Raw genomic sequence first — 57671 nt, 5'->3', positions numbered from 1 at the left:
GAGAAGGCGGTGCGCAGGATGTCCGGGTCGGCGCGGGTGCCGTTGCCCCAGGCGAGGTCGTAGTCGCCGCTCTTCTGGGCCTGCTGGTAGTCGGCGATCGTCAGCACCCTGAGGGTGACGCCGATGCCGACCTTCTTCAGCTGCTGCTGGACGAGTTCGAGGACGGACTGGTTGGGGCCGAAGTTGGGCGCGAGGATGATCTTGAGGTCGAGCTTGGCGCCGTTCTTCGCGCGGATGCCGTCGGGGCCGGGCTTCCAGCCGGCGGCGTCGAGGATCCGTTCGGCGGCCGCGGGGTCGTGGGCGAGCAGCGCGGCGTTGTCCCGGTAGTCGTCGGTGGTGCTTGACAGGGAGCTGGTGGCCGGGCGGTAACTGCCGCTCAGGATGGTGTCGACGACCTCCTTGCGGTCGACGGCGACCTCCAGTGCGCGGCGCACGGCGATGTCGCCGGCCTGGGGGCGTGACGTGTTGGCGCTCAGGGCGACGGGAACGCCGGGGTTCGGCCGGGACAGCAGCTTCTCGCCCTGGCTCCGCAGTCCCGCCTCGTCCTGCGGCGCGACGCCGGCGATGGCGTCGACCTGCCCCGATTCGAGGCTGCCGGTGCGCACTCCGGACTCGGGGACCACCTTGAAGCTGATCCTCTCCAGGTAGGCGGGCCCGGTGTGTCCGGCCTGGCCCGATCCGCCCTTGTAGTTCGCGCGCCGGCTCAGCTCCACCGACTTTCCCGGTGTGTAGCCGTCCAGCACGAACGGCCCCGAGCCGATCAGCGGCCCCGTGCACAGGCTGTCGGCGGGCCTCCTCAGACTGGCGTCGGCCAGCAGGCCGAGCGTGGTTGTTGAAGTGGCCTGCAGGAACTGGGCGTTGGGGTGGTCGAAGGTGACCTTCGCGGTGTGGGCGTCGACGACCTCGGTGCCCTTGTAGCCGCTGAGGTAGCCGGACCCGAAGATCGACTTGGCGCCGAGCTGCACGACGGCGTCGAGGTTCTCCTTGACGGACCGGGCGTCGACGGGCGTGCCGTCGCTGAAGGTCGCGTCGTCGCGCAGGTGGAAGGTGAACGCGGTGGCGTTCGGGCTGACCTCCCAGGAGGAGGCGAGCCAGGGGACGATCTTGCCCGTCGCCGGGTTCTGGTCGGTGAGCGAGTCGACCAGCCCGCGGGCCGCGTAGACCGCGTCGTTGGTGGCGGCCTGGTGGGGGTCGACGCACAGCGGGTCGGAGCCGAGCGCGAAGGTCAGGTGGCCGCCCGCGTGCGGCTTGGTGTCGGCGCCCGAGGGGGACGAGGAGGAGGACGTCGAGGAGCAGGCCGCCAGCGTCACCGACAGGACGACGGCGGAGGCGAGTACGGCGGCGGGCGGACGTGAGCCGGGCATGGAAGGGCCTTCCGGGCGAGAGGTCGTGGTGGGTCGGGCGGCCGCCGCGCTCGGTGCGCGGCGGAGAAGGGGTCGAACGGGGTGGGGTTGGGGTGGGACGGGTGTGCGGCCCGGGTGAGGGCGGCCCGGGGTGGGGTCGTCGTCCGGCGGCCATCGGCCGTCGTGTCCGCTCAGCCGTGTCCCATCCGGAACCCGATGCCGCGGAGCGTGACGATCCAGCTCGGGTCGCCCAGCTTCTTGCGCACCGCGCTGACATGGGTGTCGATGGTGCGGCTGGCCTTGGCGCTCAGCGGCCGGCCGTCGTGCTGGTAGCCCCAGACGTCGGCCATCAACTGGGCGCGCGAGAACACGGTCTGCGGGTGCGAGGCGAGGCGGTGCAGCAGGCAGTACTCGATGCGCGTCAGGTTGATCAGCCGGCCGTTGATCCGCACCTCCCGCGTGTCCGGGTCGATGCACAGCGAGCCGACCACGACGGGCTGCGACCGCGGCCGGCCGGCCGGCCGCGAGCCGGACCGCCGCAGGACGGCCTCGATGCGGGCGAGCAGTTCGCGGAAGCCGAACGGCTTGGCCATACAGTCGTCGCAGCCGGCCTGCAGGCACAGGACCCGGTCAAGATCGGTCCCGGGATCGGTGAAGGCGATGATGGGTATGTCGCTCGCCGCCCGCAGTAATCGGCAGACCTCGAGACCGTCGATGTCAGGCAGTGCCAGGTCGATCAGAAGGAAATCGAACTTCGGGTACTTCTCCAGCGCCTCCGCCCCCGTGGCGCAGAGTTCGGTGTGGAATCCGTGGCGAAGCAACTCGGCGCTCAGTCCGTCGACCCCGACGGCGCCGGAATCCGCTACCAGTACCTGCATGACTCCCTTGCCCCCGTGGCGTCCGCTCGAAATTTCTCATGCAGGTTAACCGGCGCCCGGCGGACTTCAAGGCTCCGCCGACACATTTCATACCACTGCAAAGTTTCGGCAACCGTCCCGCTGCGGCACAGGCCCGAGAAGGCCGCCGACCGGGCAAAGCGTCAAGAAATCTACAGCTCCCTTGACGCTTTCTTGAGAGTTGTCCGGCCGGCCTCCCTACCTCTGAGGTCGGGGTCTCTGCGGCAGCGTCAGGCGCGGCTTGCACCGACTTGACATTCTCCTCACATTCATTTTCAGAGAACCTTGATTTTTTTGCTTGAATGCGGCAGGCCGGGTGCCGCAAGATATCGGTGTCCGGCGAAAACCCGGGCCGGCGTGTTCCGAACGTCGCGAACCGTCCATTCACTGATCCTCGGAAAGAGTCCACACGCGATTACCCCTTCAGATGGGAGAGGCGTATGAGCGGCTCGGTCATCATTACCGGAGCCGGTCCGGCCGGGCTTGCGCTCGCCGGTGAACTGCGATTGGCGGGCATCGAGGTCACCGTGCTGGAACGCCTTTCCGGCCGGACCGCGGAATCACGCGGAATCGGTCTGACCCTGCGCACCGTCGAGACGTTCGCCCAGCGCGGGCTGCTGCGCCGCTTCGGCGACGCGCCGACCAGCGAGCAGGGGCACTTCGGCGGCGTCCCGCTCGACCTCGGCGTCCTGGACGGCGCGTACCGGTCGGCCAGGTCCGTGCCGCAGTCCGTCACCGAGGCGGTCCTGGAGCAGTGGGCGCGGGAGCTGGGCGCCGACATCCGGCGCGGCCACGAGTTCCGCTCCTACCGGGAGGAGGACGGGTCCGTCGCCGTACGCGTCGGCACCCCGCAGGGCGAGCGGACCCTGCGCGCGGACTACCTGGTCGGCGCGGACGGCGGCCGCAGCAGCGTCCGCAAGGCCGGCGGCTTCGACTTCCCGGGCACCGCGGCGACCACGGAACTGCTGCTCGCGGACGTCCGCGGCGTCGAGGTGGCGCCGCGGATGACCGGTGAGCTGCTGGCGGCCGGGATGGTGATGTCGGCGCCACTTCCCGGCGGCGTCCACCGGGTGATCGTCGGCGAGCGGGGCGCGCCGCCGCGCAGGCGCGGCGGTCCGCCGGCCTTCCAGGAGGTCGCCGACGTCTGGAAGCGGCTGACCGGGGACGACATCTCGCACGCCGAGCCGGTGTGGGTCAGCGCCTTCACCGACGCGGCGCGCCAAGCCGCCGAGTACCGCCGCGGCCGCGTCCTGCTCACCGGCGACGCGGCGCACATCCACCTGCCGGCCGGCGGCCAGGGCATGAACACCGGCATCCAGGACTCGGTGAACCTCGGCTGGAAGCTCGCCGCGGTCCTGCACGGCACGGCGCCGCGGTCGCTGCTGGACACCTACCACTCCGAACGGCACCCGGTGGGAGTGGAGTTGCTCGCCAACACCGCGGCCCAGAGCCAGCTGATCCTCGGCGGCGCGCAGGCGCAGCCGCTGCGCGACGTGCTCACCGAGCTGGTGCGCTACGAGGACGTCGCCCGCCATCTCGCCGCCAAGGTCAGCGGGCTGTCGATCAGGTACGACGTGGGTCCCGGCCGGAACCCGCTGCTCGGGGCACGCATGCCGCACCTGGGGCTGACCGTGCGGGGGCGCCGTACCAGCAGCACCGCGCTGCTCACCGGCGGCCGCGGCGTCCTGCTGGACCTGGCGGACAACCCGCACCTGCGCCGCCGCGCCGCTCCCTGGAGCGAACGGATCGACATCGTCACCGCCGCCCCCGACAGCGAGGAGAAGCTCCCGGACGCGTTCGACACCACCACCGCGGTACTGGTCCGCCCCGACGGCTACGTCGCCTGGGCAGGACCCGGCAGCCAGCACGACCTGCCCACGGCGCTCAGCCGCTGGTTCGGTCCCGCCCGACGCGCATCCCCCTCCCCCCGGCCGCCGGCGCCACGACCGTGACACCACCTGCCGCGGTGCGGCCGCCGGCGCCCGTCCGACCGGCACCTCCGGCACCGCCGGGAGATCCAGGACATCCACGAAAGGCAGACATGTACAGCACCCTGATCGTCGCCCGCATCGAACCGGGCTCCGCCGAGCACGTCGCCGACATCTTCGGCGCCTTCGACGCCACCGAGATGCCGCACCTCATGGGCACCCGGCGCCGCGAGCTGTTCGCCTACCGGGGCCTGTACTTCCACCTCCAGGACTTCGCCGGCGAGGACGGCGGCGAGCACATCCAGGCGGCCAGGACCGACCCCCGGTTCATCCGGATCAGCGAGGACCTCAAGCCGCACATCGAGGCCTACGACCCGGCCACCTGGCGCTCGCCCGCCGACGCGATGGCGCAGCGCTTCTACCACTGGAGCGCCGAGTGAGCGCGACGGGCGGCCGCCGCGTCGTCATCACCGGGGTGGGCGTCACGGCTCCCGGCGGCATCGGCGTCAAGGACTTCTGGCAGCTGCTGACCGACGGGCGCACCGCGACGCGGCGGATCTCGTTCTTCGACCCCTCGCCGTTCCGCTCGCAGATCGCCGCCGAGGCGGACTTCGACGCCGAGCTGTCCGGGCTCACCCCGCAGGAGGTCCGCCGGATGGACCGCGCCGCGCAGTTCGCGGTGGTCACCGCCCGCGAGGCGGTCGCCGACAGCGGCCTGGACTTCGCCGCCCTGGACCCGCACCGCATCGGTGTGACCATCGGCAGCGCGGTCGGCGCGACCACCGGACTCGACCAGGAGTACCGGGCGGTCAGCGACGGCGGCCGGCTCGACCTGGTCGACCACGAGTACGCCGTGCCGCACCTCTACAACTTCCTGGTGCCCAGCTCGTTCGCGAGCGAGGTCGCCTGGGCGGTCGGCGCGGAGGGACCCGGCACCGTCGTGTCCACCGGGTGCACCTCCGGGCTCGACGCGGTCGGCTACGCCACCGACCTGATCAGGGACGGGGTCGCCGACGTCGTCGTCGCCGGGGCGAGCGACGCGCCGATCTCCCCCATCACCGTCGCCTGCTTCGACGCCATCAAGGCCACCACGGCTCGCAACGACGACCCCGAGCACGCCTCGCGGCCGTTCGACGCCAGCCGGACCGGATTCGTCCTCGGCGAGGGCGCGGCCGTCTTCGTCCTGGAGGAGTTGGAGAGCGCGCGCCGCCGCGGCGCGCACGTCTACGCCGAGGTGGCCGGCTACGCGACCCGGTCCAACGCCTTCCACATGACCGGACTGCGCCCGGACGGCGCGGAGATGGCCGAGGCGATCCGGGTGGCGCTCGACGAGGCCCGGCTGGTGCCGGAGGACGTCGACTACATCAACGCGCACGGCTCCGGCACCAAGCAGAACGACCGGCACGAGACCGCCGCGTTCAAGCGGAGCCTCGGCGACCACGCGTACCGGACGCCGGTCAGCTCCATCAAGTCCATGGTGGGCCACTCGCTGGGCGCCATCGGGTCCATCGAGATCGCCGCGTCCGTGCTGGCGATGGAGCACGCGGTGGTGCCGCCGACGGCCAACCTGCACACCCCCGATCCGGAGTGCGACCTCGACTACGTGCCGGTGACCGCGCGTGACTGGCGGACGGACGCGGTGCTGTCGGTCGGCAGCGGCTTCGGCGGCTTCCAGAGCGCCGTGGTGCTCGCCCGCCCCGACCGGAGCGCCCGGTGAGCGCGCCGGCGGTGCACGCGCCGGCAGTCGTCACCGGCCTCGGTGTGGCCGCGCCCAACGGGCTCGGCGTGGAGGAGTACTGGGCGGCGACGCTCGACGGCCGCAGCGGCATCGGACGGATCAGCCGCTTCGACCCGTCGGACTACCCGTCGCGGCTCGCCGGCGAGATCGACGGCTTCAGCGCCGGGGAGCACCTGCCCAACAGGCTGCTGCCGCAGACCGACCGGATGACCCAACTCGCCCTGGTCAGCGCCGACTGGTCACTGCAGGACGCCGGGGTCGACCCGGCCCAGCTGCCCCACTACTCGGCCGGCGTGATCACCGCCAGCCACTCAGGTGGCTTCGAGTTCGGCCAGAATGAGCTGAAGGCGCTGTGGAGCAAGGGCGGCAAGTACGTGTCGGCGTACCAGTCCTTCGCCTGGTTCTACGCCGTCAACAGCGGGCAGATCTCCATCCGCCACGGCCTGCGCGGCCCCAGCAGCGTGGTCATCAGCGACCAGGCCGGCGGCCTCGACGCGCTCGCCCAGGCCCGCCGCCAGGTGCGCAAGGGCACGTCGCTGGTGGTGGCCGGCGCGGTCGACGCGTCGATCTGCTCCTGGGGATGGGTGGCGCAGCTGGCGAGCGGCAGGCTGGCCACCGGAGACGACGCCGCGCGCGCCTACCTGCCCTTCGACGCGGCCGCGCGCGGACATGTGCCGGGCGAGGGCGGCGCGCTGCTGGTCGTCGAGGACGCGGAGCGGGCCAGGGCGCGCGGCGCCGCGAAGATCTACGGCGAGCTCGCCGGGCACGCGGCCACCATGGACCCCCGGCCCGGCAGCGGCCGGGCCCCGGGCATCGAGCGGGCGATCGACGGCGCGCTGCGGGACGCCGGGATCGGGCCGGGCGACGTGGACGTGGTCTTCGCCGACGCTGCGGCGATCCCCGAACTCGACCGCATCGAGGCCGCGGCGCTCACCAGGACGTTCGGGCCGCGCGGAGTCCCGGTCACCGCGCCCAAGACGATGACCGGGCGGCTCTACTCGGGGGCGGCCCCGCTGGACGTCGCGGCCGCACTGCTGAGCATCCGCGACGGTGTCATCCCGCCCACCATCGGCAGCTCGCTCGCCGACCCGTACGACATCGACCTGGTCGTCGGCGCCCCCCGGCCGGCGCCGGTGCGGACCGCACTGGTGCTCGCCCGCGGGCAGGGCGGCTTCAACTCGGCCCTGGTGGTGCGCGCGGCCCGCTGAGACCGCGGGGCCGCCCGCCGGCTCCCGCGCCCGCGATCTGCCCGGCGACCGCGCACGACGCCGGCTCCGCCACCCACGTCCCCCTCCCGGACACCACCCCTCCATGAAAGGCCCGGACATGTCCACCAGCCCGTTCACCCTCGACGACCTGCGGCGCATCCTGCTGGAGGCCGCCGGCGCCGACGAGAACGTCGACCTCACCGGTGACATCGTCGACACCGAGTTCCAAGCGCTCGGCTACGAGTCCCTCGCGCTGCTGGAGACCGGCAGCCGGATCGAGCGCGAGTTCGGCATCTCGCTGGACGACTCCGCGCTGACCGACGCGGTCACCCCCCGCGGCCTCATCGACATCGTCAACGAGCAGCTCTCCGCTGCCTCCACCGCCTGAGGAGGAAGACCATGACACAGACCACCGGACGCGTCGCCCTGGTGACGGGCGCGACCAGCGGCATCGGACTGGCGGTCGCCCGGCTGCTGGCCGGCCAGGGCCACCGGGTGTTCATCGGCGCCCGCAACGCCGACAACGTCGCGGCCACCGTCAAGGAACTGCGCGCCGAGGGCCTGGAGGTCGAGGGCCAGGCCGTCGACGTCCGCAGCGACGACGACGTCAGGGCCTTCGTCCGGGGCGCCGTCGACCGCTTCGGCCCGATCCACGTACTGGTCAACAACGCCGGCCGCAGCGGCGGCGGAGTGACCGCCGACATCGCCGACGAGCTCTGGTACGACGTGATCGAGACGAACCTGAACAGCGTCTTCCGGGTCACCCGTGAGGTGCTCAACGCCGGTGGCCTGCGGGTCAGGAGCAGCGGCCGGATCATCAACATCGCGTCCACCGCCGGGAAGCAGGGCGTGGTGCTCGGCGCCCCGTACTCGGCCTCCAAGCACGGCGTCGTCGGCTTCACCAAGGCGCTCGGCAACGAGCTGGCCCCCACCGGGATCACCGTCAACGCGGTCTGCCCCGGCTACGTCGAGACGCCGATGGCCCAGCGCGTGCGGCTGGGTTACGCGGCCGCGTACGACACCAGCGAGGACGCGATCAAGGAGAAGTTCGAGGCGAAGATCCCGCTCGGCCGCTACTCCTCGCCGGAGGAGGTGGCCGGACTGGTCGGCTATCTCGCCTCCGACACCGCCGCGTCCATCACCTCGCAGGCGCTCAACGTCTGCGGCGGCCTCGGCAACTTCTGACCACCCGGCTCCGCCGGCCGCTGCCCGTCTCTTCCCGTCACTCCCCCCTTCCGCACCGATCGGAGCTGCGACCATGACGACCCGCGAGGTCGAACACGAGATCACCGTCCAGGCGCGCGCCGCCGACGTCTACCGGCTTCTCGCCGAGGTCGAGAACTGGCCGCGGCTCTTTCCGCCGTCGGTCTACGTCGACTACCTCGAACGCGACGGCAACGAGGAACGCATCCGCATCTGGGCCACCGCCAACGGCGAGGCAAAGAACTGGAGTTCACGGCGCACGCTGGACCCCGAGGCGCTGCGCATCCGGTTCTGGCAGGAGGTCTCGGCGCCTCCGGTGGCCGAGATGACGGGCACCTGGATCATCGAGCGGATCGGCGACCAGGAGTCCCGGATACGCCTGCTGCACAGCTACCGCGCGATCGACGACGACCCGGAGGGCCTGAGCTGGATCGACGCGGCGGTCGACCGCAACAGCAAGGCGGAACTGCCGGGCTTGAAAGCTCAGTTGGAGCTCTCCGCGCAGAACGCGGAGCTGAGCCTGTCCTTCGAGGACAGCGTCCGGGTGGAGGGCGCCGCCAAGGACGTCTACGACTTCGTCAACGAGGCGCACCTGTGGACGGAGCGGCTGCCGCACGTCGCCGGCGTCGAGCTGACCGAGGACACCCCGGGCCTGCAGACCCTGCGGCTCGAAACCCTCACCAAGGACGGCTCGACGCACATCACGGAGTCGGTCCGGGTCTGCTTCCCGCACCACAAGATCGCCTACAAGCAGACCACGCTGCCCGCGCTGCTCGATCTGCACACCGGCTACTGGACGTTCGAGGAGGGCGCGGACGGCGTCACCACCGCCACCTCCCAGCACACTGTGGTGCTCAACGCCGAGAGCATCGCCGCGGTGCTCGGCCCGGAGGCGGGCGTCCCGGAGGCCCGCCGGTTCATCCGCGAGGCCCTGGGCGGCAACAGCCGGGCCACGCTGCGGCACGCCAAGGAGTACGCGGAAGCGCGGCGCTGAGCATGGCGCACCCACTGGACACCGACGTGGTCGTGGTCGGGGCGGGACCGGCCGGGCTGCTGCTCGCCGGCGAGCTGCGCCGGGGCGGCGCCCGGGTCACCGTCCTGGAGCAGCTCACCGAGCCGACCACCGAGTCCCGCGCGTCCACGCTGCACGCCCGCACCATGGAGATCCTCGCCGAGCGCGGGCTGCTGGAGCGGCTGGGTGAGCTGCCGAGCGGCGGTCCCGGCCACTTCGGCGGCCTGCCGCTCGACCTGACCGCGGCCGACCCCGGCCACCCCTACGCAGGACAGTGGAAGTGCGCGCAGGCGCGCCTGGAGGCGGCGCTGCAGGAGTGGGCGACCGGGCTGGGCGCGCGAGTGCTGCGCGGGCACGTGCTGACGGGCCTGCGCGTGCGGGCCGACCGCGTCGAGGCCGGCTTCATCGCGCTGGGCGGGCAGCCGGCCGTCCTGAGCGCCTCGTACCTGGTCGGCTGCGACGGTGAGCGGAGCACCGTGCGCCAGCTGGCCGGGTTCGAGGTGACCGGGCAGGACGCCACCCTGGAGATGCTCCGGGCGGACCTGGCGGGCATCGACGTGCCGAACCGGCGCTTCGAGCGCCATCCGCACGGGCTGGCCACCGCCTTCCGCTGGCCCGACGGCACCACCCGGGTCATGGTGCACGTCCACGGCAGCACGCCCGGCCGCCGCACCGGCGCGCCGGGACTGGCCGAAGTGGTCGACGCCTGGGCCCTGGTGACCGGCGAGGACATCAGCGCCGGCACCCCGGTCTGGCTCAACGCCTTCGACGACACCCGGCTCCAGGCCGACCGCTACGTCAAGGGCCGGGTGCTGCTCGCCGGGGACGCGGCCCACGTGCAGATGCCGGTCGGCGGCCAGGCGCTCAACCTCGCCCTGCAGGACGCCGCGGACCTCGGCGGCAAGCTCGCCCGGCAGGTCGCCGAGGCGGACGACGTCGCCGGGCCCGAGGCGCCGGGCGGCTCCGCGCTGCTCGACAGTTACCACGACGCCCGCCACCGGATCGGCGCGGCGACGCTCACCAACATCCAGGCCCAGGCCCGGCTGCTGCTCGGCGGACCGGAAGTGGACGGGCTGCGCTCCGTCTTCGGCGAGCTGCTGGAGATCGGCTCGGCCCGCCGCCATCTGGCCCGCGCGATCAGCGGGCTCGGGGCGCCGGAGCCCGCACCCGCCGGCCTCGACCCCGCCTGAGCCCCACCGACATCACCCCCGCGACCGTAGGAGACAGACCATGAGCAGGCTCGTCGGCAGGACGGCACTCGTCACCGGATCCAGCCGCGGCATCGGCCGCGCCATCGCCGTGCGGCTGGCCAGGGAGGGCGCGCTGGTCGCCGTGCACTACAGCGCAAACGAGGCGGCCGCGCAGGAGACCGTCGCCCGGATCGAGAAGGACGGCGGCCACGGCTTCACCGTCCGCGCCGAGCTGGGCGTCCCCGGCGACGTGCACGAACTCTTCCTCGGGCTGGAGCAGGGCCTGAAGGAGCGGACCGGCAGCACCACCCTCGACATCCTGGTGAACAACGCGGGCGCCGCGTCCTCGGCGGGCACCGCCCCGGAGGACGTCACCCCGGAGGAGTTCGACCGCTTCTTCGCGGTGAACGCGAAGGCGCCGTTCTTCATCCTGCAGCGCGCGCTGCCGCAGATCCCCGAGGGCGGCCGGGTCATCAACATCTCGTCCGGGCTGACCCGGGTCTCCAACCCCGAGCAGGCCGCGTACGCGATGACCAAGGGCGCGATCGAGCAGCTCACCCTGCACCTCGCCCGACAGCTCGCCCCGCGCGACATCACCATCAACAGCGTCGCACCCGGCATCACCGACAACGGCAGCGCGGTCTTCGACATCCCCGAGGCGGTCGAGCAGATGGCCCAGCTGTCGGCGTTCAAGCGGGTGGGCCAGGCCGGCGACGTGGCCGACGTGGTCACCTTCCTGGCCACCGACGAGGCCCGGTGGATCACCGGCGCGTTCATCGACGCCACCGGCGGCACCCTGCTGGGCTGACCCGCCGCCCGCGACAGACCCCGCCCGATCCCCCCGGGCCGGCCCGGAGACCGCGAACACCCGAGGAAAAGGAACGTGCCATGGACGTCGGACTCCTCTTCGACCTGCGCAACCCCGAGCAGTGGCACCGGCCGTGGGCCGACCACTACGCGCGGACCCTGGAACTGTGCGAGGAGGCCGACCGCGGCGGAGCCGGCGGCCTGTGGTTCACCGAGCACCACCTCTTCGAGGACGGCTACCTGCCGCAGCCGCTGACCGTCGCCGCGGCCGTCGCCGCGCGCACCCGCCGGGCCCGGATCGGCACCTCGGTGGTGCTGCCCGCGCTGCACCACCCCGCCGACATCGCGGAACAGGCCGCGCTCGTCGACCTTCTTAGCGGCGGCCGGCTGGAACTCGGCCTCGGCGCGGGCTACCGGCTCCCCGAGTACCAGCTGTTCGGCGCCGACTTCGGCCGCAGGTTCGCGCACACCGAGCGGAACATCCGGCAGATCCTGCGGCTGTGGGAGGAGCGGAGCGTGACCCCCCTGCCGATCCAGGACCCGCCGCCGGTGTGGGGCGGCTTCTACGGGCCTCGCGGCGCGCGCATCGCCGGCCGGCTCGGCATCGGCCTGCTGCACATCTCTCGCCCGCTGTTCAAGCACTACCGGCAGGGCCTGGTGGAGGGCGGCCACGATCCGCGAACGGCGCGGGTCGCCGACCTGCTTCCGATCATCCTCGCCGAGGACCCGGAGAAGGCCTGGCACCGTGTGGCGCCGCACCTGGCGCACCAGGTGAACTCCTACCGGCAGGGGTCGGTGGAGGGCACCGGCCGGAGCATCCCGCTGCTCACCGAGGAGGACCTCCGCGACCCGGACGCGGCGGACACCCGGGGCCTGCTGGAGATCCTCACGCCGCAGGAGGCGGCCGTGCGCGTCAAGGAGCTGACCGCGGACCTGCCGGTCCGGCACCTCATCTTCTGGGCGAGCATCGCGGGGATGCCGGACGACCTCGTCGAGGAGAACATCCGGCTCGTCACCGAGAAGCTGCCGCCGCTGCTGCGGGCGTGACCGCGATGACCGCCTCCTCCCGCCCCGCCTCCCCGTCCTCGACGCCCTCCGCCGCCTCCCCGGCGGTCGAGTCGGCCGCGTCGGCCGCGTCGGCCGAGGCACCACACTGGGACGCCCGGCTGTGGTCCGTCCTCCTCATCCTCTCGGCCAACATGATCCTCGACGCGATCGAGGTCTCCGTGGTGCTCGTCGCCCTGCCCTCCATCGGCGCCTCGCTCGGCCTCGGCCTGTCGACGGTGCAGTGGCTGATGAGCGGCTTCGCGCTCGGCTTCGCCGCCCTGCTCGTCGTCGGGCCGGGGCTCAACGCCGCACTGGGCCGCAGGAGGGTCTACCTCGCCGCGATGGTGGTCTTCGCCGCCGCGTCCGTCGCCGGCGGGCTCGCCGACGGCGCCGCGCTGCTGATCGCCACCCGGGTGGTCAAAGGTGCCGCGGCGGCGCTCACCGCCCCCACCGGCCTCGCCATCATCGCCGCCACCTTCCCCGAGGGGCCGCAGCGGCGCCGGGCGGTCTCCGTCTACTCCCTGTTCGGCGCGGCAGGCTTCACCGCGGGCCTGCTGCTGTCGGGGGCGCTGCTGACCGCGAGCTGGCGCTGGACGCTGCTCTTCCCCGCCCCGGTCGCGCTGGTGCTGCTGGTCTGCGCGCTGCGGGTCGTCCCGGCCGACCAGGGCCGCACCCCGGTCCCGCGCATCACCCCAGGACTGCTGCGCCACGGCCCGCTGCTGCGTTCGGCGGTGGGCGCGGCCACCCTCAACGGCGGCTACCAGAGCCTGCTGCTGTTGTTCACCTTCCACACTCAGCGCCAACTCCGCTGGCCCGCCTGGCAGTCGGCGCTCGCCCTGCTGCCGGCCTGCCTGCCGCTCGCGCTGACCGTGCCGTTCGCGGGGGCGATGACGGCTCGCTGGGGCACCAACCGGCCGATCGCCCTGGGCGCGGCCGCGCCCGTGCTCGGCTACGCCCTGTGCGTGTGGCGGCCGGACGCCGGCGGGTACACCGCGGGGATGCTGCCGGCGCTGCTCCTGGTCGGCGCCGGCTTCGTGCTCTCCTTCGCCGCCCTCAACATGCAGGCCACCTCGGCCCTGCCGGCCGCCGACCGGGCGGCCGCCGTGCCGCTCTACCAGGCCGCCGTGCAGCTCGGCGCGGTGCTGACGCTGCCGTCGACCGCATGGCTGCTGGGCTCGCACCACGGCCACCGCGCCGCGCTGTCGTTCATCACCGCGGTCGGCTGCATCGGCCTGCTGACCGCGCTCACCGGACTCCGAACCCCTCACAGACAGGCCGCACCATGACAGACGACCAGCTCTCGCTCGCCCTCATCACCGCCAGCGTCAGGGACGGCAGGCTCGGCCCCGCGGTGGCCGACTGGTTCCTCGAACAGGTCAAGGAACGACCGGAGTTCGCCGTGCAGAGCGTCGACCTCTCCGACTTCCCGCTGCCCCTGGCGCTGCCGCGCCCCGGCGCCGAGCCGGCGGTCGGGACCGCGCGGACACGGGAGGCGCTGCGCGCCGTGCTCGCCTCGGCCGACGCCTACGTGGTGGTCACGCCCGAGTACAACCACAGCTTCCCCGCCGCGCTGAAGAACACCATCGACTGGTTCTACGCGGAGTGGGCGACCAAGCCGGTCGGCTTCGTGTCGTACGGCGGCCTCAGCGGCGGCATCCGCGCCGTGGAGCAGCTGCGGCAGGTCTTCGCCGAGGTGCACGCGACGACCGCGCGCGAGAGTGTCGCGCTGCCCGACGCCGCGAGCCGCTTCGACGCGCAGGGCCGACTGACCGAACCCGGGCCCAGCGTCGCCTCGGCCGCCCTGCTCCTCGACCAACTCGACTGGTGGGGACGCGCGCTGCGCACCGCGCGCGGCGAACACCCGTACCCCCGCTGACGTGCGTCCGCGTCCGACGGCTCCCGCGGGCCCCCGCAACCCCACCCCCGGAAAGGGAAAGACCGTGCCCCAGCAGCTCACCTCCGCTCCCCCGGACATCCAGCGCGCCGACGCCACGTCCGTCCACGTCGCCCAGTGGTACGTGCCCGGCCGCGAGGCCGGCCTCGACGCCCTGGACGAGGCGGCGCGGCAGTGGCGCGCCACGCCCTGGCCCCCCGGCATCCTCTCCTTCAGCGGCTACCTCAGCACCGATCACGACACCGTGCTGACGTACGTCCAGACCTCCGACCCGCGGGCGCTCCGCGTCTTCACGACGGGCCTCCAGGGGCTGGCCGGCGCCGAGACGGTCGCGTACACCCTGCACCGCGCGATCGTGGTGGACGACGGGCCGCTGCTGCCCGAGAGCTTCGTGGTCGCCACCTTCGACACCGACGGGCCGGGTCCGCAGGAGGGCATCGTCGCCTCGATCGCCGGCGCCCTCGCGGCCATCCCGGCCGACCGGCACCCCGGCATGATCTCGGCGAACTTCCATCTCAGCAGCGACGGCACCCGGGTGCTCAACTACGCCGAGTGGACCAGCGACGAGGCGCACATCGCGTTCCTCGAAGGAGCCACCCGGACGGCGACGCTGCGCGCCACCCACGACACCCCGGGCGTGCGGCCGATCGGCTTCAAGCGGTACCGCCTGGTGCACGGCCTGCGCGCCTGAGGCCCCCCTTCACCGAGAGCCGTCACCGAGGGCACTCACCGAGAGCCCCCGTCGCGCGCCCCACCCACCGACAGTCCCCACCCCGTGGAAGGAACCGAGAATGCCGACTCCCGCACCGAGCCGCGAAGAGCTGGTCGAGGCCGCGGCCAAACTGGTCCCGCTGTTGCGCTCCCGCGCGCTGTGGATCGACGAGCACCGACGGCTGCCCCCGGACGTTATCGAGGCGATCGAGGAGTCCGGGCTGCTCAGGATGCAGGTGCCCACCGAGTACGGCGGGTACGAGTCGGACGCGCGCGCCTTCGTCGACGTGCTCGCCGAGGTCGCGAAGGGCAACAGCTCGGTCGCCTTCTGCCTGTCCATCTACGCCTCGCTCACCTGGATGGTCGGTCTGTGGCCGGACGAGGCCCTCGACGAGGTGTTCGCGCAGCCGCACGTCCGGGTGACCGGCACGACGGCCGCCTCGGGGACCGCGAAGCGGGTCGAGGGCGGCTATCTGATCAACGGGAAGTGGGGATACAACAGCGGTGTCCTGCACGCCCACTGGAAGATCACCGCGGCGATCCCCGATGACGGCCCGGCCGAACACGCCCTCCCGGTCTTCGCCCTGGTCCCGGTCTCCGAGCTGGAGATCGTCGACGACTGGGACACCAACGGCCTGCCGGGCTCGGGCAGCGTGACCACGGTCGCCACCGACGTGTTCGTGCCCGACCACCGGGTGATCGACGGCGCGGTCTTCTACCAGAACGCCTCGAAGTCCCCGGTCATCGCGGCCAAACCGGGCTACCGGGTGCCGATGCTGGTCACCGCGACCGTGATGCAGACCGGCCAGCTGGTCGGCGCGGCCAAGTACGCCCTGTCGAGCTTCCTGGAGCGGCTGCCCGGACGGCCGCTGACGTACACGAACTACCCCAGCCAGCAGGAGGCGCCGGTCACCCATCTCCAGGTCGGTGAGGCGGCGCTGCTGATCGAGGACGCCGAGGCACGGGCGCACCGGTTCGCCGACCTGCTGGCCGGCAAGATCCTGCGCGACGAGCCGTGGTCCCAGGAGGAGCGGGTCCTCTCACGGGTGCAGATCGGCTGGATCGCCCGGCAGGCGAAGCTGGCCGTGGAGATCCTGGCCGCGGCGAGCGGCGGCTCCTCGATCCTCCGGGACGTGCCGATCACCCGCATTCAGCGGGACGTCCACGCGACGTCCCTGCACGCGCTGATCACCCCGGCCACCACCATCGAGCTGTACGGCCGGTCGTTGACCGGTCTGGAGCCCAACACCTTCTATCTGTAGGGCTGTCCGCGGGCACGCCGCCGTACGGCCCCGGCGCGCGGGGACGCTCGGCCGGCCGCCCTCCCCGCTGGCCTCCCTGCCCGCCGGTGGGGCACGGGTGCGCGCACGGTGTCCCAGGACGCCGTGCGCGCACCCGCTGTCAGCCGACGCCGATCCGGAATCCGACGCCGCGGACGGTGACGATCCAGCTGCTGCGCCCCAACTTGCCGCGCAGGGAGCTGACATGGGTGTCGACGGTCCGGCTGGCCTGGGCGCCGACCACCTGCACCATCGGGATCTCCCAGACCTCCGCCATCAGCCGCTGCCGGGTGACGACCATCTCGGAGTGCCGGGCCAGGTAGTAGAGGAGGTCGAACTCCTTGCGGGTCAGCGTCACCCGGCGTTCGTGCACCTGCACCTCGCGCGAGGCCGCGTCGATCCGCAGGGGTCCGACGAGCACTGTCGTCTTGGGGGCGGGCACCGGGCGGCGCGGCACCCATCGGCGCATCACCGCTTCCATGCGGGCCGCCAACTCCCGTATCTCGTACGGCTTGTCGAGACAGTCGTCGGCGCCGGCCCGCAGCCCCAGGACCCGGTCGAGCTCGGTGCCGCCGCCGGTGAAGGCGATCAGGGGGATGCCCGCCGTCTCGCTGAGGCTGCGGCAGACCAACAGCCCGTCGATGTCCGGCAGATCGAGGTCGAGGAGGATGAAGTCCGCCTGCTGGTGGCTCTCCAGCGCGGCGGTGCCGCGGTCGACGGTCGTGACCTCGTGTCCGTACCGCTCCAGATGACGGGTCAGCGTCATCGCGTCGTGCTTCTGCGCCTCCACCAGGAGAATGCGCACGGTGCCTCCCTTGGACTTGCGCGGGCCGAGGGTGGATTCACAGCCGCAAGCGCCATTGCTTGCCTCCCAGACATGGGGGAACTGCCGTGGTGGGTGATACCGGGAAGAAAGCTCAGGAAGGGCAGGGGGAAGGGGGGTTCAGGAAGCGGCAGCCGACAGGGCGGCGCGCGGGCGCTCGGCCTGGAAGGCGCGCAGGAAGGTGCGGACCGCCGCCTCCGCCACCGTGTCCAGTTCGGCCGTCGGGACGGGCCTGGTGCCGAGCTGCGACCGGGCCTCCATGGGGCCGGTGAGCAGGGCGAGGAACTGTTCCGCGGCCTCGACGGGATCGCAGGGACAGAGCCCGCCGGCGAGCGAGAGCCGGGCCATCCGGTCGGCCAGGGTCTGCCTGAGCCGGTCGGCGCCGCGTCCCCAGACCGCTTCGAGCAGTTCGGGGAAGCGGGTGATCTCCGCGTAGAGGAGCCGGCGCAGCGCCCAGGAGCGGGGGTCGCAACACTGCTGCAGCAGGCCGTGCGCCACATCTTCGAGACAGGACCGGACCGGGTCGAAGCCCGCACCGGAGCCGTCGGACGCCGCGGTCGGACCGGTCGCGGCGCGCTCGGCGCCGCCGGCCGTGAGGCGTTCCGCCACCGCGAGGTTCTCACCCATCACCGCGTTGCCGGTCGCCTCCATCGCGGCGTGGAAGAGGCTCTCCTTGTCACCGAAGTGGTTGTAGACGGTGTGCTTGGCGACACCCGCGACCTCGGCGATCTCCTCCATGCACGCACGGGCGTAACCCCGGTTGGCGAAGACGGTGAACGCCGCGTCGAGGATCGCCTGCCGCTTGTCGATGCGCCCGCGCCGGGTCGCCCGTTCGGTCGTCGCCGTCGCTGTCGCCGTCGATGAGGATGCCGCAGTTCCGCCCACCCCCAGAGCATAACTGCCCGCACATTTTTTTGCACGCACCCGTGCAGTTCGTTGCCCTGGACCGTTGCAGCGCACCCGGTGGGTCCCATAATCTGCACTGGCGAGTGCATTTTGACAGTCGCTCAATACCCGTGCGACCTGAGCCAGTTGCTGTCCGTCGATGCCAGTCGACGGCAGTCACGCCAACGGAGAGAGAGTCATGGCGCACCCCTCTGACCAAGGTCTGGATCCCGCCCTGCGGCGGCTGATCGGCGTGATCCTGCTGGGCGGGATCATGGGAATCCTCGACGGCTCGATGGTCGCCGTCGCCGCGGACACCCTCGTCAAGGACTTCCACACCTCGCTGAGCGCGGTGAGTTGGGTGTCCACCAGCTACCTGCTCGCGCTGACCGTGAGCATCCCGGTGACGACCTGGGCCGTCGACCGGTTCGGCGGCCGGCGGCTGTGGCTGCTGGGCCTGGTCGTCTTCCTGGCCGGCTCGGTCTGCTCGGGCCTGGCCTGGAACATCGGCAGCCTGATCGTCTTCCGCGTGGTCCAGGGCCTCGGCGCCGGACTGCTCGACCCGCTGATGCTGACCCTGCTGGCCCGCTCGGCCGGACCGAGCCGGATCGGCCGGGTGATGGGCCTGATGGGCGTGGTCGGCTCCAGCGGCCCGGTCTTCGGCCCGGTGCTCGGCGGCCTCATCCTGCAAGGGGCCTCCTGGCGCTGGATGTTCCTGGTCAACATCCCGATCGGGCTGGTCGCCCTGGTGCTCGCGCTGCGCGTCGTCCCCGACGACAAGCCGGTCGGCGAGCACACCGCGGGCCGGCTGGACGTCGTGGGCCTGTCGCTGATCGGCCCCGGCGTGGCGGCCGCCGTGCTGACCCTGTCGCAGTACGCCGAGCGGACCGAGTTCGCCGCCTGGCAGGTGCTCGTCCCGCTCGTCGCGGCGGTCGTGCTGCTCGCCGGCTACGCCGTCCACGCGCTGCGCGAGCGCCGTACGTCGCCGCTGATCGACCTGCGGCTGTTCACCTCCCGCGGCTTCTCCGCCAGCGTCACCGTCGGCGCCCTCGTGGGCCTGGCCACCTTCGCGAGCCTGTTCGCGCTTCCGCTGTACTACCAGCAGGTGCGCGGCCACGACACCTTCGAGTCCGCGCTGCTGCTCGCCCCGCTCGGGGTGGGCTCGGCCCTGTCGATGCCGCTGACCGGGCGGCTGTCCGACCGGATCGGCGCGCGGAACCTGGTCTTCGGCGGCGGCCTGCTGGCCGGCCTGAGCGCCCTGGGCACCACGCAGCTCGGCGCCGACACCTCCCAGCTCTGGTCAGGGGTGCTGGCGTTCACCATCGGCCTCGGCCTCGGCAGCGTCGGCGCTCCCACCATCGCCTCGCTCTACCGGACGCTGCCCGGCCGCCTCGTGCCGCAGGGCAGCACGGTGCTCTACATGCTCAACCAGCTGGGCGCCGCGATCGGCATCGCGCTGGTGGCGCTGCTGGTCCAGAGCGCCGGCGACGGGGACGCCCTGCACGGCTTCCGGGCCGCGTACTGGGGGGTGACCGGCGCGCTCGCCCTGGTCGTCCTCGCCGCCCCGCTGCTCCCCGGGCGCCCGGCGGCGCAGCAGGCCACCGGCGAACTGCCGCCGCCAGCAGTCGAGTCGGCAGCGGAGTCGGCGCCCGCACCGCGTCCCTCGGACGACGTTCCCACTCCGGTCACCGCTCAGGGAGACGGCTCGTGAAGACCATCGTGATCGCCGGCGGCACCGACGGCATCGGCAAGGCCCTGGCCGCCACCCGGCTGGAGGGCGGCGACACCGTCGTCGTCATCGGCCGCAACGAGGTGAAGGGCAAGGCGTTCCTGGACGCCGCCGAGCAGCTCGGCGCCCGCGACCGGGCGTACTTCCTCCCCGCGGACCTCGGGCTGCTCGCCGAGAACGAACGCGTCCTCGCGTCCCTGCGCGCCCGCTTCCCCGTGATCGACACCCTGGTGTTCTGCGCCCGGTTCTACCGCAGCGAGCGCACCGAGACCGCCGAGGGGCTGGAGGAGAACTTCGCGCTGTTCTACCTCAGCCGCTACCTGTTCGGCCACGGTCTCGCCGACGCGCTGGAGGGCGCGGAGCAGCCCGTGGTGGTGAACGTGGCGGGGCCCGGCGCCGGCCTCGGCGTGGTGCGCTGGGACGACCTGCAACTGCGCCGCGGCTACCACGGCGGCGCCGCGCTCGGGCAGGGCGGCAAGCTCAACGACCTGCTCGGCGTCTCCTTCGCCGAACGCCACGGCGACCGCGGTATCCGCTACGTCCTGATCCACCCCGGCGTCACGTCGACCAGCTTCGCCGGCGAGTACGACGCGGGGACGCTCGGCCAGATCGCGGCGATGCAGGCACAGGCCAAGCCGGTCTCGGCGGCCCTCCCACCCATCCTCGCGGCGATCGACGGCCCGCCCGCGCAGGCGCTCAGCGCCTTCGTGGAGGGCACGCGGATCTCGGTGGAGAGGTCCGGCTTCGACCGCGGCGCGGCGCGGCGGCTGGAGGAGGCCACCGAGCAGCTCCTGCGCGACCGCCGCGGCGCCCCACGAGGGGCGGCACCGGAGGCGGCGCCGGGAATTGACCTTTCCTGAAACGGAATTGACGTTCTTTCCGCAACCCTGATCCACGATCCCTGGGCGCGGGTCACAGCAGGTCGGAGAATTGCCGGTACCACGCTGTGGCCCGCGTCCTTCGTGGTGCCACCCGTCCCGAGGAGCCGAAGAATGTCCGACACACCCACCTCGCGGCCCGTCATCGAGAATCCTCAGAGCGACGTCGTCCTGGTCGGCACGGCACCGGTGGGCGGCCGAGTCCAGCAGGACGTCGCGGAAGCCGTCGTCGCGAACTGGCGGTCCGCCCCATGGCCCGAGGAGCTGCTGTCGCTCACCGTCTACGTCAGCAGCGACGGCACCTCGGTGCTGACGTACGCGCAGTGGTCCTCGCAGGACGCGCTGGAGCGGTCGCTGAAGGAGGCGGGCGGTGTCTCCGACACTGCCGCCGTGACCGGGACCGAGGCCGCGCCGCCGGTCCCCTACCGGCTGTACCGCGCGGTGCGCGGCAGCGGCGTCGAGGACCCGGCACCGGTGGCCGGCTCCTTCCCGGTGGCCTTCTTCGACGCGGCGGACCACCAGGGCGCGCGCGACTTCGTCGACGGCCTCTTCGCCGCCGAGGAGGCGGGCGAGGGGGACGAACGGGCCTATCCGGGCGGGATATCCGCGAACATGCACATCAGCCTCGACGGCACCAGGATCCTGAGCTTCTCCGAATGGGTCACCGAGGCCCAGGCCGTCGCGCACATCGAGGCGGTCTGGGAGCCGCTGCTCAAGGAGCTGGGCGGCACCGGCCTGCTCTACCGCCACTACCGCAGCCTCTTCCCCACGGCCTGAGCCCGTCGCAGCCCGAACCCCGCGGCCGGTGGCCGCCCGACCTGGTCGGACGGCCACCGGCCGCACGCAGTGTACGAACGGGGCGTGGCGATCGACGGGTTCGCACCTGACGTGTCGACGTACGTCGTGGACTGGCCGAGGAACGCCAGGATCCCGGCGGTCTCCGCCGTGCCGGCCCAGCCCGGCGCGCGGGTGAAGGTCGTCGACGGCGGCACGGTCCTGTCGGCGGCCGGGTCCCGGCTCACCACCCGCACCCTCACGGTGACCTCGGCGGACGGCGCGGTCACCCGCACCTACACGGTCGGGTTCCGGCCGACGGACCGCGACGACCGGCCGGTCGCGGCCTGCGGCAACGGCAGTGGCGGCGGGGCCCCTTGGCTGCTGCCGCCCGCGACGCCGGGGACGGCGCCCTGGCGCACCCTGGGGGCGCTGAGCGCGGCCTGACGCCGGCACTCCGCCGCGGCCCCCGGTGGCCGCGGCGGGGTGCCGGTCCCCCCGCGGGCGACCGGCGCTACAGTGCGGTGGGCGCACGTCCGCTGACGCGCCGGACGGCTGGACGGGGGGTACGTGTCGGTGTCATGGAACGGGCAGGGGCTGCCCCCCGCCGCGGCGGAGCGGATGGCCGCGGTGCGACGCAGCGGGACCTGGACGTCCGCGCTCTCCACCGGGGAGTTCGCGGCGATCCGGTCGGCCGGGTTCGAGCCGGTGGGCCAGGTGATGGGGTCCGCGGTCTTCCACGTCGGGCGCAGCGGCCGCTACTGGGGCTACCACGACTGCCGGTTCGGGGGGGCCGGATACGGGTACGGCTACGGCGGCACCGGCGACGCCCGGGTCGCCGTGTCGGGGGCCGGCGCCCCTTCCGCGGCCCTGGTCGCGGTCTTCGACCAGGCCCGGAGCACCGCGCTGGGACGGATGACGGCCGAGTGCCGGGCACTGGGCGGTGACGGGGTGGTGGCGGCCGCGCTGACCATGGCGCCGTTCACCGCGCAGCCGAACTGCCTGGAGTTCCAGGTCATCGGGACCGCGGTGCGGGCACAGGGCGCCGACCCCGCGGTGCGCCCCCCGCAGCCGTTCACCTCGCATCTGGACGGGCAGGGCTTCGCCAAGCTCCTCGCCGCCGGATGGGTGCCGGTCGAACTGCTGGTGGGGATGTCGGTCGGGGTGCGGCACGACGACTACCGCACCCGGTCCCAGACGTACTCCTGGCGCAATGTCGAGATGAGCGGGTGGAGCGACCTGGTGCACGAGGTCCGCTCCGACGCCCGGAGCCAGTTGCGGGCGCAGGGCGCCCGCAGGGGCGGCGACGGGGTGGTGCTGGCGGACAGCACGCTGCGGGTGTGGGAGGAGTCCTGCCTGCGGGCCCGCCGCAGGAACAGCGACTCGGAACAGGTGGACCACATCGCCGAGTCGACGATGGTCGGCACCACCATCGCCAGGTTCGCGCCGCGGCGGCAGCCGCCGGCGACGCTGTCGGTGATGCCGCTCGGCGACCGGGGCGACCGGCTGCGCGGCCGTCTGGCGGCCGCGGCCGCCAGTCCGTACGGGGACCGCGGCCGGTACCCGCGGTTGGTGGAAGAGATCAGCGAGCTGAACCGAGGGACGGGCATATGACGAACGGACAGCCGAACGCCGAGGGCGTTCCGGCGGACGCGATGCGGCGGTTGGCCGAGCTGACGCCCGGCCGGCCCGGGTCGATCTTCACCAGCGACCTGTCGGTCAACGAGTTCCTGCTGGTCAGGGAGGCCGGTTTCACGCCGATCGGTCTGGTGCTGGGAAGCTCGATCTACCATGTCGGCATCCAGATCGGCCGCTGGGGGAAGAACCAGGAGCTGGAGACCCTCAGCCAGGCGATGTACCACGCACGCGAGTTGGCGATGACCCGGATGGAGGCGGAGGCGGCCCAGTTGGGAGCCGACGGCATCGTCGGGGTCCGGCTGACGGTGGAGGCCCGGGAGTTCGGCAAGGACATCGCGGAGTTCATCGCGATCGGCACCGCCGTCAAGGCCGACCACCCCTTCCCCGGCGGCGGGAGCTGGCGCAACAACAAGGACCAGCCCTTCACCTCCGACCTGTCCGGGCAGGACTTCTGGACGCTGATCCGGGCCGGTTACGCCCCGCTCGGCATGGTGATGGGCACCTGCGTCTACCACATCGCGCACCAGAAGATGGGCACGGTGCTCTCCAACCTCGGCAAGAACGTCGAGGTCGAGCAGTTCACCCAGGCGCTGTACGACGCCCGTGAGCTGGCGATGGCGCGGATGCAGGCGGAGGCGGAGTCGCTGCACGCGGAGGGCGTGGTCGGCGTGCAGCTCAACGCGCACAACCACCGCTGGGGCGGGCACACCACCGAGTTCTTCTCCATCGGCACCGCGGTCCGGCCGCTGCGGCCCGACCACGAGATCGAGCGGCCCACGATGGTGCTGAGCCTCGACGGGTGACAGGCTCCAGCTCCAGACGGTCAGTCGGGTACGAGCGCGGGGAAAGACCATGAGCGAAGCGGAAGACGGCAGCGGCGGGCAGCCCGCGCCGGAGGCGTCGATCGACATGCTGGCGGCGGCGCTGCGCCAGGACTCGGCGGACCTGGAGATCTACGTCAAGGTGCTCACCGAGTCCCTGGCGGACGCCCTGCCGCCGGGGTCGGTGGCGTTCGAGCGCAAGCGCACGATGAGCGACCGGCTCGCCGGACGCAGGGGCACCGTGGAGAAGGTCGAGGTGTCCCTGGACGAGCGGCGGCTCGTCCTGCACCTGGCTCAGGGACGGCCGCAGGCCGAGGTGACCACCGTGGTGCGCGGAGTGGTGCTGTCGCGCAGGCCGGTGGCGCTGGACGAGTGGGCGAGGGAGCTGGCGACGGCGGTCTCCGAGCGGGCCCGGTCCGACGCCCGGGCGCGTGCGGCGCTGCAGAAGCTGGTGCTGGGGCAGTGAACCGGCCGCGCCGGTTCAGGTCCGCTGGCGCACCGCGCCGAGCCGGTGCAGCGAGAACACCAGGCTCGACGGGTTGACCCGGGCGGCCAGCACCGCGCCCTCGACGACTCCCTCGAACCGATCGGCCGTCAGCTTCTCCGTCGCCTCGAACTCCTCGAAGCCGGCCCCGAAGACCCGGACGCGGACGTCGAGCAGGTCCTCGGTGGCGCTGTCCGGCAGCAGGACCGCGGAGAGCACCAGCGCCTCGGCGTCGACGCCGTGCTCGGCCAGCGCGATCGTCGCCGCGCGATCCGCGCGGAAGGAGGCGAAGATGCGCCGTCCGAGGACAGCGACGAGAAGCGTGACCAGGAAGCAGCCGGCGAGCAGCACCCAGTCGCCAGTGGAGTCCATGTGGACCCTGAAGGCCGAGACGACGCAGAAGACGGCCGCGCCGGCCCCGCCGAGCATCAGCAGCAGGCCGCCGACGGAGGCGGAGCCCGCCACCACGGCGTTCCTGGGTTCCAGCAGCGTCGGCTCGGCCGCGAGGTCAACGGTAGGCATGAGCGCACCCTAACCGGGCGTCCCGCGCGGTCGATACGGCTTCCGGCGCACTGGGCAACCTTCGAGTAAGGCGAGCGCGGCGGGGCCGGCCCCCCGGGACCGGCCGGAGCGCAAGACCGCTGGTCGGCGCGTCCGCGCGGTCGCCTAAGGTGGCCCGCATGTTGGCCTACGCTCCGGCACTGCTGTGCTTCCTGGTGTTCTGCGTCGGCGTGCTGCGCGAGCGGCGCCGGTTCGGCAACGCCGTCTTCCTCGGGCTCGCCGTCGTCTTCACCGCCGCCGCGTGGCTGTACGAACTGCACCGCGCGCATCCGCACGCCGCGCGGGACGTCGGGGTCGCGCTGCTCGCCCTGGTGGCGCTGGGCATCGTCGTCCTGGCGTGGTTCCTGATCAGCAACGGCGCGGTCATGGTGCGCAAGGAGGGCGCGAGCCCGGCGAACCTGCTGTCCCTGGCGGCGGGACTGTCGCTGGTCGCCCTCCTCGTCCTGCTGTGCGCCACGGTCGTCTCGCGGGACCGCGCGCTGACGGTGGTGACGGGAACCGCGGTGGCCCTGGCCGGCTATCTCGGCTTCCTCTTCCTCTGCTTCGCCGGCTACGCCTTCGTCTACGGCCACCTCCACCTGCGCCGCAGGGCGGACTTCGTGGTGGTCCTCGGCTCCGGCCTGGTCGACGGGTCGACGGTCCCCCCGCTGCTGGCCAGCCGGCTGGAGAAGGCCAGGGTCGTCCACCAGCGGCTGTCGCGGCGCGGCCGGCGTCCGGTGGTGCTGATCACCTCCGGCGGGCAGGGCCCGGACGAGGACCTGCCGGAGTCGCACGCGATGGCCGACCACCTGGTCGCCGGCGGCTTCCCCGACGACCTGATCGCACGCGAGGACCGCTCCACCAGCACCGAGGAGAACGTGCGGTTCAGCAGATCGATCATGGAGAAGGCGAATCCGGACTACCGGTGCGTCATAGTGACGAACAACTACCACGCCTTCCGCGCCGCGATGATCTCGCGCCGTGAGGGGGTCAGGGGCCATGTCGTGGGCTCGCCCACCGCCGGGTACTTCCTGCCGAGCGCCATGATCCGCGAGTTCGCCGCGGTCTTCCTCGCCTACCGCCGCACCAACCTCTCCCTGTGCCTGCTCGTCTTCCTCGGCGGCGCGGCCATCTGGTGGCTGGGCTGAGCGAGCCGCGCACGTCCCCGCACCCGGCTGACCCTAGGCTGTCGACGCCACGGAAGGACGGTGCGATGGACGACGACTCCCGGACCAGGGCCGCGATCGAGGAGCACTGGGCGGCCTCGGAACGCGGCGACACCGAAGCCGAGCACGCCCTCTACTCCGCGGACGCGGTCCTGGACTACCCGCAGTCCGGTGAGCGGTTCCGGAGCCGCGCGAGGATCGCCGCGCAGCGCGGCGGGCACCCGGCCGACCGGCACTTCACCGTCCGGCGGATCACCGGGCACGGCCGGCTGTGGGTGAGCGAATGCGTCATCACCTACGACGGTGCGCCGTCGCACGCGGTGAGCGTCATGGAGTTCGCCGACGGGCACGTGGTGCACGAGACGCAGTTCTTCGCCGACCCCTTCGACGCGCCGGCCTCGCAAGCCGCGCTCGCGGAGCCGATGCCGGACCGCCCTCTGCCCGGCGGCTGACCTCGGCGGCCCGCGCCGCGCGCCGCGCGAACGGCAAAGGAGCAGCATGACGGCACCAGCGGCGTCCGCCTACCGGCTGACGCCCAACCTCTTCGGCATCGGCTTCGGCGTCGCGGGCCTGGCCCAGGCGTGGACGGCCGCGGCCGACAGCGTGCACGCACCGGCGTGGCCCTCGTACGTCCTGTGGATTCTCGCCGCCGCGATCTGGCTGTTCACCCTGATCGCCTACGCCCGCAACGTCGCCGCGCAGGGGCGGCTGCGCGCCGAGCTGCCCGATCCCGTGCTGGGCCCGTTCACCGCGCTGATCGCGATCGTGCCCATGCTGCTCGGCGTCGCGCTCGCCCCGCACGCCAGGTCCGCGGGCGAGGCCGTCTACGCCGCCGGCCTGGTCCTCACCGTCCTGATGGGCGGATGGCTGACCGGCGTGTGGATCCGCGCCGACACCAAGCTCCCGCAGTGGCACCCCGGGTACTTCCTGCCCACCGTCGCCGGCGGCCTGATCGCGGCCAACGGGAGCGCCGCCCTGGGCTGGACGACGCTGGCGCACGTGATGTTCGGCTACGGCCTGATCTGCTGGTTCGTGCTCGGCTCGATCCTGCTCGTGCGGCTGTTCACCCAGCCGATGCTGCCGCCGCCGCTGCTGCCGACCATCGCCATCGAGGTCGCGCCACCCGTCGTCGCCGGCAACGCCTGGTTCGCCATCAACAGCGGCCGGCTCGACCTCGGCGCGGAGATCCTCGGCGGCTACGCCCTGCTGATGGTCCTGGTGCAGCTCTCGATGGCCGGCACCTACCGCCGCGCGCCGTTCGGCCCCGGCTACTGGGCGTTCGCCTTCTCCTACGCCGCGGCCCTCACCGACGGCATCCACTGGCTGGACGCCGAACACGTCGACGGCCGCAGGGCGCTGACGTACCTGCTGCTCGCGCTCGCCACCCTGGCGCTCGCCGCGCTGGCCGCCCGCACCCTGCTGGGCCTGCGACGCCGCACCTTCCTCCCCCGCGTGCCCGCCCCCGCCGCGCCGGCGGCAGCCGGCTGACACCGCCGCCCGCACCGGCGCGGCGCGCGTCGACGACCCAGCGTTCCGCGACCTACCGTTCCGCGCGCGCGGACGGCCCGGTCGAGGGGCTCGTCATCGGGCCCTGGGCCCGGCGCACCGCCGCCCGTGACTGCGGCGCGGGTCCGCGGGCGTCGAGCACCAGGCGGGTGAGCGCGACGCGGTTGGCCAGGCCCAGCTTGCGGTAGATGTGGTTCAGGTGGGTGTCGATCGTCCGCTGGCTCAGGAAGAGCGTGCCGGCGATCTCCCGGCTGGTCATCCCGGTGCTGGCGAGGTCGGCTATCTGCCGCTCCCGGGCGGAGAGCGCCGCCAGCGCGTCCGGCGCCTCGCCGCGGCCACCCGGCGCGGAGAGCCGGCGGCGTTCGCCGACGACCTCCTCCGCCAGCCGGACGGCCCCGCACTGCTCGGCCAGCGCGGCCGCGCGGCCGAGCCAGCCGTCGACCCGCTCGGCGCGCCCCGCGTCCAGGGACAGCGACGCGGCGGCGAGGAGCGTACGGCACACCTCCAGCCGCTTGCCGCCGCCGGAGAAACTCTCCGCCGCCCGCTCCGCGCTCCGTACGGCCTCGTCGGTCTCCCCCCGCGACGCGAGGGCCCGCATCCGGGCGCGCCGGGCGAAACCCAGCCGGCCGGCGGACGGAAGCCGCGCGGCGGACTCCTCGCCCAGCAGCGCCCACCGCTCGGCCGCCGCCGCGTCGCCCCCGGCCGTCGCCACCTCGGCGAGCATGTCGCACCAGCGCGGCCTGCGCGAGGCGGTCAGCAGCGGCAGCCCGGTCCCGCCCGCGGCCTCCAGGAGCAGCCAGCCGCCGCGCTGCGGGTCGCCGGTGAGCATCACGATCTCGGCGTGCAGGCAGCGCACCACCACCGCCCACGCCGTCGGCGCGGAGCCGGCGATCTCGGCCGCTCGCCCGGCCGCCGCGAGCACCTCGTGCGGATCGCCGTGCGCCCCCCGCCACAGCAGGGCCTTGGCGCGCAGCGCCAGGGTGATGGCCAGCGTCGCGGGGCTGCCGCCGTGCTCGGCCCATGAGGCGACCTCGTCGAGCGTCGCGAGGGCGCGCGGGAGGTGTCCCGAGCGGAGCTGGACCTCGCCCAGCGCCTTCAGGAGTGCGGGCAGCAGCTGGCCCTGGCCGCTGCGGCGGGACAGCGCGGCGCCGCGCGCGAGGTGGCGTTCGGCCTCCGCGAGGCATCCCAGCAGGGACTCGGTGAGGCCGAGCTGGTAGAGGGACTGGAGGTTGGCCAGGACGGCGGCGTCACCGGCGCCGTCGAGGAGTTCGGCGGCGCCGTCGGCCGCGGCCCGCGCTCCGGCCTCGTCGGACCTGTGCAGCCGGGCGAGGGAGACCTGGGCGAGCGCGTGGGCCTCACCGGTCCGGTCCCCGCAGCGGCGCGCCAGCGCGGTCGCGGTGTCGGCGTGCCGCTCGGCCGTCCCGTACTGCCGCTGGTCGAGGGCGGCGTCGGCCAGGGCGACGTGCAGGACCGCGGCCGCCCCGTGGTCGTCCCGCGGCAGCTGCGCGAGGCCGGACCGCGCGACGGCGGCGGCCTCCGCGTAGTGGCCGAGCCGCAGCGCGGCGCGGCTGGTGTCGGCGACGGCCAGCGTCCGGAGCGGCCCGCGCGGCAGGTCCGCACCGAGGGCGTCCAGCAGCGCCCGGCTCTCGGCGGCGTCACCGGTCAGCAGGCGGGCCCGCGCGAGCAGCACCCTGGCCTCGTGCCAGAAGGCGCCGTCCTCGGGGATCAGCGCGACGGCCGTCTCCAGGTAGCCGGCCGCCCTGCGCGGGGCGCGGTGCAGGCAGTCACGGGCCGTCTCGACCAGCGCCGCGACGTGGTCGGGTCGGTCCGGGTCCGCGGCGCGGGCGATGTGCGGGGCCCGCTCGGCGACCGGCGCGCCCCGCCGGGCCAGCGCGGCCTCGGCGCGCCGGTGCAGCGCGAGGCGGCGTCCCGGGTCGATGGCTCCGTAGACGACCGTGCCCACCACCGGGTGCCGCAGCGCGAGCCGCGGCGCGGGCTGCGCCGGTCTGACGAGGTCGGCGCGGGTCAGCGCGTCGAGCGCGCCCATGGCGTCGGCGACGTCGGGACCGGCGACCTCGGCCAGCAGGTCGGGATGGAACGGCTCGCCCAGCGCGGCCGCCGCCTGGACCGCCGCCAGGGCGCCGCGGTCGAGCGCCGCGCACTCGCCGAGGATCGCCGTGGCGGCCTCCGCGCCCGCCTCACCGTGGTCCGCGAGCGCCCCGAGGTAGCGGGGGTTCCCGTCACCGGCACGGTGGAGGCCGTCGAGGTCGGGCCGGTCGCCGAGGAGGGTGCGGGCATGCTCCAGGGACAGCGGGCCGAGTCGCCACCGGTCGAGGCGGTCGGCGCTCAGGGCACGGGACAGGGCGTCGGCCATCGGCAGGGACAGCTGCCGCTCGCGGTAGGCCAGCGCCAGCAGGACCGGACGGTCGGCGGTCGCCTGGATCAGGCGCAGCAGGCCGGGGATGCTCTCCGGCTCCAGCAGGTGCACGTCGTCCAGCGTCGCGACCAGCAGGCCGTCCGTGCATGCCGGGACGGCGGCCGCCGCGCGCGGCGGCGCGGCGCCGCTCTCCAGGTCCAGGAGGGCCTTGAACGGCCGGAGTGGTTCCGGGCCGTCGGCGTGCCCCGAGACGACGGGCAGGCCGGCGTCGCCGGCCAGCGCGGTCAGCGCGCAGAGCAGCGCGCTCTTGCCGATCCCCGGCTCGCCGACGAGGGCGAGCGTCCGCCCGCGCCCGCCGTGCGGGCCGCGCAGCGCCGCCCGCAGGGCCGCGACCTCGTCGTCCCGGCCCACCAGCGTCCGGCGGCGGACCGGTGCGGCCGGTCCGCCGGGTCCGGCGGGAGCGCCGGGCCCGCGGGGCTCGGCGGCCGCGAGGGCGTCGGTGTGCGCGTACGCATCCGCGAGGGCGCCGGGGTGTGCCGCCGGGGGGCCGGGCATGTCGCCGCCGGCCGCCACCTAGCGGCTCCCCGCCCGCCGGGAGTGGCGCCGCGGACGCGATAAGCGCACGCGGGCAGCGGCCGGCCGCGGTAGTGCCGCCCCCGCCCCACCTCGCGGTGCGCCCTTCCGCCACTCCCGGTCCAGCAGGCTCGTCACGCGCATCCCCCCAGGCGAACATGGCTCAGCCGCACAATCCACGCATCCTACGCGGGCTCCGCTTTCCGCCACAACGGCCCGATCCCCCGTCTGGCCACGCCGGTTGGCGGCATGCGGCGGCGCGTTGCGTACCGGCAATGCGTACTTGTACCGATGCCCGACCAGGCCGCGGGCCGGATGGTTGATGCGGGGCGTACGCACTCGGGTGCGTGCGCCCCGACCCACTCTGAGCGGATTGGAGAGACGGACATGCCCCAGATGACGGACGAGTACCAGGGCGCGGCGGTCGAGGAGGAGTTCGACTTCAGCGACCTCGACCTCAGCACGCTGTCGGTGACCAGCACGCAGGGCCCGACGTCGAAGACGGACTTCGGCGTCGTGGACTCCTGGCCGCCGTCGTGCTGTTGCGCGCCGAACTGATCACGCCCGCGGGCGGGCGGACGTCCACGGCGTCCGCCCGCCCGCCGTTCCGTCACCGGGGCGCGGGACGCCCGATCGGGAGCAGGTAGGCGAGGACGTCGTCGATGCCGTCCAGCAGGAACAGTTCGTGGGCGACGTCGTCGTGGAAGCCGCCCACCATGCCCAGGGACAGCCCGGCGGCCACCGCGGTGAGGGCCAGGTTCTGCGCGAGGTGTCCGGCCTCCAGGTAGCCGAAGCGCAGGGCGCGCAGACCGTACCGCGCCCGCAGCGGGCCGAGTTCGACGTACAGGCCGGCCAGGACGGGCAGCGTCGACACGTCGACGGAGCGCGGCAGCGGGGCCGCCCCCAGCCCGAACCACATGGACGCGGAGGCGAGTTCGGCCGCGGTCGGCGCCGCCGCGACCGGCAGCAGCATCCTGGTCGCCGGGTCCGGCTCGTAGATGCCCGGCGCCAGGCCGTCGGCGTGGCGGACGACGAGCCGCAGCCGCGCGGCGTACTGCGCCCCGGCGCTCGGGTAGGGGCGCGACGGCTGGGCGTGGCCGCCCGGTTCGGCGCGACCCGCGTACGCCGGCCACAGGAGGGCGCCGAGTTCCTCCGCGTGCACCGGGCCGCCGAGGTCCCCGTACCCGGACGTCCGCAGGGCCAGGGCGTCGTGCAGGGTCACGTGCCGCGGTTCGCCGGCGGGCAGCGCGGTCGGCGCACCGGCGGAGGGACGGTGCCGGCTCCGCTTCGGGCCGTCGGGCGACGGCCTCGGCCGCTGCTCCTGGATGCGGCTCGGCACGAAGTTGCTGGCGTCGAGATAGCGGCGGTCCGCCGCGCCCGGATGGTCGGCGAAGTAGTCGGTGGCGCCGTCGGGGGCGAGCAGCGACGAGGCGATGAACCAGTACAGCGCGCGCTCCTCCTCGGGCGGCACGCCCAGCCGGTTGAGCAGCATGTGCAGGTGGGACAGCCACACCTGGAGCCAGGCGGCCCGGTCGGCCGCCTGCGCCGCGTCCGCTGTCCGCGGCCCGGTCGCCGGGTCCGTCCCGTCCGGCTGGTCCGCCGCGGTCGTCTCCAGGCGGGCGCGCGCCGCCGTGACGCAGCCGGCCCACTGGTCCCGCAGCCGGGTGCCGGAGGCCCCTGCGCGCCGGATGTCCTCCCAGCGGCGGACGACGGCCCGGGACTGGGCCGCGGCGGCGTCCACCGCCGCACCCGGGACCGTCATCGGGACCGCGTTCGTGCCGTCGGTGTACGCGCGCCAGCCGATCACCCCGCCCCGCAGCCACCGGACCGTGCCGAGCGCGTCGAGGCCGAGCGCGCACGCGGTGACGAGGACGAAGTCGGTCGCCGCGGCGAGCCGCCGGGCCGCACCGGCGGTCTGCCCGACCACCGCTGCGGCGATCACGCTGGACCGGCAGAACACCTCCTCCGCGACCGGCAGCGCGGCGGCGCCGCCGTAACGCGCGGTCTCCGGCGTGTAGTCGGCCTCGTGCACCTCGCCGTGCGCGCGCAGCGTGCCCGGGTCTGCCGCCGCCCGCAGATACGCCTGCCGGACCTCGTCGTCGGCCGGGTACGGCGCGTCGCGTACGGCGGCGGCCAGCCGCGCGCGCAGGTCGCCGGTGGTCGCCCGGCCGGCGCCGCGCACTCTGATCCGCAGGTGGGGCCCGTGCTCGACGTGCCGGACGAAGAACCACTCCTCGACCAGTCCCGCGCCGCGCAGCTCCGCCAGCATCGGCGCCACTGTGCCGGTGAGGAAGGCGTCGGTGTGCGCGGGCCGCCAGTACGCGTGGCAGTGCAGGCTGCTCCAGGCCGCGGTGGGGCGCGCGGTCGCGGTCAGTGCCATGGGAGGTCCCCCGGATCGGTGAGGTCGTAGCAGAAGTCCCAGGCCCTGGGGCGGCCCAGGAGCAGGACGCAGAGGACGTCCTCGCCGGCGCCTGCGCGTATCGCCGCCTCCGCGGCGGGCTCGTCGAAGCTGCGCATCGGACGGCAGAACAGGCCCTGCGCGGCGGCAGCCGAGCAGACGTGCTGGGCGGCCGCCCCGGCCGCCGGCAGCATGTCCCGGTAGGCGTCCGGGCCGCGTCCGGCCACCGCGGCGGCCACGGCGCCGGTGATCGCCCAGACCACGTTCATCCCCGCGACGTCGACGTCCGGTCGGCCGGAGCCGAAGGCGGCGCGTACCCACTCGGTCGCCTGCCCCGGCCGGAGCAGCACCAGGCCGTCCTCGCGGGGTTCGTACAGGCCGTCCGGGACGTCGCGGACCCCGCGCACCGCGAGCCGGTGCCGCAGGCCGTCGCCGCCGGGCGGCGCCGCGAGCGATCCTGTGGGCGGCCGGCTCGCCTCGACCAGGCCGTGCAGGACGGCGGCGGGCAGCGGCCGGGGGTCGGCGGACAGGCCCCGCGGGGCGAGCCCCGCGCTGCGCACCGCGGTCACCGGCCGGCGGGGCCCCGCCGGGGCCGCACCGTCGCGGAACACCACCTCCGCGACCACGCCGGACGGCCCGCCCGCGCGGCGCGGAGCGGCGTGCGCGGCCAGTCCCGCGGCGGCGCCCGCCTCGACGAGGGCGGCGCAGACGTGACCGGCCTCCAGCAGGGCCAGCGCGTCACGCAGTGCGCCGTACCCCTCGGTCAGCCGCTCCGGCGCGAGGGTCACCTCGACTGTGGCGGAGGCGAGTTCGCCGGCGCCGGGCAGCGGCCGCGCCCCTTCCAGGCGAAGGCCGACGGGGTCGATGGCCCAGCGGTCGCCGCCGATCCGCAGCGCCGCGTCGGTGAGGTAGGCGCAGCGGGGCGACGGGTGGGCGCGGTGGTCGTTGTACGGGTTCCAGGGCTCCCAGCGGAGCGGGGCGAGCGCCGCGGTGAGCGCACCGGCCAGCGCCGCGCCGAAGGCGCAGCGGTCGGCGAGGCGGCTCAGCGCCGTGGCGTGCGCGGGGTGCGGCCGGCCGGTCCTGACGGCGCCCAGGCCGGGCCCGAGCGACTTGCCGGGGCCCTGCGCGTAGGCGGCGGCGAGCGCGGTGCGGAGGGGGTCGGTCACGGCTGCGGCCCGTTCAGGGGAAGGGGTGGGGGTCGAGGGGCAGGTCCTCGTAGCGCGGGCGGTCCGGCAGGCGGCCGAGCCGCCACGGCACCTCCAGCAGCCGCGGCAGCCCCCGGGTCCGGCGGTACCGGTGCCCGAAGGTCATCGGCAGCGCACCGGGGACGAGCACCTTCGCCGCGTACAGGCCGAGGTCGTCGCGCACGACCGGGTCGGTCTGGTCCACGACGACGACGTCCATGCCGGCCCCGGCGACCCGCGCGGCCGTCCCGGCGAGCAGGGCGCCGAGGTCCGGTACGGGCCGCGGGCTTCCGGGCCAGACCTGGTGCCAGGGGCGGGGCGCCGCGCCCTCCAGCAGGAACGCGAAGCGCGCGCGGGCCTCCGGCAGGGTGAACAGCGCGGTGTGGTCGTCCATGACGGCGACCAGCCCCGGGTCGTCCAGCATCGGCCGCAGCCGCTCCCGGTCGAGCGTCGCGGGCGAGGTGCGGGCCAGCCTGGCGACCGCCCCCACGCTGACGACCGCCTCCACGACGGCCGAGCGGATCGCCTCCAGCGGATCGTGGTGGGCCCCGGCCGCGAAGAACGCCTGGGGGGCGGCGGACCCGGCGTCGCGGCACAGCGCCAGGGACGCCACCGCGGGGACACCGAAGTCGTTGGTCGCGTCGAAGAGCAGCAGGTCGTAGCCGAGAGCGTCCAGGAGATCGGCCGCGTGGCCCACCAGCGGGTCGTCGTCCGGCGGTGCGACGCGCGCCAGCGGGGTGCGGGCGTACCAGGCCATCAGGAACGCGTCCCGCTCGGCGACCTCGAACAGGCCGTGGAGGACGGCCTCTTCCAGGCTGTTGCCGAGGCCGCAGCCGCTGGAGCTCTCCAGGACGAACGGGGGCGCGCCGCCGGTCCGCCGCCGGGGCAGGCCCCAGTACGCCAGCTGCTCCGGCACCGCGACCGCCCGGTCCCCGCCCATCGACCAGCCGTGCACCCAGTCCGTCACCGTGTCCGGGGTGTAGCGGGCGATCCGGGACCCCGGCAGGTCCGCCACGTGCGGTTCGTACCGCCCGAACCGCTCGGGGTCGACCGCGCGCGCCGGGCCGAGTGCGGCGTAACTGCCGCGCAGCACCGTGCGCTTGCCGCGCGGTGCGGTTCCGGTCATCCGCTCCACGGCCTCGAACAGCGCGACGCGTTCGGCGTCGGCGAAGGCCGGCGCGCGGCCGTACCCGGCGTCGGGCTCCACGCGTTCGCCCGCGATCGCGGCCCCGACGAAGGCCAGCGGGTAGCTCTCCTGCCGGGCCAGGGCCACGACGGGGCCCAGCCGCCAGTCGTACAGGGCCGCGCGCAGCCCCGCCCGCGTCGTGGCTGGATTGTCCTGGCGCAGCCGACGCGGACCGGCCGGCGGCCGCACCGCGGGGACGAAGGCGGCGAGCTCCGGGGAGTCCTCGGGCAGCGGCCCGCACAGCGGGCAGCCGCCCGGGCGGGGCCGGGCCCGGTGGGCGGAGCACGTCCCGTCGTCGGTGCGCACCGCCCACATCGTGCCCGGCCGGCGCGCGGGGTCGGCGAGGGCGCTCGCGGCGAGGGCCGCGAGCAGCGGGACCGCGGTCGGCGCGGCCACACCGCCGAGCAGCAGCGCGCCCTGGTCCCTCGGCGTACGGCCGCCGGCGGCCGCGAGCCGCCCGGCCTCCACGCAGCCGAGGCAGGCCGGGGCGCCGCGGTGCAGCAACGGCCCCACCAGGGCGGTGGAACCGTCGACCCGGACGGGCAGCAGCGTCCCGCCGCTCCGCCAGGCGCGCGCCGACAGGGCCGCGGCCTGGTCGGGGGTCCAGCGGTCGAGCGCGACGATCGCGGTGGCGCCGGCCGTGGCCTCGGCGGTGACCTCGGCGGTGGCGGCCGAGGGCGGGGCGGGCTCCGCGGGCGTGTCCAGCGCCGCCTCCAGGGTCAGCACCGGCCAGGGCAGACCCGCCTCGGCCAGCGCGGCGGCGAGCAGGCCGGGCGGTCGCCCCGCGCCGGGGGGAGCCCCCGTCACGGGGCGGTCTCCAGCACGGCGAAACCGGCGACGGCCAGGGCGCGCAGCAGACCGGGCCCGGGACCGGGAGCCACCGGGGTCGCGGACCCCGCGCGGACGCCGAGCAGCGCGCGCACCTCCCGCTGGAGGGCGTCCTCCCGCTCGGCCGCGCCCGCAGGCCGGATCCACGCGTCCGCCCGAAGGGGCGAGGGGTCCGCCGCGTCCGCCGCCGGCACGGGAAGGGCCCCGCACGGCGCGTGGACGGAGGCCGCCGGATCACCACCGGCGGCCCGCCATTGCAGCGTCCCGGCCGCCGCCAGCGCGCAGTAGGCCGCCGCGTCGGCCGCGCTGTGCTCCACGGCCCAGCCCAACAGCTCGGCTCCGCAGTGCAGTTCGGCGTGGAAGACGCCGTCCGCCAGCCGCACCACCCGGAGGTCGGCGCGGGCGCCGAAGCGGAGCGTCACCGCCTTGAACCAGCGGCGGGCGCCGGGCGACAGCGCCCACTCCTCCGCGGTGCCCGCGGTGTCCGCGGCCTTGAGCCGGGGGACGGCCGTGTGCAGCAGGCGCCGGAGCCGCACGCCCTCGGCGTGCCTGGCGTCCGCGCCCACCACCACGGGAGCACCGCGGTCCAGGGCGATCAGCCGTTCGGCGGCCCCGACGGCGCAACTCAGCCGGGCCATGGCGGTGTCGACGCCCGTACCGCAGACGGCGGCGCCCCCGGCGTCGCAACCGGCCAGACCGGCCGGCACCTGCGGGAGGTCGTCGACCGCGAGGGCCGGCAGCGCGCCGGTCTCGGCGTCGGTCAGGGCCTCGACGCGCGCGGACACGGTGTCCGTGTGGTTCGGGTCGGCCGGGTCGGCCGGGTCGGCCGACTGCCACCACGGGTGGTACTCGGCGGTCAGCGGGTCGAGGCGCGCGACGAGAGCGGTGGGGCGGCCGTGCGCCCACGGCGGGGCGGGCGCCGCGGCGAGCACGTCCTCCCCCGGGTCGGGCAGCCCGGCGACCACGCACACCAGGCGGTGGGCGGCGGCCCCGCCCACCAGCGCGGCGACGACGACCGCCGGCGGCATCCCGGCCGGCAGCCCGATCCGCTCGCCGATCATCTCGGCGTCCCGCCGAGCCGCGGCGGGTGCGCCCACCGGGCTGACGAAGCCCACCTCGCCGCGCGCCGCGGCCGCCACCGCCACCTGGCCGACGGCGAGCACGACCGGTTCGGCAGCCCCTCCGAACCCGGTCGGCGCCTCGCCCGGCGCGGACGCCTCCGGCACGGCGCCCGGGATCTCCACGGCCGACGGCACGACGGCCGGTCCGGGCCCGACCGGCGAGTCGCCCGGGACAGAACCGACGGACACCTCGCGCGGGGCGCACGCCTCCGGCACAAGGGCCTGTACGGTCCCGGCAGGCACGGCAGCCGGGACGGACCCGACTGGGACTGCGCCCGACGCGGACGCTTCGGGCACAGCAGCCGGCGGCACAGCAGCCTGCCCGGAGCCGACCGGCCCGGCGCCCGGGGTGGACGTGACCGGCACAGCCGCCGGGGGCTCTGCGGTGTGGGGCCGCGCGTTTCGATCGGCGCGGGGCGCCGGCGGGGGGACGCGGACCCCGGCTGCGGTGAGCGCTCGGACCGCCGCGGCGGCGACGGGGCCCGTACCGTCGACGTCGACCGCGGCGGACCGGATCCGCTCCCAGGCGTCCACGGGGTCCGCCGCCACCGCCGCCAGCCAGGCGGCGATCCGCGGCGGAGGCTCGGCGGGGCCGGCGGGGCCGCCCGCGTCGCCCCAGCCCGGTGGGACTTCGACCAGCATGTCGTGGGCGCGGAGCTGCTCCGCCAGCATGGCGGTCGCGGCCTTGGCCGCCGGGCCGGGCACGGTGTCCAGCAGCTGCTCGTACGAGCGGCCGCCGGCCAGGGCGGCCGCGACCGCCTGCCAGAGCCGCCACAGGCCCGGGGCGCCGTTCATGGTGAAGCTGGACCGCGCGCCTCGGACGTGGATGCCGTCAGGGAGCGGGCTGGCGTGCACGACCGGGCGCAACCGGAGCACGCGGGCACGGGTCGCCGGCGTACCGTCCTTCGCTGGTGGCACTGGTGTCACGGCCTGCTCCGGTAGGTCTCGGCGACGATTTCGCAGGCGCGGACGCCGGGCCTCGGCACCGGCAGCGCCTCGGACACGACCGCACCGTCGGGGCAGCGGGCGAGGCTGCGCGACAGGCAGCGCAGGTGCAGGGCGCTGCCGAGGTCCACGTACTGGGACTTGGGCCGTGCGAGGTACGACAGCAGCGCGCCCGTCCCGGCGGCGGCGTCCTCGGGCGACGCGGCGGCGACGAACACGTGCTCGGGGAGGCCGAGCAGGGCGCGCCGCCGGGAGGTCGCCGCCACGGGCGACCCCCGGTCCAGCTCGGTGCGCCAGGCGCGTACCGCCTCCGTGGGGAGCCGCCACTGGGCGCGGGCGAGGATCACGTCGCGGTACCGCACCCGGGGCCGGAACCCGATCGGGCCCAGGGCGGTCTCCCGCGGCCGGCGCGGCGCCAGGGCGGCCCCGAGGTCCACCGGCCCCGCGCCCAGGTCGTCGACCAGCGGCATCCAGCGGTCGGGCAGCACCGACGGCAGCAGGAAGCCCAGGTACAGCACGCTGACCGGTTCGCCCGTGGCGGCGACGCGCAGCCGCAGCTGGTCGGCGGCGGCGTCGTGGAAGAGTTCAAGCTGCTCCGGCCGCAGCGTCCCCCAGGCGCTGCTCTCGGCGATCTCGTCGGGCACCAGCAGGGGGTGCAGATTGCCGTTGAACCCGCCGACCGGGCGGACCTGGGCGACCCGCTCCCCGTCGCCGAACGCGGCGGCGATCCGCGCCGACACCTCCTGCGCGGGGCCGGGACCCAGCAGGTCGAGGAAGCGGCTGGTGAAGCGCCCCCAGCCGCCGTAGACGTGGTTGACGCACAGGCGGGTGACGGCGCCGTCCGGCACCGGCTGCGCGAACACCCCGTACGAGGACGGGCGGTGGCGGAGCCAGCCGGGCGCGGCGTGCGCGGCGGCGTTGACCAGCTCGTCGGGCAGGACCACCTCGACGCGGGCGCCGCGGCCCTCCCCGCCCGCGACAGGGGCCGGGACCGCGGCGGCCAACTCGGCCCGCACCCGCAGCAGATCGCGCACCTCGGGGCTGACGGTGGCGCCGCGCCCGTGCTCGCCGGAGGCGGCCTCCCGGGTCAGGGCGTCGCACGCCGCGTGCACGTCGGCGATCGCGTCGGCGAAGTCGGCGAGCGAGCGGCAGACGCCTCCCGCGCCGAAGCGGGCGACGAACCGGTCCAAAGTCATCCTGCGGAGCACCGCGTAGTCGTCGAAGAGTGCGAACAGCGTTGTGAGCCGGGCGAGTTCGGGCAGCGCCCGGCGACCGTGGCCGGAGCCGAGCGGCTTCACCGCGGGGAGCACGACGTCCTCGGTGAGCGGCGCACCGAGGGTGCGGGGCGCCGCTCCGGCCGACGCGAGAGCCTCCGACCAGCGGGCCCTGAGCCGGGCCAGGGCGGCGGGCCGGGCGGCCGCGGGCAGGTGCGCGTAGCCCTCGGTGTCGGACCCGATGGCGGCGAGCGCCTCGGCCGCTTCGGGGAGCCCGGCGGCGGCCAGCCAGCGGGACGCCTCGCCGACGGCGTCGCGCGCCTGCGGGTCGAAGGGCGGTGCGGGGCGCAGCAGCCCCTGGTCGAGGAGCGAGGTGACGTAGGCGGCCGCGGCCCGCCCGGCGCGTTCCGGCGGGCCGGGGAGCCGGCGGGCGATGTCCGCTGCGAGGTCGCGCTGCCGCATGGCGTCCCCGGCCCGGCCCCGGGCGAGCACCAGGCGCAGCACCGGGGTCAGCGGCAGCGCGACCTGCTCCTCCGCCGCCGGACCGGCGAAGGAGCCCTCGTCCGCGGCGTTCTCGGCGTTCTCGACGGCCAGGGGCCTGCGGCGGTAGTGCACCTGCGAGCCGTCGACCCGCAGGCCGGGAGCGAGCCGGCAGTCGGCGGCGGCCGCCACCTCGCGGCGCCGGAGCACGGCGTCCACCAGCCCGTCCAGCAGCGACTGCTGCACCCGGGTCACGGCGACAGGACCGGCGCACGGAACGTCGTCGCCGGGATCGCCGCGCAGGTCGCCGTGCGGGTCGCCGTGCGGGTCGCCGTGCGGGTCGCCGCCGGAGTCGCCCTCCCACCGACCCCAGCCGACGTGCGAGAACCAGGACAGCGGGTTGGTCCGGGTGACGGCCCGCATCGCGTACCGCAGCACCGTCGGTTCCGACTTGCGTCCCTGCTTGTCCGGCGTCTCGCCCCGGGCGGCCGCGCGCCGCACCGCGCGCAGCAGGTCCTCGCTGGTCAGCGCGACGGCGCGCTGGACGTCCTCGCTCCGGCACAGGGCCGCGAGCGCGCCTCGGTCGGCGCGCAGCGCGAGGTCGCCGAGTGCGGTGAGCCGGGCGTCCGTCCGGTCCATCTCGTCGCGGGCGGACAGCCAGGTGTCCAGCAGCGGCGAGCGGTGCTCGGGGGCTGCGAGCGCGGCCCGCAGCGCGCGCTTCGGCGAGCGCCGGTTGTGGACGTCCCGCCGCAGCGGCACCAGCACCCGGCTGCGGGTCTCCGCGGTCGCGGTGCGCGCACGCTCGTACAGGCTGTCGCACAGCGCGTCCCGGACCCGCTCGCACAGCAGGGTCAGTTCGACCAGCCGCGCGGCGCACTGCCGGTACTCGTCGGCGTACGGGGAGGGCGACGCGGGCGCGGCCAGCGCCACGGTCCGCACCAGCGCGTACGGCGCCACGGTCACCGCGCCGGGGACACGTACGGACCCGGCCGCCGCCGCTGCCGGTCCGGTGCGTGCCATGCGGGCTTCAACCTCGCTGCTCGGAGCGGAAGTTCGAACCCCGGGGGCCGGGGCTCAGGGATCGGAGAAGCCGATGATCACAGCTGGTCGGCGCGGCGGCATCGGTAGAAATGCCGAGACGGCATACGTAGGGGCGTCCCTTCGCGCCAGGGCTGCCGGGGGCCCCGCGGCGGTCAGCCGGGGCAGCCGGGCGGTGGCGTGTGCGTGCTCACGTCCACGAACGCGCGGACGGGTCCCGGCCGTTCGCCGGGCCTGCTGACGATCATGATGTCGAGCCCGGCGGCCGCGCCGCGCAGCGGGCGGTAGGTGATGTCCGGCAGCGCGATGCGCTCCGCGGCGGTGGGCACGACGGCCACGCCCACCCCGGCCGACGCGAGAGCGAGCACGCCGAGCGTGCCGGTCACCAGGCTGACGTGGTTCCGGCGCTCGCCGGCGGCGGCGCCGAGCCGGCTGAGCACGGTCTCGTCGTCCTGGTGGGCCGCGAACACGATGAGGTGCTCGCCGTCGAGGTCGGCCGGGGCGACCGACTCCGCGGCGGCCAGCGGGTGGTCGGGCCGCACCGCGATGGACAGCGCCGTCCGCGCGCGCCGGGCCACGGCGAGGCCGCCTGCGTCGTGGAGGCCGATCTCCGGGCAGTAGCCGACGTCGAGCGTTCCCTCGCGGACACCCTGGACCTGTGCCGCGGGCGGCAGCTCGGCCAGCTGGAGTTCCACCCCCGGATGGGTGCGGTGGAAGCGGCCAAGGTCCGCGGCGAGCACCCCTTCGAGTACGGCCACGCCGGAGAACCCGACCCGCACCGCACCGATCTCGCCTCTGACGGACTGCCGCGCGACGCCGAGCGCACGATCCGCCTGGACCAGCGCGCGGCGCGCCTCGACCAGCAGCAGCTCCCCGGCCTCGGTCAGCTCGACCCGGCGGCTCGTGCGGACGAACAGCGGACCGCCCACCTCGCGCTCCAGCCCCTGCACCTGCGCGCTCAGCGTCGACTGCGTGACGTGCAGCCTCCCGGCGGCCCGCCCGAAGTGGCACTCCTCAGCGACCGCGACGAAGTACCGCAGATGGCGCAGCTCCACCCTGCCTCCAGTCGACGCGGCTCCAGTCGGCTCGCGTCCAGTCGATCCGCGTCCAGTCGATCCGCCTCTCATCGGTTGAGACGATCAGTTCATCGTATCCACCTGTTGAATCGATCATCAGGGACGCCAGCGGCCGCCCGGCCGGTGATCACCCGCGGGTGTCCGTCATGGCCGCCCCCGCGGCGGCCGCGACCCGGACGAGCCTGCCCACCCAGGACTCGATCCGCTCCGCCGGCGCGGCGGCCGGCAGCCCGGTGAGCCGGATCGCCATCGGGGGCAGGTCGGCGACCGCGGGGAGCGGCGCGACGATCGACGCGACGTCGTAGAGCGCGCCCGGCTGGAGGTCGGGGCAGAACAGTTCGGCCAGCTCGGCGGTCGCCTGCCGGACCGCCCGCTCGTGCCGGGGCAGGCGGTCGGACAGCTCGAACGCGGACAGCGCCGCCTGCTGCCGCCCGAGCAGCCGCGGCTCGGCGGCAAGGAGGGAGTATCCGCACCCGCGTACGGTGTCGAGCCGGGCACGGTAGAGGGCGCGGCGCTCGTCACCGTCGTCGGGGGCCAGCCGCAGCCACTCCTCGACCTCCTCCTCGTCGGAGTCCACCAGGAAGGCCGCGCCGAGCGGCGGGATGATCGGCTGCCGGTGGCCGAGCGGGAACGGCTCGGCCGCCGAGGCCCGGTTCGCGGCGAGCACCTGCACCGCGTCGTCGCGGATGCGCACCAGGACACCGCAGTTGACCGCCAGTTCCGCGCTCAGCTCCTCGACCTGGGACCGGATCGTCTCGGCCAGCTGCGCCGCCTGGATCAGTTCGGGATCGGGGGTGGTCATGAAGGACCCCGGGGAGAACCGCCCGTAGCCGCCCTGGAAGAACAGCAACGGCAGTGTCGACCGCTCGACCGCCAGGTCGTGGACGCGCCCGAGGACGATGAAGTGGTCGCCCGCCTCGCGGACGTCCTCGAAGGTGCACTCGACCCAGGACACGGCGTCCTCCAAGAGGGGCGAGCCGAGCGGCCCGGGGCGCCAGCGCACGCCGTCGAACTTGTCCGCGCCGCCGGTGGCGAAGCGTCGGCACAGGGCCTCCTGATCGGCGGCCAGGACGTTGACGCAGAACGCGTGGGCGGTCCTGAGCTGCTCGAAGCTCCTGGACCCGGTGGCCGGGAAGAACGCGACCATCGGCGGGTCCAGGGAGACCGAGGAGAACGTTCCGACCACCATGCCGGCCGGTCGGCCGTCCTCGGCCACCGCGGTGACCACGGCCACACCGGTCGGATAGTGTCCCAGCGTCTCGCGGAACAGGGCGGGGTCAACGGTCTCGGACATGGGTCCTCCTTCGGCTCTTCTTTCCGTCGCGGACGCGGGTGGCGGGTGTCCTGCGCCAGGCGGCGAGGCCGACGGCGGCGAGCAGGGCGGCGCCGTTGAACAGGTCGGGGATCCAGATCGGCAGGCCGGCCAGTTGGAGCCCCTTGACGCCGACCGCCAGGGTGTACGCGGCGACGACGGTGCCCCAGACGTTGAACCGGCCGCCGCGGAACTGGGTGGACCCCAGGAACACCGCGGCGATCACCGGCAGCAGGTACCCCGGCCCGACAGTCGGGTCGCCGGTCGACAGCTGCGAGGTCAGCAGCAGCCCGGCCAGCCCCGCCACCGCACCCGACGTCACCAGCGCGAACAGGATGACCCGCGAGGGGCGCACACCGGCGAGCGCCGCGGCCTGGGCATTGCCGCCGGTGGCGTAGACACGGCGGCCGGCCGGGGTGCGCTCCAGCACGTACCAGAGCAGCACCGCCACACCGAGCATGACGTACACCGGATAAGTGATCCCGAGGAGCTGACCGGTCCCCAACCTCCCGAACCCCGCCGGCAGATCGACGATCTGCTGACTGGAGGAGATCCACGCCGTCGCCGCCGCCAGCAGCGAACTGACCGCCAGCGTCGCGATGAACGACGGAACCCGCGCCTTCGTGATCATCAACCACGAGAACAACCCCACCGCGGCGCCCGCCAGCAACGACAACACCACCGCCACCGGCGTCGGCACATGCCCCACCAGCAACCGCGCGACCAGGATCGCCCCCAACCCCACCTCCGCACCGATCGCCAGATCGATCACACCCGCAGCCGTCGGAACCACCAACCCGACCGCCACCAGACACGTCACCGCCTGATCCGACAGCAACGACCGCCACGTACCCGACGTCAAAAACGTGTCCGGCACCCACACCGAGAACACCACAACCATCAACACCAGCAGATACAACGCCGACACATTGCGGAACGCCACCGCCCGCCGCAACCGAACCGGCCACCCCACCTCACGCACCACACCCGGCGACCCGCCATCCGCCGCCCACCCGGGTGTCTCGGCGGTGTCGGTGGTCGTGGCGCGGGCGATCAGCTCGCGCCGTCTTGCTCGTCTGGCGGCCCAGGCCGTGGTGGTGTTGTTGCGGATCAGCCGGAGGATGGCCTCCCGGCGCGTCAGCGGCGGCTTTCGCCAGGCGGCGAGGCCGACGGCGGCGAGCAGGGCGGCGCCGTTGAACAGGTCGGGGATCCAGATCGGCAGCCCGGCCAGTTGGAGCCCCTTGACGCCGACCGCCAGGGTGTACGCGGCGACGACGGTGCCCCAGATGTTGAACCGGCCGCCGCGGAACTGGGTGGACCCCAGGAAGACGGCCGCGATCACCGGCAGCAGGTACCCCGGCCCGACGGTCGGGTCGCCGGTCGACAGCTGCGAGGTCAGCAGCAGCCCGGCCAGCCCCGCCACCGCACCCGACGTCACCAGCGCGAACAGGATGACCCGCGAGACCCGGACCCCGGCGAGCGCCGCGGCCTCACTGCTGCCGCCCATCGCATCGACGTTTCCGCCGGTGGCGTAGACGCGGCGGCCGGCCGGGGTGCGCTCCAGCACGTACCAGAGCAGCACCGCCACACCGAGCATGACGTACACCGGATAAGTGATCCCGAAGAGCTGACCGGTCCCCAACCTCCCGAACCCCGCCGGCAGATCGACGATCTGCTGACTGGAGGAGATCCACGCCGTCGCCGCCGCCAGCAGCGAACTGACCGCCAGCGTCGCGATGAACGACGGAACCCGCGCCTTCGTGATCATCAACCACGAGAACAACCCCACCGCGGCGCCCGCCAGCAACGACAACACCACCGCCACCGGCGTCGGCACATGCCCCACCAGCAACCGCGCGACCAGGATCGCCCCCAACCCCACCTCCGCACCGATCGCCAGATCGATCACACCCGCAGCCGTCGGAACCACCAACCCGACCGCCACCAGACACGTCACCGCCTGATCCGACAGCAACGACCGCCACGTACCCGACGTCAAAAACGTGTCCGGCACCCACACCGAGAACACCACAACCATCAACACCAGCAGATACAACGCCGACACATTGCGGAACGCCACCGCCCGCCGCAACCGAACCGGCCACCCCACCTCACGCACCACACCCGGCGACCCGCCATCCGCCGCCCACCCGGGACTCATGACCCTGTCGGTCGTCTGCAACTTCCTCACTCCGGTCCGTTCGTGCCGATGTGGCCTCCGGCCACCTGGAGTCCCAACTCGTCGCGGACCAGGCGTTCCTCGGTCAGGGCGGCGCGAGGGACCTCGCTGACCACCCGGCCGTCCTTGAGCACCAGGACGCGGTCGCACAGGGACACGAGCTCCTTCGTGTCCGAGGAGCACAGCAGGACGCCGGTCCCGTCGCGTCGTGCGGCCAGGACCAGTTCGTAGATGGCCGCCTGGGCGCCGACGTCGACTCCCTGGGTGGGTTCGTCCAGCAGCAGCACGCGCGGGCGCACGCGCAGCCACTTGGCCAGGACGACCTTCTGCTGGTTGCCGCCGCTGAACAGTTTGAGCGGCTGCTCGGGGTGGGGCGGCCGCAGTCCGACGGTCCGCATCCAGGAGCGGGTCTGCGCCCGTTCGGCCTTCCCGTCCAGCCGCCCGAAGCGCCGTCGCAGCGGTCGCATCAGCGGCAGCGTCAGGTTCTCCCGGACGCTCATGTCCATCACCACGCCGCGCCGGCGGCGGTCGGCCGGCACGTACGCCATTCCGCTCTCGATCGCGGCGCGGGTGTCGTCGGCGACCAGTTCCCGTCCGTCGACCTCCACCCGGCCGCCGGACCGGTGCTGGGCTCCGAACAGCATCGGTGCGAGCTGTTCCCGTCCCGACCCCAGGATTCCGCCGATGCCGACGATCTCACCCGCCCGCAGTTGCAGCGAGAAGTCGCTGATCTCGGCGCCGCTGACGCCGGTCACGGTCAGCACCGGCGCACCGGGGGCGTCCCGTCGCGTCGCGGCCGGGTCGGCGGTGGCGCCGTCGGAGATCCGGCGGCCCGCGATGAGTGTCACCATCGTGTCGTGGTCCAGTTCGCCGGTGGCCTGCTCGGCGACCACCCGCCCGTCGCGCAGCACCACGACCCGGTCGGCCAGTTCGAGCACCTCGTCGAGCCGGTGGGAGATGAAGACGACCCCGGCGCCGGACGCGGCGACGCGCCGGATCGCCTCGAAGAGCACCTGCACCTCGTCGCCGTGCAGCGCCGCCGTCGGCTCGTCGAGCACCAGCACGTTGTCCGGACGGGTCCAGCCGTCCAGCGCGCGGGCGATCGCGACGATCGTCCGCTGCGCCGGCGACAGCCTTCCCACCGGGACCGTCACGTCGAGCCCGGCGCCGAACCGGGCGATGAGCCGCTGGGCGCGGCGCCGCTCGGCGGCGCCGCGGACGGGGGCCAGCGCCCGTCCGCGCCTGGTCGCGCCCAGCCCGAGGTTCTCCACCGTGGTGAGGATGTCGGCCAGGCCGAGGTCCTGGTGGATGAAGTGCAGGCCCTCGCGGGCGGCGGGGCCCGCGACCGGCTCGCCCGTGGCGTCACGGACCTCGACGACCGCGCCGGGGTCGGCCTGATGGACCCCGGCGAGGATCTTGACCAGCGTGGACTTGCCCGAGCCGTTGTGCCCCAGCACCGCGACGACCTCTCCCGGGTGGACCTCCAGCGACACGCCGTCCAGAGCCTTCAGACCGGGGAACGTCTTCGACATGTCCCTGATCCGGAGCAGCGGCGCCGCGGTGCCGGTCATCACGACACCTGCCACAGGCGGGCGAACCGCTGGGCGTAGTCGGGGAACGCGGTCCAGCCGCGGGTCGGGTCGAAGGTGACGTCCTTCTGCTCCAGGAACTGCTCGGGCACCGCGCCGACCTTCTCGTTGTCCGTCGGCTGGGCGCCCTCGATCAGGCGCACCGCTGCGTCGACGGCCGTCCAGGTCGAGACCGGGAAGTCGATGTTCAGCGCGGCCGTCAGCGAGCCGTCCTTGATGTCCTGCAGGTTGCCCGCGGTGGGGCCGAATCCCACGGTCGTGACCGACAGGCCGGCCGCCTTCAGCGCGGCGGGCAGCCCGCCCGCCGCGGAGAGGCTGACGAACACGGCGGTGTTCGTGCTCTTGTGCGCCTGCAGATCGGTCACGATGGTGCGCGGCGCGGTCGTGCCGATGGTGGCCACGTCGATGGGGACCACGCGCACCTTGCAGGACGGGCAGTTCGCCGTCATCTCCTCCTTGAAGGCGTCCTGCATCGGGGCGGAGATGTCGAGGGCGGGGAGCGTGTAGAGCACCGTGTCGGCCTGGGCGCCCCTGCGGGCGATCACCCAGTCGGCCAGGAGCTTGCCGTTGCGCTGGCTCAGCTCGGGGCCCAGGTAGTTGAAGGTGATGCCGTACGGCCTGACGTCCTTGTGGATCTGCAGGGAGACCAGCTTGGCGCCGTTGCCGGCGAGCTTCTTCAGGCCGCCGCCGAACAGCGCCGGGTCGATCGCACCGAGGATGACGGCGTCCGGCTTCAGGGCGTCGGCGCTCGACGCGGCCGCCTGTGCGGTCTGCGCGGTCGATCCGGCGTTCACCGCGGTGAAGGTGCCGCCGGCCGCCAGCGCGGCCTGCTTGACGAAGGTGCCCACCGCGGCGCAGATGGGTGTCGAGCACTGCAGGTAGACGAACTTCTTGCCGGCCGGGAGCCGGTGCGGGAGCCGCTCGCTCACCGGGAAGTCGGTCGGCGCCACGGTGTACCCCGCGACCGCCGACTTCGCCGCGGCGACGTTCGCGGGCTGCTTCGATCCGGACGGAGAGCCGCCCGAGGCCGACGAGGAGCCGCAGGCCGCGACCGTCACGAGCGCGGCGGCCGAGAGGGCGGCCACCGCCGTCCGCCGCACACCACGGCGGTCCGCGCGCCCTTCGCTGGCGGCGGCGCCACGTCTCGGGTCACTGAACGTTGCGAGCATCTTTCACGCTCCTGTTGATCTGCGAGGGAAGGAGTTGGCGCGGCGAAGCGGCTCGCTTCCGGGATGCCGGGGCAACCTCCGCGACATGTTCCCGAGATAAATGGGCCGAACCAATAGGCCGTACCCTGCATCGGGTCAGTGAGCGTGTCAAGGGTCTTGCGGCGCAGTGGGGCTCATGTGTCGGGATGATGTATCAGATGTAACGGTCCGGTCCGATAGACCTCGCGGCAACCCCGCGGAAACGTCGGGAGCCGGCGGCGATCCGCTCGCCGGGAGCACGGAACCAGAGGCGTGGCCCGGGAAGCCGCGCCCGCTCAGCTCGTGTGGCGGTGCGCCTCCGCGGCCTGCCGGGCGGCGGGGACGTCGCCCGCGAGGATGGCGTCGACGAGGTCGCCGTGGACCTTCAGCCGCTGCGCCAGGTAGTCGCCGTCGCGGGGCTGGGGGTTCACCAGCGAGACGTGGTTGACGAACTCGTAGAGGCCCACGTAGGTGCCCCTGAGGACGGCGTTCGGCGAGATGGCCGCTATCCGCACGTGCAGGTCCCAGTTGACCGAGACGAACTGGGACACGTCGTCGAGGTTCTTCTTCATCGCGGTGATCAGCGACTTCAGTTCGCGCCCGTCCTTGGCGGTGCGGTGCTGCGCCGCGTGCGCGGCGACGAGCGGCTCCAGCTGCTCGCGGACCTCGATGGCCTCGGCGACCGCCAACGGCTCGCCGTGGACGGTGAGCAGCGTGCGCCCGAGCCGGACCACCGGGTCGGTCGCCGCCACGAACAGCCCCCCGCCGGGACCGGGGCGGAGCACGATCCGCCGCCGCTCCTGGAGCAGCCGGATCGCCTCGTTGACGGTGGCGCGCGCGACGCCGGTCTGCTCGCGGAGGTCGGCCCGGGTGCCGATGTGGTCACCGGGGCGCAGCCCGCGCTTCTCGATCGAGTCCTCGACGTAGAACACGAGTTCCTCGGCGCGGGTGCGGTGGGCGGGCAGGACCATGGATGAAGCCTAACGGATAGCTCCGTTGCCGGTCAGGGGCCGGTGCGCACGAGTCGGCGCCGGCGGGCGGCACGGGCCGGCGGGCCCGGCCGGGGGGGCATCGCGGGCCGGCCGAGGGGCGGTCGCAGGGCGGGCCGACGGTCCGGCGGCCGCACGCCTTGACGGAACCGGACCCGGCTCGCATGATGACCAGACCTAATGGTTAGGTCTGATGAGCGGGTTCGACGGGACGTGAACATGACGGTGCCGCCTGACGACGGGTTCTCCCTCGCCGCCGAGTTCCCGGAACCGGCGCACGAGCAGTGGCAGCGCCTCGTGGCAGGCGTCCTGCACAGGTCGGGACAGGACGTGCCGGGCGCGAACGCGGAGGACGCCCTGGGCACCGATCTGGAGGACGGGCTGCGGGTCCGCCCCCTCTACACCGCCCACGACACCGCGCCCGATCCCGGCCTGCCCGGCTTCGCTCCCTTCGTGCGCGGCGGCAGGCCCGAGGGCAACACCGTCGGCGGCTGGGACGTACGGCAGCGGCACGCGGCCGCCGACGCGGACGCGGTCCTCTCGGACCTGGAGAACGGCGTCACCTCGCTGTGGCTGGTCATCGGCGCGCACGGCATCCCGCCGGCGTCGCTCGGCGACGTCCTGGCGCGCGTCCACCTCGACCTGGCGCCGGTCGTCCTCGACGCGGGAGCCGACACCGACGCCGCCGCCCGCGCACTGCTGCGGCTGTACGCGGAGCGCGGGGTGGCCGAGGACGCCGCGCGCGGCAGCCTCGGTGCCGATCCGCTGGGCTTCGAGGCCCGTACCGGAGAGCGCGGCCTCGCCTTCGGGCCGGTCGCCGCGCTCGCCTCGCTGTGCGCCGGGGAGTACCCGGGGCTGCGGGCGCTGACCGTCGACGCGCTGCCGTACCACGAGGCCGGCGGCTCGGCCGCGCAGGAACTGGGCTGCTCGCTGGCGACCGGGGTCGCCTATCTGCGGGAGCTGACCGGGGCCGGACTGAGCGTCGAACAGGCCGCCGCGCAGCTGGAGTTCCGGTACGCGGCCACCACCGACCAGTTCCTGACCACCGCCAAGCTGCGGGCGGCACGCCGGCTGTGGGCGCGGGTGGCCGAGGTCTGCGGGGCGCCGGGGGGCCAGCTCCAGCACGCGGTGACCTCGCCGGTGATGATGTCGCGCCGCGACCCCTGGGTGAACATGCTGCGCACGGCGGTCGCCACGCTGGCCGCCGGGGTGGGCGGCGCCGACGCCGTCACCGTGCTGCCCTTCGACCACGCGCTCGGCCGCCCGGACGCCTTCGCCCGCCGGATCGCCCGGAACACCTCGACGATCCTGGTCGAGGAGTCCCATCTGTCCCGGGTGATCGACCCGGCGGGCGGCTCCTGGTACGTGGAGCGCCTCACCGACGAACTCGCCCACGCGGGCTGGGAGTTCTTCCAGCGGATCGAGGGGCTCGGGGGGCAGGCGGCCGCCCTGCGCACGGGCTGGCTGGGCCGCTCCCTGTCCGGCACCTGGGCGGCGCGCGCCGCGCGGCTCGCCCGGCGGCGCGAACCGGTCACGGGGGTCAGCGAGTTCCCCGATCTCGCCGAACGCCCCGTGGCACGCGAGCCGGCTCCCCCGGCGCCGTCCGGCGGGCTGCCGCGGGTGCGCCGCGACGAGGCGTTCGAGGAGCTGCGGGCCCGCTCCGACGGCCATCTCGCGTCGACCGGCGCCCGCCCGCGGATCTTCCTGGCGGCCCTCGGCCCGCCCGCCGCGCACACCGCCCGCCTCGCCTTCGCCTCGAACCTGTTCCAGGCGGGCGGCATCGAGCCCGTCACCGAGGGGGCGTTCGAGGACAGCGGCGCCACCGAGGTGTGCCTGTGCTCCAGCGACGCGGTGTACGAGGAGTCGGCGGCGGACGCCGCCGGCCGGCTGCGGGCGGCAGGCGCCACACACGTCTTCCTCGCGGGCCGTCCCGGTCCCCGACCGCCCGCCGACACCCACGTCTACGCGGGCTGCGACGCGGTGTCCGTGCTCCGCGCCACCCTCGACCGCATGGGAGTGTCCTGATGGCGACGACGGGAATCCCGGACTTCTCCGGGATCGGTCTCGGCTCCGCGCAGGCCGTCGGCGGCGCCGACGAGTGGCACAGGGCCGTCAAGGACGCCACCGGCGGCGCCGAGCCGCGCTGGCAGACCCCGGAGGGGATCGAGGTCAAGCCGCTGTACACCGGGCAGGACCTGGACGGCCTGGACTTCCTCGGCACCTATCCGGGCATCGCCCCCTTCCTGCGCGGCCCGTACCCGACGATGTACGTCAACCAGCCGTGGACCATCCGCCAGTACGCGGGCTTCTCCACCGCCGCGGAGTCCAACGCCTTCTACCGCCGCAATCTGGCGGCAGGCCAGAAGGGCCTGTCCGTCGCGTTCGACCTGCCCACCCACCGCGGCTACGACAGCGACCACCCGCGGGTGACCGGCGACGTCGGCATGGCGGGGGTGGCGATCGACTCGATCCTCGACATGCGGGAGCTGTTCGACGGCATCCCGCTCGGCGAGATGACCGTGTCGATGACCATGAACGGCGCCGTCCTGCCGGTCCTCGCGCTCTACATCGTGGCCGCCGAGGAGCAGGGCGTGCCGCCGGAGAAGCTCGCCGGGACCGTCCAGAACGACATCCTCAAGGAGTTCATGGTCCGCAACACCTACATCTACCCGCCGAAGCCCTCGATGCGGATCATCTCCGACATCTTCGCCTTCACCTCGCGGCGGATGCCGCGCTACAACTCCATCTCCATCTCCGGCTACCACATCCAGGAGGCCGGAGCGACGGCCGACCTGGAGCTGGCCTACACGCTCGCGGACGGCGTCGAGTACCTCAGGGCCGGACGGGACGCGGGCCTGGACGTCGACGCGTTCGCGCCCCGGCTCTCCTTCTTCTGGGGGATCGGCATGAACTTCTTCATGGAGATCGCCAAGTTGCGGGCCGCCCGCCTGCTGTGGGCCAGGCTCGTCCGGCAGTTCGACCCGAAGAACCCCAAGTCCCTGTCACTGCGCACCCACGCGCAGACCTCGGGCTGGTCGCTGACCGCGCAGGACGTCTTCAACAACGTGACCCGCACCTGCGTCGAGGCCATGGCGGCCACCCAGGGCCACACGCAGTCCCTGCACACCAACGCGCTCGACGAGGCGCTGGCCCTGCCCACCGACTTCTCCGCGCGGATCGCCCGCAACACGCAGCTGCTCATCCAGCAGGAGTCCGGCACCACCCGGGTGATCGACCCCTGGGGCGGCAGCGCGTACGTGGAGCGGCTGACCCACGACCTGGCGCGCCGGGCGTGGCGGCACATCGAGGAGGTCGAGGCGGCCGGCGGGATGGCGCGGGCCATCGACACCGGCATCCCCAAACTGCGGGTGGAGGAGGCCGCGGCCCGCACCCAGGCGCGGATCGACTCCGGGCGGCAGCCCGTCATCGGCGTCAACACGTACCGGGTGGAGAGCGACGAGCGGATCGACGTGCGGTCGGTCGACAACTCCTCGGTGCGCGCCCGGCAGATCGCCAAGCTGCGCCGGCTGCGGGCCGAGCGCGACGAGCGGGTCTGCCAGGACGCGCTGGAGGCGCTCACCCGCGCCGCGGCGGGCACCGGCAACCTGCTGGAGGCCGCCGTGCACGCGGCCCGCGCCAGGGCGACCGTCGGTGAGATCTCCGCCGCTCTGGAGACGGCGTACGGGCGGCACGCGGGCCAGGTCCGTACGATCTCGGGGGTCTACCGCGCCGAGGCCGGCGTGTCCCAATCCGCCGACCGCGCCCGTGCGCTGACGGACTCCTTCGCGCAGGCCGAGGGCCGCCGTCCGCGCATCCTGGTCGCCAAGATGGGCCAGGACGGCCACGACCGCGGCCAGAAGGTGATCGCCACCGCCTTCGCCGACCTCGGCTTCGACGTCGACGTCGGCCCGCTGTTCCAGACCCCGGCCGAGGTGGCCCGCCAGGCCGTCGAGGCGGACGTGCACATCGTCGGGGTGTCCTCGCTGGCGGCGGGACACCTGACCCTGGTACCGGCGCTGCGGGAGCGGCTCGCCGCGGAGGGCCGGGAGGACGTCATGGTCGTGGTCGGCGGGGTGATCCCGCCGCAGGACGTGCCCGCGCTGCTGGCGATGGGCGCGGCGGCCGTCTTCCCGCCGGGAACGGTGATCCCGGACGCCGCGTACGACCTGGTGCGGCGGCTGGCCGCCGGGCTGGGACACGGCGAGGGCGAGCCGGGCCCTCCCGGGCAGGGCCTCTGACCGCCATGGCGATCGACCTGGAGACCCATGTGAAGGGCGTGCTCGACGGGGACCGGGCCCTGCTGGGGCGCGCGATCACGCTCGTCGAGTCCACCCGCGCCGACCACCGGGCCCTGGCGCAGCGCCTGCTCGCCGCGCTGCTGCCGCACAGCGGCCGGGCCCGCCGGATCGGGGTCAGCGGTGTGCCGGGCGTGGGCAAGTCGACGTTCGTCGACGCGTTCGGCACCCTGCTCACCTCGCGCGGCCACCGCGTCGCGGTGCTCGCCGTCGACCCGTCGTCCACCCGCACCGGCGGATCGATCCTGGGCGACAAGACGCGGATGGAACGGCTGGCCGTCGACCGGGCGGCGTTCGTCCGCCCCTCCCCCACCGGCGGGACGCTCGGCGGGGTGGCCAGGGCGACCCGCGAGTCGATCGTGGTGGTGGAGGCCGCCGGCTACGACGTGGTCCTCGTGGAGACGGTCGGCGTCGGCCAGTCGGAGACGGCGGTCGCGGACATGGTCGACTCCTTCCTGCTGCTGGCCCTCGCCCGCACCGGGGACCAGCTCCAGGGCATCAAGAAGGGCGTCCTGGAGCTGGCGGACGTCGTGGCGGTGAACAAGGCGGACGGGCCGCACGAGCGCGACGCCCGCACGGCGGCGCGGGAGCTCTCGGGCGCGCTGCGGCTCCTCCATCCCGCCGACGGCGCCTGGACGCCGCCGGTGCTGACGTGCAGCGCCCGCGAGGCGACCGGCCTGGACATGGTCTGGGAGCGCCTCGAACAGCACCGCACGCTCCTCGCCTCCACCGGCCGCCTCACCGCCAAGCGCAGCGGCCAGCAGGTCGACTGGATGTGGGCGATGGTCCGCGACGGGCTGCTCCGGCGGCTGCGGGCCGACCCCGCCGTGCGCTCCGCCGTCCCCGGGCTCGAACAGCGGGTGCGGGAGGGCGAGGTGACGGCCACGCTGGCCGCCGAGCAGCTCCTGGAGGCGTTCGGCGGGGTGGCGACCCCGTGAGGCCGGCGCCCTGGGGGCCCGCGTCTCCCCTCCGGCCTCATCCCGGCCGCCTCCGGCCCAGCCCCGGCCGCCCCCGGCCCCGTCGTTTCCGCCCGGTTTCCGGCCCGTTTCCGAAGTCGCCAGGATCTCTGGACTGGAACTTGATTACACGGTACGTTAACCAGTATGTCAGGCACCGAGGAGGCACCGCAGGCGCAGGTCCCGCGCGAGATCGTGGCGGCCGCGCTGGGTGTCGCGAGCGCGCGGGGGGTCCCCGTAGCGGACGTGACCCTGCGGGACATCGCCCGCGAGGCCGGGATCTCCCGCAGCACGCTGCTGCGCCGGCTGGGCGGCACCCGGCAGGGCCTGGAGGAGGCGCTGCGCGCCGCCGGGGTCGAGCCGGGCGGCCGCAAGCCGGTCAGGGAGCGCGCAGTCGAGGCGATGGGCGCGCTGATCAGCGAGCAGGGACTCGGCGCGGTGACCTTCGAGCGGGTGGCGGCCGCCGCCGAGTGCTCGGTGCCCAGCCTGTACGTGGCCTTCGGCGGGCGCGACGAGCTGCTGCACGCGGTGTTCGAGCGCTACAGCCCCATCCTCGACGTCGAGGCGTTCCTGGCCGGGCCGCACGGCGACCTGGAGGAGACCGTGCGCCGCCTGTACCGGATGCTGGCCGGCGCGCTCGAACGCGAACCGCGCGTGCTGCCGGCCCTGCTGGCGGAGGTCTTCGCCCGGCCCGGCGACGAGAACATCCAGGTGGTCTTCCAGAACCTGCTGCCCCGCCTGCTCGCCGGCCTCGGCAAGTGGCTCGCCGGCGAGGTCGCCGCCGGGCGCATCCGCGACCTGCCCCCGCTGCTGCTCACCCAGCAGATGACCAGCCCGATCATCATGCACTTCCTGCTGCGCCCCGCCGCGGGCCGCGTCGCGGGCGCCGACCTGCCCACCCGGGACGAGGCGATCGAGACGTTCACCCGGACCTTCATCGAAGCCGTCGCCCTGCCGTCACCGGGCGAGCGGTCCCACTAGCCGCACCCCCTCCCCTCCCAAGGCGGTGATCGCCATCGGCACCGACGACGACCTCCACGGGCGGCGCGCCGACCACGGCGGCCGCCTCGACGAGGACTCCCTCCCCCTGCGGTTCCGGGGCGGCCTGATGCCGGCCGCGGCCGGCCCGCCGGCCGCCACGGCCGCCCGCCCCGCGCCCGGCCGTCGGGCCTACGTGCGACTCCCCCTCGTACCGGCCCGACTCGACCGCTGAGACCCGCCGACGGGGACGCATCGGCTCCGACGTGTCGGCCCCGACGTATCGCCCCGGACGTATCGACCCGCGCGTATCGACGAGGTGTCGATCGACACGTGTCGAGCACCGTTCCATACGAAGACGAATGGACACGCACATGAGCAACGAAGAAGCGGTTTTCGTCCCGTCGTTCCCCTACGTGGAGGCCGACGAGAAGAGCCTGTTCAGCAGGTTCGAGCCCGGGACCCGGGTGCTGCCGGCGGGCTTCCAGACCCGGCCCGAGTACAGCCCGATCCCCGTCGACATCGTGTTCGAGAAGGACGTCGCCGTCACCCTGCGCGACGGGACGACCATCTACGTCGACGTGCTGCGCCCCGCCGGGGACGAGAAGGTGCCCGTCCTCGTCGCCTGGAGCCCGTACGGGAAGAGCACGGGCACGGACCCGAAGTACACGCAGCTCTTCGGGCTGCTGGGCATCGACCTAAAGCTGCTCTCCGGGCTGTCGAAGTTCGAGGGCCCGGACCCGGCCTTCTGGTGCGCGAACGGCTACGCCGTGTGCAACCCGGACCCGCGCGGCGTCTTCAACTCCCAGGGCGACAGCGTGATGTTCGGGGAGCAGGAGGGCCAGGACTGCCACGACCTGATCGAGTGGCTCGGCGTCCAGGACTGGTGCAACGGCAAGGTCGCGATGAGCGGCACCTCCTACCTGACGATCAGCCAGTGGTACACCGCGGCCGAGCGTCCGCCGCACCTGGCCGCCATAGCGCCCTGCGAGGGCATGAGCGACATCTACCGCGACCTGATCCTGCGCGGCGGCATCCCGGACTACCCCTTCCCGGAACGGCTGGCGATGAGCTCCGTCGGGCTGAACCAGCGGGAGGACATGATCGCGGAGGCCGAGCGGTACCCGCTGATGAACAGCCTGTGGGAGTCCAAGAGCGCCCGGCTGGAGGACATCACCGTGCCGGCCTACATCGTCGCCAGCTACTCCAACTCCATCCACACGCAGGGGACGTTCCGCGGCTGGCGGCGGATCGGCTCGCAGGACAAGTGGCTGCGCGTCCACAACACGATGGAATGGCCCGACTACTACGACAAGGAGAACGTCCTCGAACTGCGCCGCTTCTTCGACCGCTACCTCAAGGACGAGGACAACGGCTGGGAGCAGACCCCGCGGGTGCGCTACTCCGTGCTCGACCTCGAAGGCGGCGACCGGGTCGACGTGCCCGCGACCAGCTTCCCGCCGCAGGACGTCACCTATCTCCCGTACCACCTCGACGCCGCCGGACTCACCTTGAGCGAGCAGCCGCCGGCCCATCCGGCGGTGGCGAGCTACGACGCGGAGGCCGAGCGGGACGGGGTGGCCTTCACGGTCGGGTTCTCCGCCGAGACGGAGATCGTCGGCTACCCGAAGGTGCGGCTGTGGGTCGAGGCGGACGGCTCGGACGACATGGACCTGTTCGTCGTGCTGCTGAAGCTGAACGCCGCGGGCGAGCCGCTGGAGCAGTTCAACGTCCCCAACCACGGGCCCGTCATGGACAACCTGACCCGCGACGGCGCGTCGATCCTGAAGTACAAGGGCTCCAACGGGCGGCTGCGGGTCTCGCTGCGGCACCTGGACGAGGCGCGGTCGACCGACGAGGTGCCCGCCCACAGCTTCGACCGGGTGGAGAAGCTCGCTCCCGGCGAGATCGTCCCCGTCGAGATCGACATGTTCCCGGTCGGCCTGGCCCTGCACCCCGGCGAGAGCCTGCGGCTGGTCGTCAGCGGCGAGAACCCGTGGGGCGGCGTGATGCCGGGCACCGCGGCCGTGGTGCCCGACAACCACGGCAAGCACCGCATCCACACCGGAGGTGCGCACCCCTCCTGCCTCCACCTTCCGGTCAGGACGGCCGGCTGAGGGTCCCCGGAAGGAAGCAGGAAGAAGAAGGAGGAGGGCAGGTATGTCTGCATCACGAGTCGAGCGGGCCGCCGCCGAAGAGGCCGCGATCGGCGGCCTGTTGAAGGAGGAGCGGCGGTTTGCTCCTCCGGCGGATCTGGCGGCGGGA

At 74.1% G+C, this 57671-nt stretch carries 48 protein-coding genes (1 of these 48 running past the window's edge); 31 read left to right on the top strand and 17 right to left on the bottom strand.

Annotation, left to right across the window (positions count from 1 at the left end; all coding sequences use genetic code 11):
* On the bottom strand, window positions 1–1364 hold the 5' portion of the coding sequence (locus tag V2S66_RS28655) for an ABC transporter substrate-binding protein (protein WP_330799632.1). 250 nt of this gene lie to the left of the window's left edge; the window shows 1364 of its 1614 coding nt (coding positions 1–1364); the start codon lies at window positions 1362–1364; its stop codon lies off the left edge, out of view.
* A gap of 170 nt (window positions 1365–1534) precedes the next feature.
* On the bottom strand, window positions 1535–2221 hold the full coding sequence (locus tag V2S66_RS28650) for a response regulator transcription factor (RefSeq protein WP_330799631.1): 687 nt from the start codon (window positions 2219–2221) through the stop codon (window positions 1535–1537).
* A gap of 458 nt (window positions 2222–2679) precedes the next feature.
* Here V2S66_RS28650 and V2S66_RS28645 point away from each other — a divergent pair, with 458 nt between their 5' ends.
* The 14 genes from V2S66_RS28645 (at window position 2680) to V2S66_RS28580 (ending at window position 16239) form a co-directional block, all read left to right on the top strand.
* Window positions 2680–4191: an FAD-dependent monooxygenase gene (locus V2S66_RS28645; RefSeq protein ID WP_330799630.1), complete on the top strand. Its 1512-nt coding sequence runs from the start codon at window positions 2680–2682 to the stop codon at window positions 4189–4191.
* 89 nt (window positions 4192–4280) lie between these two features.
* Window positions 4281–4607: a TcmI family type II polyketide cyclase gene (locus tag V2S66_RS28640; RefSeq protein WP_330799629.1), complete on the top strand. Its 327-nt coding sequence runs from the start codon at window positions 4281–4283 to the stop codon at window positions 4605–4607.
* Window positions 4604–5884 carry a beta-ketoacyl-[acyl-carrier-protein] synthase family protein gene (locus V2S66_RS28635; RefSeq protein ID WP_330799628.1) on the top strand — a complete coding sequence of 427 codons (1281 nt, stop codon included), beginning with the start codon at window positions 4604–4606 and terminating at the stop codon, window positions 5882–5884. Before V2S66_RS28640 ends, V2S66_RS28635 begins: the two co-directional genes overlap by 4 nt.
* Window positions 5885–5895: 11 nt before the next feature.
* On the top strand, window positions 5896–7113 hold the full coding sequence (locus tag V2S66_RS28630; protein WP_330799644.1) for a ketosynthase chain-length factor: 1218 nt from the start codon (window positions 5896–5898) through the stop codon (window positions 7111–7113).
* A gap of 118 nt (window positions 7114–7231) precedes the next feature.
* Window positions 7232–7501 carry an acyl carrier protein gene (locus V2S66_RS28625; protein ID WP_330799627.1) on the top strand — a complete coding sequence of 90 codons (270 nt, stop codon included), beginning with the start codon at window positions 7232–7234 and terminating at the stop codon, window positions 7499–7501.
* An 11-nt stretch (window positions 7502–7512) separates the two neighbouring features.
* Window positions 7513–8298: a 3-oxoacyl-ACP reductase FabG gene (fabG, locus tag V2S66_RS28620; protein ID WP_330799626.1), complete on the top strand. Its 786-nt coding sequence runs from the start codon at window positions 7513–7515 to the stop codon at window positions 8296–8298.
* Window positions 8299–8371: 73 nt separating this feature from the next.
* Window positions 8372–9310: an aromatase/cyclase gene (locus V2S66_RS28615; RefSeq protein WP_330799625.1), complete on the top strand. Its 939-nt coding sequence runs from the start codon at window positions 8372–8374 to the stop codon at window positions 9308–9310.
* A gap of 2 nt (window positions 9311–9312) precedes the next feature.
* A complete protein-coding gene (locus V2S66_RS28610; RefSeq protein ID WP_330799624.1) occupies window positions 9313–10518 on the top strand; it encodes an FAD-dependent monooxygenase in 1206 nt (401 codons plus the stop codon).
* Between the two features lie 40 nt (window positions 10519–10558).
* Window positions 10559–11326 (top strand): SDR family NAD(P)-dependent oxidoreductase, encoded by a 768-nt coding sequence (locus V2S66_RS28605; protein WP_330799623.1) that lies wholly within the window; start codon window positions 10559–10561, stop codon window positions 11324–11326.
* A gap of 80 nt (window positions 11327–11406) precedes the next feature.
* On the top strand, window positions 11407–12372 hold the full coding sequence (locus tag V2S66_RS28600) for an LLM class flavin-dependent oxidoreductase (RefSeq protein ID WP_330799622.1): 966 nt from the start codon (window positions 11407–11409) through the stop codon (window positions 12370–12372).
* A 5-nt stretch (window positions 12373–12377) separates the two neighbouring features.
* The gene (locus V2S66_RS28595; RefSeq protein ID WP_330799643.1) at window positions 12378–13658 is read left to right on the top strand and encodes an MFS transporter; all 1281 of its coding nucleotides are present in this window, start codon (window positions 12378–12380) and stop codon (window positions 13656–13658) included.
* A complete protein-coding gene (locus V2S66_RS28590; protein ID WP_330799621.1) occupies window positions 13655–14248 on the top strand; it encodes an NADPH-dependent FMN reductase in 594 nt (197 codons plus the stop codon). The genes V2S66_RS28595 and V2S66_RS28590 overlap by 4 nt, the downstream gene beginning before the upstream one ends.
* 64 nt (window positions 14249–14312) lie before the next feature.
* The gene (locus tag V2S66_RS28585) at window positions 14313–14957 is read left to right on the top strand and encodes a hypothetical protein (RefSeq protein WP_330799620.1); all 645 of its coding nucleotides are present in this window, start codon (window positions 14313–14315) and stop codon (window positions 14955–14957) included.
* A gap of 100 nt (window positions 14958–15057) precedes the next feature.
* Window positions 15058–16239 carry an acyl-CoA dehydrogenase family protein gene (locus V2S66_RS28580; protein WP_330799619.1) on the top strand — a complete coding sequence of 394 codons (1182 nt, stop codon included), beginning with the start codon at window positions 15058–15060 and terminating at the stop codon, window positions 16237–16239.
* A gap of 139 nt (window positions 16240–16378) precedes the next feature.
* Here V2S66_RS28580 and V2S66_RS28575 read toward each other — a convergent pair whose 3' ends face one another.
* Together V2S66_RS28575 and V2S66_RS28570 are read right to left on the bottom strand one after the other, a co-directional pair.
* Entirely contained in the window at window positions 16379–17062 is a 684-nt protein-coding gene (locus V2S66_RS28575) for a response regulator transcription factor (RefSeq protein ID WP_330799618.1), read from the bottom strand.
* A 138-nt stretch (window positions 17063–17200) separates the two neighbouring features.
* The gene (locus V2S66_RS28570; RefSeq protein WP_330799617.1) at window positions 17201–17965 is read right to left on the bottom strand and encodes a TetR/AcrR family transcriptional regulator; all 765 of its coding nucleotides are present in this window, start codon (window positions 17963–17965) and stop codon (window positions 17201–17203) included.
* Window positions 17966–18164: 199 nt separating this feature from the next.
* On the opposite strand from V2S66_RS28570, the gene V2S66_RS28565 reads away from it, so the two are divergent.
* The 7 genes from V2S66_RS28565 (at window position 18165) to V2S66_RS28535 (ending at window position 24271) form a co-directional block, all read left to right on the top strand.
* Window positions 18165–19676, top strand: coding sequence for an MDR family MFS transporter (locus tag V2S66_RS28565; RefSeq protein WP_330799616.1), 1512 nt, complete (start codon window positions 18165–18167; stop codon window positions 19674–19676).
* On the top strand, window positions 19673–20554 hold the full coding sequence (locus V2S66_RS28560) for an SDR family NAD(P)-dependent oxidoreductase (RefSeq protein ID WP_330799615.1): 882 nt from the start codon (window positions 19673–19675) through the stop codon (window positions 20552–20554). Before V2S66_RS28565 ends, V2S66_RS28560 begins: the two co-directional genes overlap by 4 nt.
* A gap of 132 nt (window positions 20555–20686) precedes the next feature.
* Window positions 20687–21349 carry a hypothetical protein gene (locus V2S66_RS28555; protein ID WP_330799614.1) on the top strand — a complete coding sequence of 221 codons (663 nt, stop codon included), beginning with the start codon at window positions 20687–20689 and terminating at the stop codon, window positions 21347–21349.
* 84 nt (window positions 21350–21433) lie between these two features.
* Window positions 21434–21793, top strand: coding sequence for a hypothetical protein (locus tag V2S66_RS28550; protein ID WP_330799613.1), 360 nt, complete (start codon window positions 21434–21436; stop codon window positions 21791–21793).
* A 129-nt stretch (window positions 21794–21922) separates the two neighbouring features.
* Window positions 21923–22960 carry a heavy metal-binding domain-containing protein gene (locus tag V2S66_RS28545; protein ID WP_330799612.1) on the top strand — a complete coding sequence of 346 codons (1038 nt, stop codon included), beginning with the start codon at window positions 21923–21925 and terminating at the stop codon, window positions 22958–22960.
* Window positions 22957–23787, top strand: a complete 831-nt coding sequence (locus V2S66_RS28540) for a heavy metal-binding domain-containing protein (protein ID WP_330799611.1) — start codon at window positions 22957–22959, stop codon at window positions 23785–23787. The genes V2S66_RS28545 and V2S66_RS28540 overlap by 4 nt, the downstream gene beginning before the upstream one ends.
* Before the next feature lie 49 nt (window positions 23788–23836).
* Window positions 23837–24271 carry a hypothetical protein gene (locus V2S66_RS28535; RefSeq protein WP_330799610.1) on the top strand — a complete coding sequence of 145 codons (435 nt, stop codon included), beginning with the start codon at window positions 23837–23839 and terminating at the stop codon, window positions 24269–24271.
* A 15-nt stretch (window positions 24272–24286) separates the two neighbouring features.
* Here V2S66_RS28535 and V2S66_RS28530 read toward each other — a convergent pair whose 3' ends face one another.
* Window positions 24287–24811, bottom strand: a complete 525-nt coding sequence (locus V2S66_RS28530; protein WP_330799609.1) for a hypothetical protein — start codon at window positions 24809–24811, stop codon at window positions 24287–24289.
* A 158-nt stretch (window positions 24812–24969) separates the two neighbouring features.
* On the opposite strand from V2S66_RS28530, the gene V2S66_RS28525 reads away from it, so the two are divergent.
* From V2S66_RS28525 to V2S66_RS28515, 3 genes are all read left to right on the top strand, one after another.
* On the top strand, window positions 24970–25977 hold the full coding sequence (locus tag V2S66_RS28525) for a YdcF family protein (RefSeq protein ID WP_330799608.1): 1008 nt from the start codon (window positions 24970–24972) through the stop codon (window positions 25975–25977).
* 65 nt (window positions 25978–26042) lie between these two features.
* Window positions 26043–26447 carry a nuclear transport factor 2 family protein gene (locus V2S66_RS28520; RefSeq protein ID WP_330799607.1) on the top strand — a complete coding sequence of 135 codons (405 nt, stop codon included), beginning with the start codon at window positions 26043–26045 and terminating at the stop codon, window positions 26445–26447.
* Window positions 26448–26493: 46 nt separating this feature from the next.
* On the top strand, window positions 26494–27483 hold the full coding sequence (locus V2S66_RS28515; protein ID WP_330799606.1) for an SLAC1 family transporter: 990 nt from the start codon (window positions 26494–26496) through the stop codon (window positions 27481–27483).
* Between the two features lie 52 nt (window positions 27484–27535).
* On the opposite strand, the gene V2S66_RS28510 is transcribed toward V2S66_RS28515, so the two are convergent.
* Complete coding sequence (locus tag V2S66_RS28510) at window positions 27536–30451, bottom strand: LuxR C-terminal-related transcriptional regulator (RefSeq protein ID WP_330799605.1); 2916 nt, start codon at window positions 30449–30451, stop codon at window positions 27536–27538.
* 387 nt (window positions 30452–30838) lie between these two features.
* Between V2S66_RS28510 and V2S66_RS28505 the strand changes: the two genes are divergently transcribed.
* On the top strand, window positions 30839–31009 hold the full coding sequence (locus tag V2S66_RS28505) for a hypothetical protein (protein WP_330799604.1): 171 nt from the start codon (window positions 30839–30841) through the stop codon (window positions 31007–31009).
* 52 nt (window positions 31010–31061) lie between these two features.
* Here the strand turns inward: V2S66_RS28505 and V2S66_RS28500 are convergent, their stop codons facing one another.
* From V2S66_RS28500 to V2S66_RS28450, 11 genes are all read right to left on the bottom strand, one after another.
* Window positions 31062–32831, bottom strand: a complete 1770-nt coding sequence (locus V2S66_RS28500; protein WP_330799603.1) for a lantibiotic dehydratase C-terminal domain-containing protein — start codon at window positions 32829–32831, stop codon at window positions 31062–31064.
* The gene (locus V2S66_RS28495) at window positions 32822–34015 is read right to left on the bottom strand and encodes a hypothetical protein (RefSeq protein WP_330799602.1); all 1194 of its coding nucleotides are present in this window, start codon (window positions 34013–34015) and stop codon (window positions 32822–32824) included. Before V2S66_RS28495 ends, V2S66_RS28500 begins: the two co-directional genes overlap by 10 nt.
* A gap of 13 nt (window positions 34016–34028) precedes the next feature.
* Window positions 34029–36026, bottom strand: coding sequence for a TOMM precursor leader peptide-binding protein (locus V2S66_RS28490; protein ID WP_330799601.1), 1998 nt, complete (start codon window positions 36024–36026; stop codon window positions 34029–34031).
* Window positions 36023–37963, bottom strand: coding sequence for a hypothetical protein (locus tag V2S66_RS28485; RefSeq protein WP_330799600.1), 1941 nt, complete (start codon window positions 37961–37963; stop codon window positions 36023–36025). The genes V2S66_RS28490 and V2S66_RS28485 overlap by 4 nt, the downstream gene beginning before the upstream one ends.
* Before the next feature lie 128 nt (window positions 37964–38091).
* Window positions 38092–40827, bottom strand: a complete 2736-nt coding sequence (locus tag V2S66_RS28480; RefSeq protein WP_330799599.1) for a lantibiotic dehydratase — start codon at window positions 40825–40827, stop codon at window positions 38092–38094.
* A 173-nt stretch (window positions 40828–41000) separates the two neighbouring features.
* The gene (locus V2S66_RS28475) at window positions 41001–41900 is read right to left on the bottom strand and encodes a LysR substrate-binding domain-containing protein (protein ID WP_330799598.1); all 900 of its coding nucleotides are present in this window, start codon (window positions 41898–41900) and stop codon (window positions 41001–41003) included.
* A 148-nt stretch (window positions 41901–42048) separates the two neighbouring features.
* Window positions 42049–43215 (bottom strand): flavin reductase family protein, encoded by a 1167-nt coding sequence (locus V2S66_RS28470; protein WP_330799597.1) that lies wholly within the window; start codon window positions 43213–43215, stop codon window positions 42049–42051.
* Entirely contained in the window at window positions 43199–45415 is a 2217-nt protein-coding gene (locus V2S66_RS28465) for an ABC transporter permease (protein WP_330799596.1), read from the bottom strand. Before V2S66_RS28465 ends, V2S66_RS28470 begins: the two co-directional genes overlap by 17 nt.
* 5 nt (window positions 45416–45420) lie before the next feature.
* Window positions 45421–46983 (bottom strand): sugar ABC transporter ATP-binding protein, encoded by a 1563-nt coding sequence (locus tag V2S66_RS28460; protein WP_330799595.1) that lies wholly within the window; start codon window positions 46981–46983, stop codon window positions 45421–45423.
* The gene (locus V2S66_RS28455) at window positions 46983–48086 is read right to left on the bottom strand and encodes a sugar ABC transporter substrate-binding protein (protein WP_330799594.1); all 1104 of its coding nucleotides are present in this window, start codon (window positions 48084–48086) and stop codon (window positions 46983–46985) included. The genes V2S66_RS28460 and V2S66_RS28455 overlap by 1 nt, the downstream gene beginning before the upstream one ends.
* 398 nt (window positions 48087–48484) lie before the next feature.
* The gene (locus tag V2S66_RS28450; RefSeq protein WP_330799593.1) at window positions 48485–49159 is read right to left on the bottom strand and encodes a FadR/GntR family transcriptional regulator; all 675 of its coding nucleotides are present in this window, start codon (window positions 49157–49159) and stop codon (window positions 48485–48487) included.
* Between the two features lie 237 nt (window positions 49160–49396).
* Between V2S66_RS28450 and V2S66_RS28445 the strand changes: the two genes are divergently transcribed.
* From V2S66_RS28445 to V2S66_RS28420, 6 genes are all read left to right on the top strand, one after another.
* Window positions 49397–51202: a methylmalonyl-CoA mutase subunit beta gene (locus V2S66_RS28445; RefSeq protein WP_330799592.1), complete on the top strand. Its 1806-nt coding sequence runs from the start codon at window positions 49397–49399 to the stop codon at window positions 51200–51202.
* Window positions 51202–53415 carry a methylmalonyl-CoA mutase gene (gene scpA, locus V2S66_RS28440; RefSeq protein WP_330799591.1) on the top strand — a complete coding sequence of 738 codons (2214 nt, stop codon included), beginning with the start codon at window positions 51202–51204 and terminating at the stop codon, window positions 53413–53415. The genes V2S66_RS28445 and scpA overlap by 1 nt, the downstream gene beginning before the upstream one ends.
* Before the next feature lie 5 nt (window positions 53416–53420).
* On the top strand, window positions 53421–54410 hold the full coding sequence (gene meaB / locus V2S66_RS28435) for a methylmalonyl Co-A mutase-associated GTPase MeaB (RefSeq protein ID WP_330799590.1): 990 nt from the start codon (window positions 53421–53423) through the stop codon (window positions 54408–54410).
* A gap of 165 nt (window positions 54411–54575) precedes the next feature.
* Window positions 54576–55409 (top strand): TetR family transcriptional regulator, encoded by an 834-nt coding sequence (locus V2S66_RS28430; protein WP_330799589.1) that lies wholly within the window; start codon window positions 54576–54578, stop codon window positions 55407–55409.
* A gap of 25 nt (window positions 55410–55434) precedes the next feature.
* On the top strand, window positions 55435–55641 hold the full coding sequence (locus tag V2S66_RS28425) for a hypothetical protein (protein ID WP_330799588.1): 207 nt from the start codon (window positions 55435–55437) through the stop codon (window positions 55639–55641).
* Between the two features lie 139 nt (window positions 55642–55780).
* The gene (locus V2S66_RS28420) at window positions 55781–57523 is read left to right on the top strand and encodes a CocE/NonD family hydrolase (protein WP_330799587.1); all 1743 of its coding nucleotides are present in this window, start codon (window positions 55781–55783) and stop codon (window positions 57521–57523) included.
* The last annotated feature ends 148 nt before the right edge of the window (window positions 57524–57671 follow it).

It is taken from the genome of Actinacidiphila polyblastidii, assembly GCF_036353415.1.
In the GTDB taxonomy this organism is placed as follows: domain Bacteria; phylum Actinomycetota; class Actinomycetes; order Streptomycetales; family Streptomycetaceae; genus Actinacidiphila; species Actinacidiphila polyblastidii.
The sequence above is the reverse complement of the archived record's forward strand: the minus strand, read 5'-3'. Positions and strand labels throughout refer to the sequence as shown.

Excerpts from the sequence above, each read along its gene's own strand:
- V2S66_RS28515 (WP_330799606.1), top strand. The coding sequence starts at position 26,494 with ATGACGGCACCAGCGGCGTCCGCCTACCGGCTGACGCCCAACCTCTTC.
- V2S66_RS28645 (WP_330799630.1), top strand. The coding sequence starts at position 2,680 with ATGAGCGGCTCGGTCATCATTACCGGAGCCGGTCCGGCCGGGCTTGCG.
- V2S66_RS28525 (WP_330799608.1), top strand. The coding sequence starts at position 24,970 with ATGTTGGCCTACGCTCCGGCACTGCTGTGCTTCCTGGTGTTCTGCGTC.
- V2S66_RS28555 (WP_330799614.1), top strand. The coding sequence starts at position 20,687 with ATGTCCGACACACCCACCTCGCGGCCCGTCATCGAGAATCCTCAGAGC.
- V2S66_RS28520 (WP_330799607.1), top strand. The coding sequence starts at position 26,043 with ATGGACGACGACTCCCGGACCAGGGCCGCGATCGAGGAGCACTGGGCG.
- V2S66_RS28590 (WP_330799621.1), top strand. The coding sequence starts at position 13,655 with ATGACAGACGACCAGCTCTCGCTCGCCCTCATCACCGCCAGCGTCAGG.
- V2S66_RS28640 (WP_330799629.1), top strand. The coding sequence starts at position 4,281 with ATGTACAGCACCCTGATCGTCGCCCGCATCGAACCGGGCTCCGCCGAG.
- V2S66_RS28650 (WP_330799631.1), bottom strand. The coding sequence starts at position 2,221 with ATGCAGGTACTGGTAGCGGATTCCGGCGCCGTCGGGGTCGACGGACTG.
- V2S66_RS28445 (WP_330799592.1), top strand. The coding sequence starts at position 49,397 with ATGACGGTGCCGCCTGACGACGGGTTCTCCCTCGCCGCCGAGTTCCCG.
- V2S66_RS28565 (WP_330799616.1), top strand. The coding sequence starts at position 18,165 with ATGGCGCACCCCTCTGACCAAGGTCTGGATCCCGCCCTGCGGCGGCTG.
- V2S66_RS28480 (WP_330799599.1), bottom strand. The coding sequence starts at position 40,827 with ATGGCACGCACCGGACCGGCAGCGGCGGCGGCCGGGTCCGTACGTGTC.
- V2S66_RS28460 (WP_330799595.1), bottom strand. The coding sequence starts at position 46,983 with ATGACCGGCACCGCGGCGCCGCTGCTCCGGATCAGGGACATGTCGAAG.
- V2S66_RS28500 (WP_330799603.1), bottom strand. The coding sequence starts at position 32,831 with ATGGCACTGACCGCGACCGCGCGCCCCACCGCGGCCTGGAGCAGCCTG.
- V2S66_RS28625 (WP_330799627.1), top strand. The coding sequence starts at position 7,232 with ATGTCCACCAGCCCGTTCACCCTCGACGACCTGCGGCGCATCCTGCTG.
- V2S66_RS28600 (WP_330799622.1), top strand. The coding sequence starts at position 11,407 with ATGGACGTCGGACTCCTCTTCGACCTGCGCAACCCCGAGCAGTGGCAC.
- V2S66_RS28430 (WP_330799589.1), top strand. The coding sequence starts at position 54,576 with ATGTCAGGCACCGAGGAGGCACCGCAGGCGCAGGTCCCGCGCGAGATC.
- V2S66_RS28610 (WP_330799624.1), top strand. The coding sequence starts at position 9,313 with ATGGCGCACCCACTGGACACCGACGTGGTCGTGGTCGGGGCGGGACCG.
- V2S66_RS28595 (WP_330799643.1), top strand. The coding sequence starts at position 12,378 with ATGACCGCCTCCTCCCGCCCCGCCTCCCCGTCCTCGACGCCCTCCGCC.
- V2S66_RS28485 (WP_330799600.1), bottom strand. The coding sequence starts at position 37,963 with ATGAACGGCGCCCCGGGCCTGTGGCGGCTCTGGCAGGCGGTCGCGGCC.
- V2S66_RS28605 (WP_330799623.1), top strand. The coding sequence starts at position 10,559 with ATGAGCAGGCTCGTCGGCAGGACGGCACTCGTCACCGGATCCAGCCGC.
- V2S66_RS28505 (WP_330799604.1), top strand. The coding sequence starts at position 30,839 with ATGCCCCAGATGACGGACGAGTACCAGGGCGCGGCGGTCGAGGAGGAG.
- V2S66_RS28615 (WP_330799625.1), top strand. The coding sequence starts at position 8,372 with ATGACGACCCGCGAGGTCGAACACGAGATCACCGTCCAGGCGCGCGCC.
- V2S66_RS28470 (WP_330799597.1), bottom strand. The coding sequence starts at position 43,215 with ATGTCCGAGACCGTTGACCCCGCCCTGTTCCGCGAGACGCTGGGACAC.
- scpA (WP_330799591.1), top strand. The coding sequence starts at position 51,202 with ATGGCGACGACGGGAATCCCGGACTTCTCCGGGATCGGTCTCGGCTCC.
- V2S66_RS28420 (WP_330799587.1), top strand. The coding sequence starts at position 55,781 with ATGAGCAACGAAGAAGCGGTTTTCGTCCCGTCGTTCCCCTACGTGGAG.
- meaB (WP_330799590.1), top strand. The coding sequence starts at position 53,421 with ATGGCGATCGACCTGGAGACCCATGTGAAGGGCGTGCTCGACGGGGAC.
- V2S66_RS28580 (WP_330799619.1), top strand. The coding sequence starts at position 15,058 with ATGCCGACTCCCGCACCGAGCCGCGAAGAGCTGGTCGAGGCCGCGGCC.
- V2S66_RS28450 (WP_330799593.1), bottom strand. The coding sequence starts at position 49,159 with ATGGTCCTGCCCGCCCACCGCACCCGCGCCGAGGAACTCGTGTTCTAC.
- V2S66_RS28530 (WP_330799609.1), bottom strand. The coding sequence starts at position 24,811 with ATGCCTACCGTTGACCTCGCGGCCGAGCCGACGCTGCTGGAACCCAGG.
- fabG (WP_330799626.1), top strand. The coding sequence starts at position 7,513 with ATGACACAGACCACCGGACGCGTCGCCCTGGTGACGGGCGCGACCAGC.
- V2S66_RS28535 (WP_330799610.1), top strand. The coding sequence starts at position 23,837 with ATGAGCGAAGCGGAAGACGGCAGCGGCGGGCAGCCCGCGCCGGAGGCG.
- V2S66_RS28540 (WP_330799611.1), top strand. The coding sequence starts at position 22,957 with ATGACGAACGGACAGCCGAACGCCGAGGGCGTTCCGGCGGACGCGATG.